This window comes from Parabacteroides faecis (assembly GCF_014647375.1).
In the GTDB taxonomy this organism is placed as follows: domain Bacteria; phylum Bacteroidota; class Bacteroidia; order Bacteroidales; family Tannerellaceae; genus Parabacteroides; species Parabacteroides faecis.
Map to the genome: position 1 here is coordinate 115343 of NZ_BMPB01000011.1, position 57671 is coordinate 173013.

At 43.0% G+C, this 57671-nt stretch carries 39 protein-coding genes (2 of these 39 running past the window's edge); 18 read left to right on the forward strand and 21 right to left on the reverse strand.

The window, feature by feature from the left end; genetic code table 11:
• The 4 genes in view from IEY67_RS16685 to IEY67_RS16700 are tightly spaced (at most 14 nt apart) and all read left to right on the forward strand, a layout consistent with a single transcriptional unit that may run on beyond the window.
• Nucleotides 1–157, forward strand: the 3' end of a protein-coding gene (locus IEY67_RS16685; protein ID WP_183671833.1) for an agmatine deiminase family protein. Its footprint begins 872 nt before the window's first position; the window shows 157 of its 1029 coding nt (coding positions 873–1029); its start codon lies beyond the left edge, outside the window; it ends in the stop codon at nucleotides 155–157.
• A gap of 14 nt (nucleotides 158–171) precedes the next feature.
• A complete protein-coding gene (locus IEY67_RS16690; RefSeq protein ID WP_122357228.1) occupies nucleotides 172–1047 on the forward strand; it encodes a carbon-nitrogen hydrolase in 876 nt (291 codons plus the stop codon).
• Between the two features lies 1 nt (nucleotide 1048).
• A complete protein-coding gene (locus IEY67_RS16695) occupies nucleotides 1049–2035 on the forward strand; it encodes an aminodeoxychorismate synthase component I (RefSeq protein WP_183671832.1) in 987 nt (328 codons plus the stop codon).
• Nucleotides 2019–2606 (forward strand): aminotransferase class IV family protein, encoded by a 588-nt coding sequence (locus tag IEY67_RS16700; RefSeq protein ID WP_122374599.1) that lies wholly within the window; start codon nucleotides 2019–2021, stop codon nucleotides 2604–2606. Before IEY67_RS16695 ends, IEY67_RS16700 begins: the two co-directional genes overlap by 17 nt.
• Before the next feature lie 45 nt (nucleotides 2607–2651).
• On the opposite strand, the gene IEY67_RS16705 is transcribed toward IEY67_RS16700, so the two are convergent.
• On the reverse strand, nucleotides 2652–2858 hold the full coding sequence (locus IEY67_RS16705; protein WP_075556936.1) for a winged helix-turn-helix domain-containing protein: 207 nt from the start codon (nucleotides 2856–2858) through the stop codon (nucleotides 2652–2654).
• A gap of 183 nt (nucleotides 2859–3041) precedes the next feature.
• The gene (recQ, locus tag IEY67_RS16710) at nucleotides 3042–4874 is read right to left on the reverse strand and encodes a DNA helicase RecQ (RefSeq protein WP_122357247.1); all 1833 of its coding nucleotides are present in this window, start codon (nucleotides 4872–4874) and stop codon (nucleotides 3042–3044) included.
• 348 nt (nucleotides 4875–5222) lie between these two features.
• Here recQ and IEY67_RS16715 point away from each other — a divergent pair, with 348 nt between their 5' ends.
• From IEY67_RS16715 to IEY67_RS16755, 9 genes are all read left to right on the forward strand, one after another.
• Nucleotides 5223–6509 carry a DEAD/DEAH box helicase gene (locus tag IEY67_RS16715; RefSeq protein ID WP_122374598.1) on the forward strand — a complete coding sequence of 429 codons (1287 nt, stop codon included), beginning with the start codon at nucleotides 5223–5225 and terminating at the stop codon, nucleotides 6507–6509.
• A 111-nt stretch (nucleotides 6510–6620) separates the two neighbouring features.
• Entirely contained in the window at nucleotides 6621–7166 is a 546-nt protein-coding gene (locus tag IEY67_RS16720) for an RNA polymerase sigma-70 factor (RefSeq protein ID WP_229801103.1), read from the forward strand.
• 79 nt (nucleotides 7167–7245) lie between these two features.
• Nucleotides 7246–8274 (forward strand): FecR family protein, encoded by a 1029-nt coding sequence (locus IEY67_RS16725; protein WP_183671831.1) that lies wholly within the window; start codon nucleotides 7246–7248, stop codon nucleotides 8272–8274.
• A 72-nt stretch (nucleotides 8275–8346) separates the two neighbouring features.
• Nucleotides 8347–11637: a SusC/RagA family TonB-linked outer membrane protein gene (locus tag IEY67_RS16730; protein ID WP_183671830.1), complete on the forward strand. Its 3291-nt coding sequence runs from the start codon at nucleotides 8347–8349 to the stop codon at nucleotides 11635–11637.
• A gap of 15 nt (nucleotides 11638–11652) precedes the next feature.
• Nucleotides 11653–13344: a RagB/SusD family nutrient uptake outer membrane protein gene (locus tag IEY67_RS16735; protein ID WP_122374594.1), complete on the forward strand. Its 1692-nt coding sequence runs from the start codon at nucleotides 11653–11655 to the stop codon at nucleotides 13342–13344.
• A 92-nt stretch (nucleotides 13345–13436) separates the two neighbouring features.
• The gene (locus IEY67_RS16740) at nucleotides 13437–14957 is read left to right on the forward strand and encodes a sulfatase-like hydrolase/transferase (protein ID WP_122374621.1); all 1521 of its coding nucleotides are present in this window, start codon (nucleotides 13437–13439) and stop codon (nucleotides 14955–14957) included.
• A 98-nt stretch (nucleotides 14958–15055) separates the two neighbouring features.
• Nucleotides 15056–16459 carry a Gfo/Idh/MocA family protein gene (locus IEY67_RS16745; protein WP_122374593.1) on the forward strand — a complete coding sequence of 468 codons (1404 nt, stop codon included), beginning with the start codon at nucleotides 15056–15058 and terminating at the stop codon, nucleotides 16457–16459.
• 154 nt (nucleotides 16460–16613) lie between these two features.
• The gene (locus tag IEY67_RS16750; protein WP_122374620.1) at nucleotides 16614–17429 is read left to right on the forward strand and encodes an AraC family transcriptional regulator; all 816 of its coding nucleotides are present in this window, start codon (nucleotides 16614–16616) and stop codon (nucleotides 17427–17429) included.
• A gap of 130 nt (nucleotides 17430–17559) precedes the next feature.
• Nucleotides 17560–18465, forward strand: coding sequence for an alpha/beta hydrolase (locus tag IEY67_RS16755; protein WP_183671829.1), 906 nt, complete (start codon nucleotides 17560–17562; stop codon nucleotides 18463–18465).
• A 108-nt stretch (nucleotides 18466–18573) separates the two neighbouring features.
• Here the strand turns inward: IEY67_RS16755 and IEY67_RS16760 are convergent, their stop codons facing one another.
• The 10 genes from IEY67_RS16760 to IEY67_RS16805 form a co-directional block, all read right to left on the reverse strand.
• Nucleotides 18574–20505 (reverse strand): NAD(+) synthase, encoded by a 1932-nt coding sequence (locus IEY67_RS16760; RefSeq protein ID WP_183671828.1) that lies wholly within the window; start codon nucleotides 20503–20505, stop codon nucleotides 18574–18576.
• A gap of 79 nt (nucleotides 20506–20584) precedes the next feature.
• Nucleotides 20585–20842 carry a hypothetical protein gene (locus IEY67_RS16765; protein ID WP_122357236.1) on the reverse strand — a complete coding sequence of 86 codons (258 nt, stop codon included), beginning with the start codon at nucleotides 20840–20842 and terminating at the stop codon, nucleotides 20585–20587.
• A gap of 123 nt (nucleotides 20843–20965) precedes the next feature.
• On the reverse strand, nucleotides 20966–23152 hold the full coding sequence (locus IEY67_RS16770) for a glutamine synthetase III family protein (RefSeq protein WP_183671827.1): 2187 nt from the start codon (nucleotides 23150–23152) through the stop codon (nucleotides 20966–20968).
• A 302-nt stretch (nucleotides 23153–23454) separates the two neighbouring features.
• Nucleotides 23455–24681 carry an LL-diaminopimelate aminotransferase gene (locus IEY67_RS16775; protein ID WP_122357238.1) on the reverse strand — a complete coding sequence of 409 codons (1227 nt, stop codon included), beginning with the start codon at nucleotides 24679–24681 and terminating at the stop codon, nucleotides 23455–23457.
• A 57-nt stretch (nucleotides 24682–24738) separates the two neighbouring features.
• Entirely contained in the window at nucleotides 24739–25548 is an 810-nt protein-coding gene (gene dapF, locus IEY67_RS16780; RefSeq protein ID WP_183671826.1) for a diaminopimelate epimerase, read from the reverse strand.
• A gap of 387 nt (nucleotides 25549–25935) precedes the next feature.
• The gene (locus tag IEY67_RS16785; RefSeq protein WP_183671825.1) at nucleotides 25936–29109 is read right to left on the reverse strand and encodes a glycosyl hydrolase; all 3174 of its coding nucleotides are present in this window, start codon (nucleotides 29107–29109) and stop codon (nucleotides 25936–25938) included.
• A 90-nt stretch (nucleotides 29110–29199) separates the two neighbouring features.
• The gene (locus tag IEY67_RS16790) at nucleotides 29200–30735 is read right to left on the reverse strand and encodes a RagB/SusD family nutrient uptake outer membrane protein (RefSeq protein ID WP_183671824.1); all 1536 of its coding nucleotides are present in this window, start codon (nucleotides 30733–30735) and stop codon (nucleotides 29200–29202) included.
• Nucleotides 30736–30761: 26 nt separating this feature from the next.
• Nucleotides 30762–34145, reverse strand: a complete 3384-nt coding sequence (locus IEY67_RS16795) for a TonB-dependent receptor (protein WP_229801104.1) — start codon at nucleotides 34143–34145, stop codon at nucleotides 30762–30764.
• 249 nt (nucleotides 34146–34394) lie between these two features.
• Nucleotides 34395–35417 (reverse strand): FecR family protein, encoded by a 1023-nt coding sequence (locus IEY67_RS16800; protein ID WP_183671823.1) that lies wholly within the window; start codon nucleotides 35415–35417, stop codon nucleotides 34395–34397.
• 57 nt (nucleotides 35418–35474) lie between these two features.
• The gene (locus IEY67_RS16805; RefSeq protein ID WP_122357242.1) at nucleotides 35475–36059 is read right to left on the reverse strand and encodes an RNA polymerase sigma-70 factor; all 585 of its coding nucleotides are present in this window, start codon (nucleotides 36057–36059) and stop codon (nucleotides 35475–35477) included.
• 426 nt (nucleotides 36060–36485) lie between these two features.
• On the opposite strand from IEY67_RS16805, the gene IEY67_RS16810 reads away from it, so the two are divergent.
• Nucleotides 36486–36824 carry a cupin domain-containing protein gene (locus tag IEY67_RS16810; RefSeq protein WP_122374586.1) on the forward strand — a complete coding sequence of 113 codons (339 nt, stop codon included), beginning with the start codon at nucleotides 36486–36488 and terminating at the stop codon, nucleotides 36822–36824.
• 183 nt (nucleotides 36825–37007) lie between these two features.
• On the opposite strand, the gene asnB is transcribed toward IEY67_RS16810, so the two are convergent.
• From asnB to IEY67_RS16840, 6 genes are all read right to left on the reverse strand, one after another.
• On the reverse strand, nucleotides 37008–38672 hold the full coding sequence (gene asnB, locus IEY67_RS16815) for an asparagine synthase B (protein ID WP_122374585.1): 1665 nt from the start codon (nucleotides 38670–38672) through the stop codon (nucleotides 37008–37010).
• Nucleotides 38673–38685: 13 nt separating this feature from the next.
• A complete protein-coding gene (locus IEY67_RS16820) occupies nucleotides 38686–40107 on the reverse strand; it encodes a glutamate synthase subunit beta (RefSeq protein WP_183671822.1) in 1422 nt (473 codons plus the stop codon).
• 33 nt (nucleotides 40108–40140) lie between these two features.
• Complete coding sequence (gltB, locus tag IEY67_RS16825; RefSeq protein WP_183671821.1) at nucleotides 40141–44685, reverse strand: glutamate synthase large subunit; 4545 nt, start codon at nucleotides 44683–44685, stop codon at nucleotides 40141–40143.
• 306 nt (nucleotides 44686–44991) lie between these two features.
• Entirely contained in the window at nucleotides 44992–46536 is a 1545-nt protein-coding gene (locus tag IEY67_RS16830; protein WP_122374582.1) for a sensor histidine kinase, read from the reverse strand.
• Nucleotides 46537–46636: 100 nt separating this feature from the next.
• On the reverse strand, nucleotides 46637–47092 hold the full coding sequence (locus IEY67_RS16835; protein ID WP_122374581.1) for a GNAT family N-acetyltransferase: 456 nt from the start codon (nucleotides 47090–47092) through the stop codon (nucleotides 46637–46639).
• Nucleotides 47093–47102: 10 nt separating this feature from the next.
• Nucleotides 47103–47993, reverse strand: coding sequence for an MBL fold metallo-hydrolase (locus IEY67_RS16840; RefSeq protein ID WP_122374580.1), 891 nt, complete (start codon nucleotides 47991–47993; stop codon nucleotides 47103–47105).
• Nucleotides 47994–48085: 92 nt separating this feature from the next.
• Between IEY67_RS16840 and IEY67_RS16845 the strand changes: the two genes are divergently transcribed.
• The 4 genes from IEY67_RS16845 (at nucleotide 48086) to IEY67_RS16860 (ending at nucleotide 56149) form a co-directional block, all read left to right on the forward strand.
• Nucleotides 48086–48793 carry a DUF169 domain-containing protein gene (locus IEY67_RS16845; protein ID WP_122374579.1) on the forward strand — a complete coding sequence of 236 codons (708 nt, stop codon included), beginning with the start codon at nucleotides 48086–48088 and terminating at the stop codon, nucleotides 48791–48793.
• A gap of 95 nt (nucleotides 48794–48888) precedes the next feature.
• The gene (locus IEY67_RS16850; RefSeq protein ID WP_183671820.1) at nucleotides 48889–51984 is read left to right on the forward strand and encodes a DEAD/DEAH box helicase; all 3096 of its coding nucleotides are present in this window, start codon (nucleotides 48889–48891) and stop codon (nucleotides 51982–51984) included.
• A 103-nt stretch (nucleotides 51985–52087) separates the two neighbouring features.
• Complete coding sequence (locus IEY67_RS16855) at nucleotides 52088–54859, forward strand: EcoRII N-terminal effector-binding domain-containing protein (RefSeq protein WP_183671819.1); 2772 nt, start codon at nucleotides 52088–52090, stop codon at nucleotides 54857–54859.
• Nucleotides 54860–54862: 3 nt separating this feature from the next.
• Entirely contained in the window at nucleotides 54863–56149 is a 1287-nt protein-coding gene (locus IEY67_RS16860; RefSeq protein ID WP_183671818.1) for a hypothetical protein, read from the forward strand.
• 286 nt (nucleotides 56150–56435) lie between these two features.
• Here the strand turns inward: IEY67_RS16860 and IEY67_RS25450 are convergent, their stop codons facing one another.
• The 3 genes in view from IEY67_RS25450 to dcm are tightly spaced (at most 45 nt apart) and all read right to left on the reverse strand, a layout consistent with a single transcriptional unit that may run on beyond the window.
• Nucleotides 56436–56717, reverse strand: coding sequence for a type II restriction endonuclease (locus tag IEY67_RS25450; RefSeq protein WP_183671817.1), 282 nt, complete (start codon nucleotides 56715–56717; stop codon nucleotides 56436–56438).
• Complete coding sequence (locus IEY67_RS16870; protein ID WP_183671893.1) at nucleotides 56659–57474, reverse strand: type II restriction endonuclease; 816 nt, start codon at nucleotides 57472–57474, stop codon at nucleotides 56659–56661. Before IEY67_RS16870 ends, IEY67_RS25450 begins: the two co-directional genes overlap by 59 nt.
• Before the next feature lie 45 nt (nucleotides 57475–57519).
• Nucleotides 57520–57671 carry the 3' portion of a DNA (cytosine-5-)-methyltransferase gene (dcm, locus tag IEY67_RS16875; protein ID WP_221267815.1) on the reverse strand. It continues 1144 nt past the right edge of the window, so the window shows 152 of its 1296 coding nt (coding positions 1145–1296); the start codon falls outside the window, past its right edge — the gene reads right to left on this strand; its stop codon occupies nucleotides 57520–57522.

The following is a 57671-nucleotide window of genomic DNA, read 5'->3' on the forward strand; positions in this document are numbered from 1 at the left end:
GTTCTACGATTCTCCGAAAGATGAGATTGCGAAAGAGGCTTTGCAGACAGCATTCCCGGACAGAGAAATTGTAGGTATTAATTGCTTACCGTTAATTAAACAACATGGTTCACTGCATTGCGTGACGATGCAGTACCCGGAAGAATTTGTTAATTGAGAATTGAAAATCAGATGAAGATAGGATTGATTCAACAGGCGAACACCTGTGACCGGTTAGATAATATAAAGAAACTGAAAAATAATATCCGGTTTTGCGCTGAAGAAGGGGCGGAGCTGGTTGTTTTGCAGGAATTACATAATGGCTTGTATTTCTGCCAGACGGAAGATACTGGGCTATTCGATCTGGCAGAAACGATTCCGGGCCCCTCCACGGAAGAGTTCGGTGCGTTGGCTAAAGAACTGGGAATCGTGCTGGTGCTTTCCCTCTTTGAGAAACGTGCTCCGGGATTGTATCATAACACGGCTGTCGTGCTTGAGAAAGACGGAACGATTGCCGGAAAGTACCGGAAGATGCATATACCGGATGATCCGGCTTATTATGAGAAGTTTTATTTTACTCCCGGCGACCTGGGATTCGAGCCTGTCGAAACTTCCGTCGGCAAACTGGGCGTATTGGTTTGCTGGGACCAGTGGTATCCGGAGGCAGCCCGCCTAATGGCGATGAAAGGAGCCGAACTGTTGATCTATCCGACAGCTATCGGCTGGGAGAGCAGCGATACGGAAGAAGAAAAGAAACGTCAGCTGGATGCCTGGGTAACAATACAGCGCGGACATGCAGTGGCAAACGGTCTTCCGGTGATCACTGTGAACCGTACGGGGCATGAGACGGACCCTTCGGGACAGACAAACGGTATTCAGTTTTGGGGCAACAGCTTTGTTGCCGGTCCGCAGGGAGAACTGTTGGCTGAGTTCCCGAACGATCACGAGGAGGTGCGTGTTGTGGAGATCGATAAAGCACGGAGTGAGAATGTGCGCCGTTGGTGGCCGTTCTTCCGTGACCGCCGTATCGATGCTTTCGGCGGATTGACGGAGCGATTTTTGATCTGATATGAAATTTTGTAGTAAAGATGAAGCCGTCCGGTATATGAATCGATCAGGATTATCCGGACGGCCTTTTATATTTATCGTCGATTATAAGCAGGAGCATGTTTGGGTGGAGGAGCCGGATGCAGTTGATCCGGAAGAGTTGCTGTATGACCTGAACGGTTTTACCAATGTGACAGGTAATGGGAAGCAGTATCCAAAGAAGCAGGTCGAGTGGGAAACCGAACCTGTCTCTTTTGAAACGTATTCCCGGTCTTTTCAGACAGTATCCGGTCATATCCATGCCGGTAATTCTTATCTTGTCAACCTGACTTGCGCTACTCCGGTGCGGACGAACCTGACACTGAAAGAGATCTTTTATTCTTCGCAGGCTCCTTACAGGTTGTGGCTGAGAGACCGTTTTGTTATTTTTTCTCCTGAAATATTCGTACGTATGGAGGATGGTTTCATCTATTCGTACCCGATGAAGGGGACGATCGATGCATCTCGGCCTGATGCGCGGGAACGGATTCTGACAGATAAAAAGGAAGAAGCCGAACATGCCACGATTGTCGATCTGATCCGTAATGATTTGAGTCAGGTGGCATCGGATGTAACGGTATCGAGATATCGGTATATAGATGAACTGGAAACGAACAAAGGCCGGTTATTACAGGTGAGTTCAGAGATCAGGGGAAAGTTACCCGATGACTGGAAAGCTGTTTTAGGGACTGTTTTGTTCAGCCTGTTGCCTGCCGGTTCCATTACCGGTGCACCAAAGAAAAAGACGATGGAGATCATCGATGAGGCTGAAACATACCGGCGGGGATTCTATACGGGAGTAATGGGATATTTCGACGGTAACCGTCTGGACAGTGCTGTTATGATCCGTTTCCTGGAACAGGAAGGAGAACGGCTGCTGTTTAAGAGTGGGGGTGGCATTACCTCCCAAAGTGATTTGCAAAGTGAGTATAATGAAATGAAACAGAAAGTATATGTGCCCATTTATTGAAACAATCAGAATCGAGAATGGAAAGGCTGTGAATATGGCTTTCCATAATTACCGCTTCAACCGGACGCGGAGAGATATTTTTGAATGTAATTTACCTGTAAATCTGGCTGATTTTATCCAGCCGGGAGAATATACCGAACGGACCCGCTGCCGGGTGGAGTATCAGGAAGAGGTGGAGAAGGTTGAATATCTGCCGTATACCATCCGTCCGGTAAATAGTTTGAAAATAGTCACCTCCGACGGGTTGGATTATACTTATAAAAGTACTGACCGTCAGAAATTGGACGGACTGTTCGGGCAACGGGGAGAGGCCGACGATATACTGATCGTGCGCGATGGTCTCCTGACGGATACTTCGATCGCTAATATTGCCTTGTGGGATGGTTCCAAATGGGAGACACCCGAAGTCCCTCTGTTGGAAGGAACGATGCGGGCATCTCTATTGGGGAAGGAAATGATTGTTCCGGCTGCAATCCGTCCGCAGGATCTGTCCCGTTATTCGCTGATCCGTTTGTTCAATGCGATGATCGGGTTCGGTGAGATTGAATTTCCTGTGGCGAATGTCCGTTAGATTATTACGTATGTGATACGCGGAATGAATTTATTTCAGGCCCGGTTATTTAAGAATGTAATAAATGGTATTACTGATACGGGCCTGATATACTTTATTTTCATGCATAAGAGAGCATAGAGCCAGACAAAGTTCGGTGTCCTGAAAATTTGTCGCTCTTTGTAATTCAGCAAATGTACTTCTTCCAACCTGGCACAAAGTCTCATACAATTGGGATATGCTCTGAGACATCTTTAAACTTAGTGTATTCATAAGCTGTTATTTTATAAGTTAATACTATGTTGATCGGGTAGAGTAGGGTGTACTGTCCCCGTATCTTTGTTTCGAAAGCTAAAGTACAAGGAATATTTGTAGGAATCTGCCCTTTTTTTGCTGTAACGGTAATTTTTACTCCTAAAACGGAATATTCGGAAACTGAAATAAAATGAGGTGAATTTACCCCTCTTTCGGCAACCGCAACACGAACCGGATCAGTGCCACGAATACCTTTCCGTATTTATCCAGTTTGATTTCACCGACACCCCGTATATCGCTGAATTCATCCAGCGTGACTGGTTTCTTCTGTACCATATCTTCCAGTGAATCATCGGAAAAGATGATATAAGCCGGTGTCTGTTCTTTCTCGGCGATCTGTTTGCGAAGTTGCTGGAGTGAGTCGAGCAACGTCTCTTCGACCGATGCGGATTTGAGTGGCTTGATCGGGCGGTATTTGAATTTGGAATCTTTTCTTCTGAAATAAGTTTTTTCTTCCGGCTCCTTGTAAATAGACATCATTGCCTTCTGCTCTCCGAACAGTATTTTTCGTCCTAACGGAGTAACTTTCAAGATACCGGCGTTGACGTAGTCGATTTCGATATACCCCAGCTGAAGCATCTGGTACAGATATTCTTTCCATTCTTTATAAGAAAGGTCTTTTCCGGCACCGTATGTTTTCAGTTTATCGTATCCTTTCTCGGTAATATCCGCTTTTTCCGATCCGCGGAGAATGTTAATCAGCATATTCATGCCGACAAACTGGCCTGTACGGAAGATGGCGCTGAGTGCTTTTTGTACCAGTATGCTGCCGTCGAACCGTTCGGGAGGGTTCTTGCATACGTCGCAGTTCCCACAATCCTGGTCGGCCTCTTCCCCGAAATAACTCAACAGGATACGGCGGCGGCAGATATCCGCTTCGCAATACCGTCTCATCCGGTTGAGTTTCTGGAGGTTGACGTCTTTCTGCCCGCTTCCTTCGGCAAAACGGCGGAGAACAAGTATATCGCCTACCGAATAGAACAGCAGCGTATCGCTTTTCATCCCGTCGCGTCCGGCACGTCCTATCTCCTGATAATAGTTTTCAATGCTGCCCGGCATATTATAATGGATCACCCAACGCACATTACTTTTATCGATCCCCATCCCGAAAGCTACGGTTGCACAAACCACATTTACCCGGTCATTGATAAAATCATCCTGCGCCTTTTCGCGTTGAGCGGGAGGAAGTCCGGCATGATAGGCGGTAGCTTTGATCCCGTAAGAGGAAAGTTCTTCCGCCAGGAACTCGGTATTATTCCGGCTCATACAATAGACGATGCCGCTTTGCCGACGGTGGGCATTGATGAAGTGGACGATAGCTGCCGTCTTTTCCTTTTTATTCAGTCCTCTCCGGATGGTGAGAGACAGGTTGGGACGGTCGAAGGAAGAAATGAAGATTTCCGGATCACGCAGGTTCAGTTGGTTGACGATATCGGTACGGGTTACTTTATCGGCTGTCGCTGTCAATGCCACGATCGGTATCTTTGGAAAATGTTCTTTCAGGACGGACAACTGGGTATATTCAGGACGGAAATCATGTCCCCAATGCGAGATACAGTGAGCTTCATCAATGGCTATCAGGGAGATATCCATACGGGGAAGCAGCCAATGCAGTTCGCCTACCAATCCTTCGGGAGAGATGTAAAGCAACTTTATTTTTCCCTGGATGCAGAGTTGTTTGATCTGGTGGCGTTCTTCTTCCGGCATCATGCTGTTGAGCGCGGCTGCCGGAATACCGTTGGCTACCAATCCGCCTACCTGGTCTTTCATCAGGGCGATCAATGGGGAGATGACAACTGCTGTTCCGGGCAGGTAAATAGCCGGAAGTTGATAGCAAATAGATTTTCCTCCACCGGTAGGCATCAGCACCAGCGAATCCTCTTTCCTCAAAATGCGTTGTATGATCTCCGCCTGCAACGGGCGGAAAGAAGTATACCCAAAAAACTTCTTTAACAGCAACAGTAACTCTTTCATCATCCAAAAATCAATTTACAAAGATAGTATAATTTCTAAATAACTGCTTGGTCTGCCTGATTATTAGGAATGCTTCGGAATTAACCCTTGGGATATAGTCAGTTACCTGGCAGGCCTATCGGACAAGCTTTGAGACGGATATATTTTATACCGTTTTTCTTTTCATATCACAGCTGTGAAACAAAAGAAATTCAACTGTGAGACAAACGGAATCCATCTGTGATATGAAAGGTGTACGGTTGTGATATGCAATAATCTTCCTATGAAATGAGGAAGTGTGGCTATATTTGACTATCTTTGCGTCCATTATTTATTTAACGAGCCGTGATGGCTCAACATTTTTATTAGATGACATTTGAACAATTACAACTGATCGAGCCGATACGTAAGGCTCTCAGAGAAGAAGGTTATACCATTCCAACCCCTATACAAGCAGAAGCGATTCCCTATGTGTTAGATGGATACGATTTATTAGGTTGCGCACAGACCGGAACGGGTAAAACTGCCGCATTTTCAATCCCTATTTTACAAAATCTGTATAATGAACGTCAGAATGGGTTTGCACGTGGTATCAAGGCTTTGATACTGACACCGACCCGTGAACTGGCTATCCAGATCGGGGAAAGTTTTGCCGCTTATGGGAAATATACCAAACTGAAACATACGGTTATATTCGGTGGAGTAGGACAGAAGCCCCAGACGGATGCGTTGCAGCGGGGCGTGGATATACTGATCGCGACACCGGGACGTTTGCTGGATTTGATCAACCAGGGTTTTATCAACCTGAAGACATTGGATTATTTCGTGTTGGATGAGGCCGACCGTATGCTGGATATGGGATTTATCCATGATATCAAGCGAATCCTGCCTTTATTACCTAAGAAACGCCAGTCGTTGTTTTTCTCGGCTACCATGCCACCGGAGATAGAACGTCTTGCCGGAACGATCCTGGTGGAACCGAAGAAGGTGGAGGTTACTCCGGCTTCGTCGACAGTCGATAAGATCGACCAGTGGGTTTATTTTGTGGAAAAGGCGGAGAAGGTAAGTCTGCTAACTCATTTGCTGAAAGATTCCGCTTTGGAATCGGTTCTGGTATTTACCCGTACGAAACATGGAGCGGACAAAGTGGCGCGTGTCCTGGCAAAAGCAAATATCGGAGCGGAGGCTATTCATGGCAATAAGAGCCAGACGGCCCGCCAGCGTGCATTGACCAATTTTAAAGATCATACGACCCGTGTACTGATCGCAACGGATATTGCTGCCCGGGGGATCGACGTGGATCATCTTACGCATGTGATTAATTACGAATTGCCGAATGTGCCGGAAACGTATGTACACCGTATCGGACGTACAGGCCGTGCAGGACGTAGCGGAGTGGCTTATTCTTTCTGTGATGCGGAAGAAGTACCGTACTTGAAAGATATACAGAAACTGATCGGTAAGCAGATTCCTGTTGCCGGTGGGAATGAGTTTGAAACGGCGGAAGTAAAAGCAGCCGTGGCCGATAAGAAAGAAGCCATCAAACAGGAGTCCAAACGCCGGAATATGTTCGGTAGCAAACGCGACGGCAGCTACTGGAGGAATAAGAAACGGACAGAGGCTGGAAATCAGAAGGTGGCTAAAAAGAAACCGTAAAGAGCCTGATTTTTCGCGGATTTTAATTATTTTTGTGCAGAGTATGAATTTGAACTGATGTAAATGCCGGAAATAAAAGAAGACATAGTTACACGTATAAACGAAGGAGATATGAAAGCCTTTGAGGTGTTGTATTCGACTTGCTATGTCTATCTTTGTGCAGTGGCTACCAAATATATATTTAACGCCGAAGCATCCCGCGAAGTAGTAAATGATGTATTTATAAATGTGTGGAATAATCGTTCCACACTAACATATCCGGTACGGGCTTACCTGATACGTGCCGTACAGAATCGATGCCTTAACCATCTTCGCCAGCAACGTCTTCAAATGGTTTCCATGTCGGATGTGCAGGAGCATTTGTTGACTATTCAGGAACAACAGATCGGCGAAGAGTCCCATCCTTTAGCTTATCTGGAGAATAAGGAATTTGAAGAACGGATTTATTCAGCGGTAAATCAGTTACCGGATAAATGCCGTGATATCTTCGTGCAATATCTCTATCATAATAAATCGTATGATGAAATTGCCGAATGTAATCATATCAGTCCTAGTACGGTCAGGGTACAGATCAAGATCGGATTATCAAAGTTAAAGACACTTCTGGGTGATTATTACCCTCTGTTCTTGCTTATTTTTAATTTTTCTCAAAAATAAATGCTTTTCTTTTAAACGCAATCTCCAAAATGCGTGTATATAATGAAAACCGGGTGGATTAACACGGTTGTAATTATATATGAATACAGAAGAAAAACATATTGAAAATCTACTACTGGACTATTTCGCCGGTGAACTGTCTGAAACCGAAGAAAAGGAATTGTTGCTTTGGCTCGAAGCCGATGAAGCAAATAAGGGAAAATTTTCAGAAATGGCCGACTGGTGGGCTATTGCACATGTACCTCTGTTCAAGTCGAATATGAAATCCGATTTCCGGGATCACTTCGGGGATCTGACCGGAAAAACTCTCCCGATAAAAGAACACAGATTATTTAACTGGCGCATCTGGGGAAAGGTGGCTGTTTCCGTATTGCTGGTTGTGGCAATAAGTACGACATCTTATTATGCCGGAAAAAGTGACCGGAAACCGAAAAGGGAACAGATAGCCTGGTTTGAAACGGTTACTCCTGCGGGCTCTCAATCGAAAGTCATCTTACCGGATCATTCGGTTGTGTGGGTGAATGCCGGATCTTCCTTGAAATATAACATAGACTTTACGAAGCAGAACAGGGAAGTATTGCTGACCGGTGAGGCTTATTTTGAGGTGGCAAAAGACTCTTTGCGTCCTTTTGTCGTGAAGTCCGGGAAACTGGATATCAGAGTGCTGGGAACCTGTTTTAACGTCAAGGCCTATGATAATGAGGAAACGATAGATGTAGCGCTGGTTTCCGGAAAGGTAAATGTTCATCTGGACGATGATAATAAGGAAGAGAAGGCTAAAGATATCGTTCTGGTTCCGAATCGGATGATCAGTTATAATAAAGAGACGAGTCAGGTTAAAATGTCGAAAGTGGATGGTGCTTCTATTTATGCCTGGACCAATGGCCGGATCGAGTTCGATAAACAGCCTTTCGACCGGATAGCGAGAGATCTGGAAAGAAAGTTCAATGTACAGATCCGTATCAATAGTAAGTCTTTACATAAGGAAATATTTTCGGGTAGTTTCTCCGCTGATCAGACGCTGGATTATATACTCCGGGAAGTCGATGTGGAGAAGAAATATACCTGGAAACAGATCGGTAACGAATTTATAATAGAAGACAAATGAGATTTTAATCTAATTCGAATATAATTACTTACAGAGAACAACTAATCATAATTTAAATCTAACATTTTAGAAATGAACTATCTAAAAAAGACCGGGAAGCTAATGGCTACAGCATGTATGATCGCTGGTTTACCTTTAGTATCCGGAGCCGCTTCTGCGTCAAAATTACAGACTCATGTCATGTCTGTCCAGATGGAAAGTGCAAGTTTAAAAGAACTGTTCGAACTGATAGAACAGAAGTTCGATTACACTTTCCTTATCCGTAACAACGATATCGACCTGAACGAGCGGGTTTCTCTTGATATGAGGAATCGGTCGGTCGAAGAAATCCTAAGGATTGCATTGAAAAATCAGCATGCTGATTTTATTGTAAACGACAACCGAATTGTCGTTTACAAGGTTAATTCTAAACCAGAATCGATTAAATCTTTTGAAAAACAGGTTACTCAGCAAGAGATAAAAATAACTGGTACTGTTTATGATGCAGTTACAGGCGACCCTGTTATCGGTGCTAATGTTATCGTGAAAGGTACTACGAACGGTACTAGTACGGATTTTGATGGTAATTTTACAATGGAAGCTCCGGCAGGCGCCACATTGGTAGTCTCTTATATCGGTTATTTGCCGATAGAGGTAAAGGCGGCAAGCGAGATGAAGATCAAAATCAAGGAAGATACCCAGAACCTTGATGAAGTGGTAGTAGTGGGGTATACGGTTCAGAAGAAAGAGAGTCTGACAGGTGCCATGCAGGTAATCAGCAATGAAAAACTGATGGACTCGACTTCCCCTACGGTAGAAAACCTGTTGTCGGGCAAGGCTCCTGGTGTATATGTAACTACCGGTGGAGGACAACCGGGTGCTGCGGGTAAAGTTGTGATCCGTGGTAAATCAACAGTAAACGGTAGTACAGATCCGTTGTGGATTGTAGATGGAGTAATCGTTGGTAGTAGTGCCGGGAGTTTGAACCCTGCCGATATAGAGTCGATGTCCATTTTGAAAGATGCGGCTTCGACCGCTATCTATGGTTCGCAAGGAGCAAATGGTGTAATCGTTGTAACAACCAAAAAAGGTAAGACAGGTAAGGCTACGATCAACGCTTCCGTAAAACTGGGTGTCAACCAGTTGCACCGTGGTAATCTGGATATGATGAATGGTGCTGAATTATATGATTATTATGATTCATTTGCCAATAAAGGAGCTATTCCTTCTTACTTTACTCCGGATTTGCGCGACCGCAATTTTGACTGGTGGAAAGAAGGTACGCATCTGGGACTGGCACAGGATTATAATCTGTCGGTATCCGGTGGTTCCGAAAATATCAAGACCTATGCTTCGATCGGTGTTTATGATGAGGATGGTGCCGTAAAGGGATATGACTATACTCGTTATAATCTGCGTTTCAATGTTGATTACAAGGCTACGGACTGGTTGACCATCAAACCGAAGGTATGGGCTACCCGTAGCGATATCATGGACCAGCAGCATGATATCAGTTCGATCATGTATGTGGATTTCCCCTGGGACTCACCATACGATGAAAATGGCGAACTGATACAGCAATACAAACCGACGAACTGGATTAATAGTGATGCTACAAACTATTTGTATGACAACCAGTGGAACTACGAAAAGAAAACATCCTATGAGTTCATGGGTAACTTCGACTTCGATATCAAGTTAACTGACTGGTTGACTTTCGCTTCCGTTAACAACTATAAATACGGAAGTACGGCTTTGAAGAATTATAAAGATCCACGTTCGCAGGGTGGTAAGGCTGATAAGGGCTTGTTGCAGGATAAGACTACTTCCTATTATCGTGTCTACAGTAACCAGTTGCTCCGTTTCAATAAGGTGTTCGACAAACATTCCGTGAATGCGATCCTGGCTTATGAATGGAATACCTATACACAGGAAATAAAAGATCAGACAGCTGCCAGCTTCGCCCCCGGTTTCTCTGTGGCGGATGTGGCGGTAACTCCTAAAAAGACCAAAGGTAGCCAGAGCGAATGGGCTGTACAATCTTATTTGTTCAATGCTAACTATGCTTATGATAACCGTTATCTGTTGTCATTCTCTTTCCGTCGCGACGGAGCTTCAAACTTTGGACAGAATGCCAAATATGGTAATTTCTTCTCTATCAGCGGTGGTTGGAATATTCATCAGGAAGAGTTTTTCAAGGCATCCGATTGGGTACAGCAATTGAAGTTGCGTGCCAGCTACGGTTCGGTAGGTAACCGTCCGACACAGTTATATCCTCAGTACACCTTATATAACCTGGGGTCAGGATACAATGGCGATCCGGGTGCTTATATCTATCAGGTGAAAAATGATGATCTTACCTGGGAAAAAACATACACGGCCGGCGTAGGTATCGATGCGATCCTGTTTGATCGTTTGACTATCAATCTGGATTATTATAACAAGAAAACAACCGACTTGCTGTATTACGTACCGCTACCGGGCGTAACGGGTGTAACAGGTGTATACCGTAACGTCGGTTCTGTAAAAAATAACGGTTTCGAGGCTTCTTTGAGCATGGATATCCTGAAAGGAAAAGACTGGAACTGGAATATATCGGCAAATATCGGTCTGAACCGTAATAAGGTAACCGAACTGTATGGCGGCAAGAGTCAGATCATTACAGGTAATGCAGGTACGAATACCTATATTTATATGGATAAGGTTGTGATGCCCGGACATGATGTAGATACATGGTATGGTACGGAATGGGCCGGTGTAGATACGGAAACGGGTTCTCCGCTATGGTTCACTACAAATGAACAGGGCGAGCGTGTAACAACCTCCAGCTACGGGGAAGCTTCTAAAAATCAGGTCGTATTAGGAAAGCAGACTCCGGATTTCTATGGAGGTTTTTCCACAGACGTATCCTGGAAAAACTTTGACCTGTCGGCCGTATTCGGTTACTCGGTAGGTGGCAAGATCTTCAATTACGACCGTTCGATGTACGATAGTGACGGTGCGTATGTAAACTACAATCAGATGAACCTGAAGAAAGGTTGGAATCGCTGGGAAAAACCAGGTGATATCGCAACCCATCCGAAAGCTGAATATGGAAACAAGAGTCAGTCGAGCCGTGGATCTTCCCGTTACCTGGAAGATGCCAGCTATCTGCGTCTGCGTAGCCTGACATTAGGTTATAACGTGCCGACTGCCAAAATTCCTTATATAGATCATTTGCGCTTGTTCTTCTCCGGTGAGAATTTGTTCGTTGTATCCGGCTTCTCGGGTATCGACCCCGAGCTTCCTGTTAACGAAGTGAGCAAGTCGGGACAGAACGGTGTCGCTATCGCTCCATATCCTCAGGTGCGTAAATTTATGTTTGGTCTGAATGTTACATTTTAATTAAAGGAAAACGAAATGAAAAAAATAGCTATAGCAGCGTTGGCTGCTGCTGCCACAATGATTACCAGTTGTGATATCGACCGTGCCCCGTATGGTTATTATACGGATGATAAGATCATGGCCGATAAGGAAGCAGCCGTAGATGTTTTATTGAACGGATGTTATTCTAAAATGAAGACCGCTTCTGAACATCTTCATTATTGCGGTGAATTCCCGAGCGATAACGTTTGTAAGGATAAACCGACAACTAATCCGTTCGGTACTTATTTTACGTATCAGCATACTGTAAATAATTCCGGCCTTTCTACCGTTTGGAATAGTGCATACAATATTATTTCCCAAACAAGTTCGCTGATGAACATGATCCAGGAGGGTGAGTCAGTAGAGCTCGATAATAAATTGGGTCAGGCTTATTATATGCGGGGAATGATGTATTTCTACCTTTGCCGTGTGTTTGGCCGTCCTTATTACCAAGAACCAGGCAAGAATCTGGGGGTGCCCATCGTGAACGGTATGCCGGAGGACCTGTCGAACCTGAATCTTCCGGATCGTTCAACCGTGAAGGAAACTTACGAACAAGTACTGGCCGACTTGAAGAAAGCGGAACAACTGATGACTGGCTTTAAGTCGGGTACTTATGTATCTAAGTATGCGGCTCAGGCTTTGTTGGCAAAAGTATATATGTATATGAGCGGTACATTCGAAAACCCTGATAAGGAGTTTGCTCAATTGTCATATAATTATGCGAACACTGTTATTGAGAGCGGACAGTTCTCTTTGTTAAATCGCAGTTCATTTATGAGATATAATGAACTGGCTCCTGACGATCCTTCTCAGACAGAAACGATTTTTGCCGTGAAATATATCGCATCTGATGTGGCCGACTGGGGCGATCCGATAGGAAGTATGTATGCGGAAATCGACGGCCAGGGCTGGGGAGAAGTATATGCAAGTGCCAAGTATATGGATTTGTTGCATGAAACCGGTAAAGATACCGATGCCCGTGAAGCCTTTATCCATCCGCAGTATAAGACGGATGATAATGACCAGCAGATCCCTGCATTCCGTTTTGTCGCTGAGTTATATGTGGATGGAAAACTTTCCAGTTATGTATATCGCCAGGGAGAAACGAAAGAAGTGGGTGGCAAGTTGGTCGCTACGATCGAATCAAAGGAATATGAACTGACTCCGGTAGATGTGGCAAATAAGCGTTATTCGATTGTTTATGAGGGTAAGACGTATGTTGGAGATTATGATTACTATATGCTGGAAAGCCAGGGTAATCCGAAATTTTTCAGCTATAAATGTTCTAAACAGGACGGGTATCCTCATTTGTATTCACCGATCATTTCACGCTTGGGTGAAATATATCTGATACGTGCGGAAGCAAGTGCCAAATTAGGCAATTATCCGAAAGCATTGTCTGATCTGAATGTGGTTCGCGAACGCTCACTACCGGATGCAGCCTACACTTCCCTGGATGCAACCAATGCACAGGAACGCATCATGAAGGAAAGACAGCTGGAACTGGCTTATGAAGCGGACCGTGGTTTTGACGTGTACCGGGTGGGAGAGACAATGGTACGCCGTTATCCAGGTTTTCACGATGGTATTCCTGAATATCCGGCAACAAGTCCGTTCGCAATTCAGTATATACCTCAATCGGAGATCAATGCTTATCCGGGTACACTGACACAAAATCCATAAATGGATAGTATGAGATCCGTATGATTTGTTATATTTGCAGGCGTTGATTGTCACAATCAACGCCTGCATTATTATATATGAAAAACATGAATATGAAAAATCTACTATGTGTAGCAACCGGAATAGGAGCCTTGTCCGGATTAAACGCCTTCGCTCAGACTGGGCAGCAGCCTAATGTTGTAATTATTGTAGCTGATGATCTGGGGTACGGCGATCTGAGTTGTTATGGTGCGACCCGTATTCATACACCGGGTATGGACCGGATAGCCAATGAAGGGCTGCGTTTTACACAGGGGTATTGTACGGCAGCAACTTCTACACCCAGCCGTTATTCCTTGCTGACAGGATTGTATCCCTGGACTAACAAAGACGCCAAAATACTTCCGGGGAATGCGGCTTTGATCATTAATACCCAGCAAATCACTTTGCCGAAAGTGATGAAGCAGGCGGGATATGTGACAGGTTCTGTCGGTAAATGGCATCTGGGATTGGGTGACGGTGCCGTCGATTGGAACGAAACTGTTTATCCCGGGGCGAAAGAAGTTGGATATGATTATTCTTTTATCCAAGCAGCGACCAACGACCGGGTTCCTTGTATTTTTATTGAAAACGGAAAGGGTGTCGGACTGGAACCGAATGATCCGTTATATGTCAGTTATAAGCATAATTTCCCGGGTGAACCTACCGGTAAGGATAACCCGGAATTGCTTCGGATGCATCCGAGTGTGGGGCATGCCGGATCGATCGTGAATGGCGTACCCCGTATCGGATTCCAGAAAGGCGGCAAGGCGGCCCAGTGGAAAGACGAGGATATGGCTGAATTGTTCCTGGAGAAGGCGAAAGGATTTCTTAAAGACAATAAGGATAAACCGTTCTTCCTGTATTACGGATTGCACCAGCCTCATGTGCCTCGTGTGCCGAATCAAAAATTTGTCGGAAAGTCGGGCATGGGACCTCGCGGGGATGTTATTCTGGAGGCTGACTGGTGTGTGACGGAGTTTTTGAACGAGTTGGATAAGTTGGGATTGACAGAGAATACGTTGGTGATCTTTACCAGCGATAATGGTCCCGTGCTGGATGACGGTTATCAGGATCAGGCAGTGGAACTGGTTGGTGATCATAAAATGGCAGGTCCTTACCGCGGTGGGAAAACCAGTTTATACGATGGGGGTACTTGTATTCCGTTCCTGTTGCGCTGGCCGGCTGTCGTTAGCCCCGGAGTGTCGGATGCTTTGATTTGTCAAATGGATTTGCTGGCCTCTCTGGCGGCATTGACAGGGCAGACCTATTCGGATAAGACTGATAGCCAGAATACCTTGCCCGTGTTTTTGGGAAAAAGCGATCAGGGACGTAAAGAGCTGGTTACTGAAGGTTATTTCAATTATGCCCTGCATCAGGGTGATTGGGTGATGATCCCGCCTTACCCTGCTTATTATGACGATCCTGACGGCGTCGGTTTTTCAGGACTGGGAAACTGTTATCAATTGTATAATATAAAGGAAGATATCGGACAGGAACATAACCTGGCGGAGAAGGAATCAAGGCGTTTGAGGCAAATGATTATGACGTTTGAAAAGCTTAAAAGAGAGACCGGAAAGATTACAAATTATTAATTGGTGATTTTGATTGATTCTTTTTTTCTAAACATATTTGAGAAGTTGATTAAATATTATAAATTTGCCCACTTAACATAAAATACTAAATAAAGAACATGGAAAACACTCGTCGTTCCTTTCTTAAAAAAATGACTGCAGCCGGAGTTGGTGCAGCAGGTTTGGCTATGGCTGGTACCGCCTCTGCCACTACAGTAGCAGGTTCTCCGGAACCTCAGAAGAAGAAAACAGCCGGAAAAGATGATGGCAAACTGCGTTTCGGATTTATCGGAACAGGTTCACGTTGCCATGAACACATCAATAATGTGTTGGCTATTCCGGGAAACAAGATCGTTGCTATCTGTGATATTCAACAGGGGCCGATCGACAGAACTCTCAAACACATTGCTAAATTTAACGTAGATGCACCTAAGGTTTATAAGGGCGGTGAACGTGAATTTGAAAAGATGTTGAACAACGAAGAATTCGACTGTGTGATCATTGCCAGCCCTTGGGAATGGCACGTGCCGATGTCGTTAGCAGCTATGAAGGCTGGCGTTCCTTATGTTGGCGTGGAAGTTTCCGCAGCTAATACAGTTGAAGAATGCTGGGATCTGGTCAATGTATCGGAAGCAACAGGCAGCCATTTGAACATCATGGAAAATGTGTGCTATCGTCGTGACTGTATGGCTGCATTGAACATGGTTCGCGAAGGTTTGTTCGGTGAACTGCTGCATGGTGGTTGCGGTTACGAACATGACTTACGTGATGTGAAGTTTAATGACGGTAAGAATTATACTTACCAGAAGGGTGGTGAGTTGCGTATGGGACCGGAGGCTTTTGCTGAAGCTCAGTGGCGTACGAATCACTCCGTACATCGTAATGGTGATATTTACCCGACTCACGGTATCGGACCGGTTGCCAACTGTATGGACATCAACCGCGGTAACCGTTTCCTTTCTCTTTCTGCCATGGCAACTCAGTCTCGCGGATTGCATAAGTTTATCGTAGATAATGGTGGCGAAAACCATCCGTTGGCTAAAGTTCGTTTTAACCTGGGTGACATCGTGACTTCTATGATCAAATGTGCGAACGGCCAGACAATCATCGTAACCCACGATACAAACTCTCCTCGTCCTTATTCTTTAGGATTCCGTATTCAGGGAACAGAAGGTTTGTGGATGAACGATGGCGATCATGTGTATGTAGAGAATCAGTCTAAACCTCACCGTTGGGATGACTCTGAAGAATGGTTTAAGAAATACGACCACAAATTGTGGGCCCAGTTGGATGCTCAGGCAAAAGAAGCCGGTCACGGTGGTATGGACTTCATTATGATGTACGACCTGATTGACCGCATCAAAAACAAACGTCCGGCTCCTATGGACTGCTATGATGCTGCAGCTTGGAGTGCTATCTCAGGTTTGTCTGAAATGTCTATCGCCCGTGGCGGTGCATTAGTTGATTTCCCTGACTTCACTCGCGGACAGTGGATTCACCGTAAACCGGAATTCGGTTTATAATTAATAAATAAGCGATAAAAAAAGAAGGAGATGTGTCTTTGGATGCATCTCCTTTTCTTTTTATAAGAGCCGGATAGAATAGTGTATTTGAGCCGTTAAGAAAAATCTTATTTGTCTGTTGTTTTGTATATTTGTGGAAAATAAGAAGGATAAAATGGAACAGCAAGAGACTACTATATTCAGTTATTCGGATATTATATTCAGTTTTTTCCTGAATAATGATACGGTCTGTAGCCACAAAGCCGTGTCGCATCTGTTGATTTATGTGTATTCGGGGCAAATGTCTATCCAGGAGAATGGGCAGGAGATTACTGCCGGAGCCGGTGAATGTGTATTCGTTAAGCGGGATCATACGGTGACTATCAATAAGGGACCTGCCAAAGGGGAACAATATAGGGGGATTACACTGAAATTCAACAGGAACTTTCTACGTGACTATTACCGTTCCTTAGACCGGAAAGATATTCCCAAAGGAGCGAAACCATTGGCTGTGTCTGTTTTGAAACTTCCTGAATCTGCCGATATCCAGAGCTTATTCTTTTCAATGGTCCCTTACTTTAATTCGGAGAACAAGCCGAATGATGAGTTGATGCAGTTGAAACTACGCGAGGGATTGATCTCCCTGCTGGCGATGAATAAAGATTTTTATCCTACGCTTTTTGATTTTACGGAACCGTGGAAGATCGATATACTTGATTTCCTGAATAAGAATTATATGCACGATCTGTCTATGGAGGAGATCGCTTTATATACAGGGAGGAGCCTGGCGACTTTCAAGAGGGATTTCAGGAAAATAAGCAGTTTGTCGCCTCAGAAATGGATTATGCAGAAGAGGTTGGATGTCGCTTATGAAAAGATCAGGAGCGGGGGAGAGAAAATATCGGACGTGTGTTTTAGTGTCGGTTTTAAAAACAGGTCTCATTTTACTACGGCTTTCAAAAAACAATTTGGGTTTACACCTGCCCGGTAGATATGTATTCCTGTGTTCTGAGCTTTTCCGAAACATCTTTTTGAGCCAATGGGAAAAACTTATAGGATGGATTCCTGTTTATCTTTGTAATATATAAAGAAAGAAGGTTCAACTATAAAAATTATTGGCAATGAAGAAGAATGTGACTTTTAAAAATCGTATTATCGATGTGGCAGCCGACCTTTACCTACCGACTGGTTTTGATGAAAATAAGAAATATGCAGCTATTGTTGTTGTTCATCCGGGAAGTAGTTGTAAGGAGCAGACGGCTGCTATTTATGCGGGAAAACTGGCTGAACAAGGATTTGTTACCCTAGCTGTCAATGCTTCCTATCAGGGAGAGAGCGGTGGTGAGCCACGGGATATAGAAGATCCGGCAACACGTGTCGAAGATATACGTTGTGCGGTGGATTTTTTGACAACACTTCCTTATGTGGATGAAGAACGTATCGGTGGTCTTGGTATATGTGCCGGCGGAGGTTACATCGTGAATGCCGCAATGACGGAACGCCGTATCAAAGCAGTAGGTACGTCTGTAGGTGCTAATATTGGCCGGGTAAATAACGAAGGGCCTGCCGAAGAGGTGATCAAGGTGCTGGAGATGATTGGCCGACAGCGTACGGCGGAAGCTCGTGGTGCAGAACCGCTGATTGTGCCCTGGGTGGCAGCAGAAAGCAAAGATGCCGAAGATATAGATTTGCGTGAGGCGTATGAGTATTACTTGACTCCGCGTGGACAACATCCGAATTCAACAAATAAATTACGTTTTATAAGTATGGCTTCCGTAATCGCTTTCGATGCTTTTCATATGGTGGACAAACTGCTGACGCAACCTTTACAGATCATTGTCGGTGCTAAAGGCGGTGTGTTCAAGTCTTTCCAGGATGGCAAAGAACTTTACAAACGGGCTGCATCGAAAGAAAAGGATTTGCTTGTTTTTGAGAATGCTTCCCATTATGACCTGTATGATAATCCGGAGTATGTGAATCCGGCTGTTGAGAAACTGACAGGGTTCTATCGTAAATATCTGGGATAACGAAGCAAGATAGATATCTTCTGATAGACAGGGATAAATAAAGAGCGTATCTGTGTTCCGTAAAGGATGATGGATATGCTCTTTATTTATTTATAAGTTCTGTCTTTTTCAATCTAAAGCTTCTATCTCTTTCAGCCATAACGTTGCCATCGCATCGCTCGGCATACGCCAGTCACCGCGTGGGGAAAGACTGACGGAACCGACTTTCGGGCCGTCGGGCAGGCAACTTCGTTTGAACTGTTGCTGGAAGAAACGGCGGAAGAAAGTGTAGAGCCATTTTTTGATTGTCTCTTTGTCGTAATTGTCCTTGAAAGCCTGTTGTGCCAGGAAGTAGATCTTGACAGGTGAGGAGCCGAAGCGGAGGAAATGATACAGGAAGAAATCGTGTAGTTCGTAAGGGCCTACCAGGTCTTCCGTTTTCTGTTTGATATTTCCGTTTTCATCTGCCGGGATCAGTTCGGGGCTGATAGGGGTATCGACGATATCCAGCAAGGTAGCGCGGGAGGCTTCATCCACCCGGTTGTGGGCAACCCATTCCACCAGGTATTTGACTAATGTTTTAGGGATGCTTCCGTTAACACCGTACATCGACATATGATCGCCGTTGTAGGTCGCCCAACCCAGTGCCAGTTCCGACAGGTCGCCGGTTCCGATCACCATACCGTTTTCCTGATTGGCTACATCCATCAGAATTTGGGTACGTTCGCGTGCCTGGCTGTTCTCGTAAGTAACATCATGGACAGACGGATCGTGGTTGATGTCTTTGAAGTGTTGGAGGCAGGCATCTTTGATCGAAATTTCTTTTAGTGTGACACCCAATGAACGGATCAGGTCGCAAGCATTGGTATAGGTGCGGTCGGTGGTTCCGAAGCCGGGCATGGTGATACCGAGTATCTGGTTGCGGGGGATACCGAGCGCATCGAAGGTCATCACGGTTACCAACAGGGCTAATGTGGAATCCAGTCCACCCGAAATACCGACAACCGCCGTTTTAGAGTGGGTATGGACCATGCGTTTGGCTAGTCCGGCCACCTGAATCTGGAAGATTTCTTCGCAACGCTCTTTTAAAGCATCGCCGGAAGGAGTGAAAGGATGCGGGTCGATCGGGCGCGTCAGTACCGGATCTCCGGAAGTTTCGGACAGGGCGAACGGGACTACGATCGTTTCCTCCGGTAATAAAGTGGAGGCTCCGTGCATGAAGCTGGTGTTCACGCGACGGTCGTTTTGCAGGTTTTCAACGTCGATCTCACTAATGATGAGTTGTTCCTGCATGGTGAAGCGCGGCGATTCTTCCAGGAGATTTCCGTTTTCGGCAATGATGCCGTTACCTGCAAAAACAAGGTCTGTACTGGATTCTCCGAAACCGGCGGAGGCGTAGACATATCCTGCCATACAACGGGCAGATTGCTGGCAGATCAGTGAACGGAGGTAATGGTGTTTACCGATCAGTTCGTTACTGGCGGATATATTTACCAGGATATTGGCTCCTTCCATCGCCAGTAGGGAACTAGGGGGAACGGGAACCCATAAGTCTTCACATATCTCGATACCGACTTTTACCTGTCCGGAGGTGAATAATAGGTGACTATTCATCGGGTATGCGTTGTTTCCGATCGAGATGGTTTTATCCCATAGCTCGGTAGCGGAAGTAAACCAGCGCTGTTCCTGAAATTCTTTGTAGTTCGGCAGATATGTTTTGGGAACTACGCCTATTATCTTTCCGCTTTGAAAAGCGATAGCGGCATTGATCAGTCGGTTGTCCGTTACGAGCGGGGCACCTACGATGGTGAGCAGGTTCAGGTCGGCGGTGTCGTTGACGAGTTTTAATAGGGCCTGTTCTGCATTCTTCAGTAAAGTTTGCTGGGCAAACAAGTCCAGGCAGGTATAGGCCGTCACCGATAATTCAGGAAAAGCGATCAGTTGGACTCCCTTTTCCGATGCCTGACGTATCAGGCTTTCTATCTGCCCTATATTATAAGAACAGTCTGCCACCTGTACGTGAGGGACGGCTGCTGCTACTTTTATAAATCCGTAGTTCATATTCTATTCTTCTTATAGTACTTCGCAATATTTTTCAAGTCGTTTTTGGCTTCGGTTGTCCAATAAAGAACATTTTTCTTTAGAACCATGTTTCTATTTCTTTTTCTAGTTCCTCATTAGATATGATACGTCCGTGTTTTATATCTTCTTCCGATTTTCTGATAGCCGCAATCATTTCTTCTTGCGAATGAACGACGCAAGGACGAGGGTTCTCTTTCTTGGGCATAACGCGTTTCACGTATTTCTTGATTTTTTCCAAAACTTCCAGATCATCTATTTCGTCCAGATAATCTTCAACGAAGTTCTTTTTCCATTGTTGTAATTCCATTGCCGTCATAACGTAAACTCCTTTCTTATATAATGATGCTCCAAAGGTATGTATTTCTCTGGGAATATGAAAGAAGGGAAGCCATACTTCGTAGCATGCTTCCCTTTAAAACACAAAACAATCAACAAAAAACTATCTGATAAATAATAATTCGCGATATTTCGGTAATGTCCACATCTGGTCGTCTACAACCAGTTCCAGTTTGTCGATGTGGTAGCGGATTTCTTCCAGCATCGGGACGATGGTATCGTGGTAGGCAATGGCCTTTTCGCGTTCGCTCTCGATCTTGTTGGCAACCTTACGGGCTTCGATCATTTCGTCGACCTTTTCCTTGATGAAGTTGGTGCGGCAAGCGATGTCTTCGATGATCTCCAGGTTGCGGGCGGAAAGGACGGATGCCTTGTCTGCCGGGAAAAGATCTTTCATTTTATAAACGTTATCGACCAGTGAAGTCTGATAGCGGGTGGCGATAGGGATGATATGGTTCATCGTCAGGTCGCCTAATACGCGGGCTTCGATCTGTATCTTCTTTGTATATGTTTCCCATTTCACTTCGTTACGGGCTTCCAGCTCTTTGCGGGTCATGACACCTGTCGACTCGAACATATTGATGCTACTTTCTTTCAGGTAATTGTCGAAAATGACCGGAACACTGGTTTCACAATCCAGGCCACGGCGTTTGGCCTCTTCTTTCCATTCATCGCTATAACCGTTGCCGTCGAAATGGATGGCTTTGCATTCTTTGATGTCTTTGCGGAGCACTTCCAGGATGGCGGCAAACTTGTCTTTGCCGGTTGCAATCTTTCCGTCTACCTCTGTTTTGAACAGCTTCAATTGTTCGGCAACGGCGGCATTCAGAGCCAGCATCGCCGAGGCACAATTGGCTTCGGAACCTACGGCGCGGAATTCGAAACGGTTTCCGGTGAAAGCGAAAGGAGAGGTACGGTTACGGTCGGTGTTATCGATCAGTAATTCGGGGATACGGGCGATATCCAGTTTCATTCCCTGTTTACCGGCCAGCATGAGATCCTCCGGTTCACTCTTTTCCAGATGGTCTAAAACCTGTGATAACTGGGTTCCCAGGAAGCTGGAGATAATTGCGGGAGGTGCTTCGTTGGCTCCCAGGCGGTGGGCGTTGGTTGCGCTGGAGATACTTGCTTTCAGTAATCCGTTATGACGGTAAACGGCCATCAAAACATTTACAACGAAAGTGATGAAGCGCAGGTTGTCCTCCGGAGTCTTCCCCGGGCCCATCAGGCCGATGCCTGTGTCGGTACCCAGCGACCAGTTGTTGTGCTTACCTGATCCGTTTACTCCCTTGAATGGCTTTTCATGCAACAGGACACGGAAACCATGCTTGCGGCTGATCTTACGCATCAAGGCCATGACGAGCAGGTTATGGTCGTTTGCCAGGTTGCATTCTTCAAAGATAGGAGCCAGTTCGAACTGATTAGGAGCTACTTCGTTGTGGCGGGTCTTCAATGGGATACCCAATTTGAGGGATTCGATCTCTAACTCTTTCATAAACTCCATGACACGGGTAGGAATGGCACCGAAATAGTGATCTTCCAGCTGCTGGTTCTTGCTACTTTCGTGGCCCATCAGCGTACGACCGCTAAGCAACAGGTCAGGACGGGCAGCATACAGACCTTCGTCTACTAAAAAATATTCCTGTTCCCATCCCAGATAAGCATATACTTTCTTTACATCCGGATTGAAATAGTGGCATATGTCGACGGCTGCTTTATTGACAGCTTCCAATGCTTTCAGCAAGGGAGCCTTATAGTCCAGCGATTCGCCGGTATAAGCAATGAAGATGGTCGGTATACACAAGGTATCGCCAACGATGAAAGCTGGGGATGAAGGATCCCAGGCCGAATAGCCGCGTGCCTCGAAGGTATTTCGGATACCGCCGTTCGGAAAACTGGAAGCATCCGGTTCCTGTTGGATTAGGAGTTTTCCTGAAAATTCTTCAACCATTCCGCCTTTACCGTCGTGCTCTACGAAAGCATCATGTTTTTCGGCGGTTCCTTCGGTCAGAGGATGAAACCAGTGGGTATAATGGGTTGCTCCCATTTCGATCGCCCATTTTTTCATACCGGCGGCTACGGCATCGGCCGTTTCCCGGTCGAGAGGAGTGCCGTTGTCGATAGAATCGACTAGTTTGGCATAAGCCTTTTCCGGAAGATATTTGAACATCTTCTCACGGTTGAATACGTTCTTTCCGAAATATTCCGACGGACGTTCTGCCGGGGTGGCTACTTCGGTGGCTCTTTTCTTGAAGGCCGATTCTACAACTCTGAATCTTAACTTTGACATACTATTTGATTTTAAAGTAAGTGTTTGTTATTATTTATCTTCCGGGAAGGTAGGAGGAACCTTCCTTTCCACATCCTGATGCAGTAATCACATATGTGGAGGGATTGCTGCCCTATAAAAAGGAGTATAGAGTTACCTGCCATAGTTGGGGCTTGGCATTGCGGTATAACATTCTATAAAATCGAAAAGCAGCGGCCGGCTTCTCTATACGGTCCTTTTCATGAGATAACCTGAATTGATACGTTGTTTACTCTTTTGTTTCATCCTGCTTCCTGTATTTTCAATTCTCAATTTTCAATTATTCAGAGCCACTTCTTCAGCCTGGCCATTGCCTCCAAAGTGTCGTCCCGGTCGCCAAAGGCGGTGAGTCTCAGATAGCCTTCGCCACTCGGGCCGAATCCTACGCCCGGTGTCCCTACGATATTGACTTCGTAAAGCAACTTATCAAAGAATTTCCAGGAGGAGAGACCTTTCGGAGCTTTTACCCAGAGATAAGGAGCATTTTCACCACCCCATACCTTCAGACCGCAACCCTGGAGACCCTCTTTCATAATACGTGCGTTAGTCATATAATAGTTGATCGTAGCCTTCACTTGTTCTTTTCCTTCCGGAGAGTAGACCGCTTCGGCACCCCGCTGGGTGATGTAGCTGGTCCCGTTGAATTTGGTCGTTTGACGGCGGTTCCACAGCTTGTTCAATTGTACCTTTTCGCCTCCCAGGGTAAAGCCGTTCAGTTCTTTCGGTACAACCGTATATCCGCAACGTACTCCGGTGAAACCGGCAGTCTTCGAGAAGCTACGAAATTCGATAGCAACCTTTTTCGCCCCTTTGATTTCATAGATCGAGTGGGGGATGTTCGGGTCCTGTATGTAAGCTTCGTAAGCTGAATCGTACATGATCAGTACATCGTTTGCCAGCGCGTAGTTTACCCATTTCTTCAACTCGTCTTTTGTCAGGCTTGTGCCTGTCGGGTTGTTGGGGTAGCAGAGATAGAGGATATCTACCCGGCGGCTTGGAAGTTCGGGAATGAAATCGTTTTCTTCCGTGCAGGGAATATAAACGACATCGCTCCATTTTCCGTTTTCCAATACTCCGGTACGTCCGCTCATGACGTTGGAATCTATATAGACGGGGTAGACCGGATCGAGTACCCCGATACTATTATCGTGGCGGAGAATATCGCCTATATTTCCGCAATCGCTTTTGGCACCGTCACTGACGAAAACTTCGCCCGGCTCCAGAAATATCCCTCGGCTGGCATAATCATTCTTGATGATAGCGTCGATCAGGAAAGGATAACCCTGTTCGGGACCATAGCCGTGGAAATTCTCCTGGGTTGCCAGGTCGTCGACGGCTTTGTGCATCGCTTCGATAACGGCTGGTGCCAGCGGTTGTGTTACATCACCGATTCCCATGCGGATTATTTTGTCTTTAGGGTGCGTTATCTTGAAACTGTTTACTTTTTTCGCAATGTCTGAAAATAAGTAACTGTTCTGTAGTTTCAGGAAATGTTCGTTAATCAGTGCCATATTCGTTCTGTTGTTTTATGTTGTTGTCTTGTGGAGACAGGGGGCGCCTGTCTTTTGTTATATTTCTATTGTCCCTTCAAATACGGTGACTGCTCCTCCGGTCATATAGACTTTTCCATTGTCTTTATCCCAGTGGATGGTGAGCGGTCCACCGTCCATGATCACTTTTGTTTTACGTTGGGTCTTACCGCATACGACTCCAGCGACGGCGGTTGCACAAGCACCTGTTCCGCAAGCCTGGGTAATCCCTGATCCCCGTTCCCATACCCTCATCCGGACTTCATCGTCTTTCAAAACCTGTACAAACTCAACATTTGTCCGGTCGGGGAAGAGGGGATGACATTCCAGCTTAGGTCCGATAGCCGGCAAGTCGATATCGTTTATATTAGTAACAAAAATAACCAGGTGAGGGTTTCCCATCGACAGGATAGTGCCGGTATACGTTTGTCCGTCGGCTTTCAGTTCAATGGATGGTTCAATTATTTCCGGGGTTCCCATATCGACCGTTACTTCGGTTACGGTGCCATTGGAAACTGTTAGTTGCAGAATCTTGATGCCTGATAATGTTTCCAGTGTGACTGTCTCTTTGTTGGTTAGTCCTGCTTCGTAAACATATTTACCTATACAACGGGAAGCGTTTCCGCACATCATGGCTTCGGAGCCGTCGGCATTGAATATCCGCATGCTGAAATCGGCTTTTTCCGATGAACCGATTAAAACCAATCCATCTGATCCGATACCTGTATGCAGTGCACTCAACTTAATGGCTAGCTCTTCCGGATTTTCCAGCGGATAAGCCATCGAGTTTATGTATATGTAGTCGTTACCGGCCCCGTGCATCTTTGTGAATCTAATTGGATTTGTCATTTCGATTGTTTTACTCCTTTTGGTATTTCTTTTTGTTTTGTTATAATGCAAATATACGACGTTTTGATATTTTATATGCAGTAAGTGCATCTAAATGTTCTATAAAACTACGTGTGGTGATAAATTGTTTTAATAATCCCCTTTGTTTGTTATGAATTATAACTATATAACAGTGAATAGGAGTATATTGTAAGTTGACGTAAGTGAAAACTTGCTGAAATATCGTTAAAAGGAGACTTGTTATTCCTAGTAAGTATGACTATTTGTCAATGAAAGGAGATAAAAGAGACGCCATTCTGAACGAAAAGTAAGTGAATCGTTCAAAATGGCGTCTTTTTGTAAAATGAGATTCGGCGATTTATCCGAATCTTTACTGGAAAAGTTTGCTTATTCCTTTTTTATAGTAACGGGTCCTATCAATCCAGCCGGCAACAATTTACTTTCTGCATTCCATCTGCAGACTGTTGCAGAAGCATGTTGCTTGCTGTTGGGTTGCTTGTCACCGACAAGACGGTTCCACCATGTGTTCACGACATCCACTTCAATCCTGTTGGTGCCTTTCACAAGAAAATCGGAGATTTCTATGGAGTAAGGATATCTCCAGAGATAAGGCAGTTTATGTCCGTTGATTGTGACCTGTGCCATCGCTTCAACTTTTCCCAGATTAATCCATACAGGAGAAGTCGTCTCTTCGGTATATTCAAATTCATTTGAATAGGTTGCAACTCCCGTGAAATATTTGATGGAAGGATCATCGAAGGTTGTCAGATCTTTTAATTCCGGCAGGATGATACTTTCAATGGTGTCATTTGCTGCTTCAAATTTTACTTTCCAATCCCCTTTTAGTGTTTGCACAGTCGTTTTTTCAGGGAAGTTCGGTCTGTCTTTCTTCTTTTCTATCCCTTTACGGAATACGATAAACCAGGAATCTGACTGGTCGAACTCAAGAGGGATATAGGTGAAACCGTTCTCTTCCCTGAATTCGTATAGGTCGCGTTTTTCTCCGGTAACAGCATTCCATAGTTCAGGCTGTTTTCCTGTAACCCTGAAACCGAACTCACCCTTGTTCTTGTCATCTTTCTGATTGGTAATAAAGTAGGCATCCGAATTACCTGTACTTCTGTGCGTGAATAAGAAACCTTCCGGCATGACCATATCCGGTTTCATATCCAATAATTCTGCCGCTTCATTGATCTCCATATTGGAAAGAACCATTCCTTTGCCATACTTGTGTGCATGTTCGCCGTTCCCCCATAATTCGTTTGCCAGGGAAGCAACCCTGTTATCTGCGGAAGGATAATCTTTGCCGCTGGGAGAGGATAGGGGTTTGGGACCTAAGACAACCAATCCATTTTTAACGAGTTCCGCTATCTTTTCCAACATTTCAGGACGCATGGTCTGTTGGTTGGGTAAAACAAGCAACCTGTAGGACATGCCGGATTTCAGTACCAGTTTACCATCCTTAACATCTGCATATTTATGTAGAACTTCACTGTTAATGAAGTCATAGTCATAGCCACGAGGCAGAGACGGGTTTTTCTCACCTGTCATTTTGGGGGCATCTTCCCCGATAAAATACGCGACATCCGCCACATGCTTTCCGGTTTGTAAAATGGCAGTCGACCTGCGTACATAATCGAAATAGGAGCCGGAATGCGGGAACCAGTTGCTGTGCCGGTTGAAGTCCATACCGAACCAGGCATTAATACCCGGCTTTTCTTCATAGGCCTGGTGGATATACACATGCAATACAAAATGGTTTATCCCTTCTGTCCAGGACCAGTCTCCCATCTTCTTCATATCCCGCGGAGTCAGGTTGAACGACCAGGAAGAGGTAAAGGCTTCGGCTGAGGTGAACGGTTTCCCGTATGTATTGGCAGCCGATGAGGCACAACGGCATTCAACGGCTCCCAGGCTTGGATCGCTTATCCAGAACTCTCCGCCGACGTCATGGCTTGCACCGCCATAATTCAGAAACTCGGCAGGGAATCCCCAGTGTCCGTAATTCTCCAGCCAAAGGCGTAATCCGTTTTCTTCACATTTATCATGGAGTCCTCCAACATAATCAATTGCTATGCGATCGGCAACCAACCGTCGCAGATCCCATAAAAAGCGGTCGGAACGTTCGGCGCTCTCTACGATACGCCCGGTTAATACGGGCATCCATGGATATGGACTGTATCCGTATTCTTTCTCAAACAGTTCGCCGAAACCTTCCGTCCATGTTTCTGAACCTTGTTCGTAGCTGTCCGCCACAACGTGCCTGAAACCTTTGCGCTGTTCAGCCGGAATGCGGCGTATGATCTCACCGACATAAGCATCGAAATGTTTGGTCGCTGTGGCTTTACTCATTTTATCTATTTCATAACCTGTACTTTCGGGAGAAGCCGGTGCGTTCTGTGTTCCGGTAAGTGCCATTCCCGTTCTTAAAACGATCCATTCCCCTTCCGGAGCCTCCCATCTTAAGACACCTTTTTCATCCACATTACCGGTGATATCGATGATTGCACCGGCACTTATTTTCAGCTCATCATTTTCCGGTTCGGCCGATTTGTTCCACATATAAGTATCGGCTTTCACCTGCGGGATATCGCTTAACCGCCCTAACTGTTTTTCTACAAAATGGGATAATCTGGCGGCTCCTGATATTTCAATTTCTCCGATATGTCCGCCATAATAGCCGTCTATGATTATCCGGAAATCGGAAGCCGTAACAGCGTCGAAACTTTCTGTAGCAGGTCCGAATGTCATACCGCCCATATTGGCATCCAATCTTGTGCGGGCAACATCGCGGTAGGCAATGGTTTTGTAATCGCCTTCGCTTTGTTTGATCTGCAATTTGAAGTTTGCTCCGATACCGCTTTCCACGGGAACGAATTCGATGCTTCGTGCCGTATAAGGTTCTTTGGTATGGATATCGATGATGACAGGATATTTATCGGCTTTGAATGCGGTTTTCCTGTTTCCGTCGAACATGGCTTTTACTCCTGGCTGGTCAGCATGTATTTCTGCCATGGCGGCAGTTATGTGCCCCTGATCATCCTTGGGAGCAGGAAAAGCCTGTACGGAAACCTGTTGGAAGAAGTCTGCCGGTTGTTCCAATTGAATCTCTATCTTCTTTCCGCCTGTAACCCTGGCTTCAGACGAAGTGAGATAACGCATCGCTTCTTCAGGTTGTACCCAGGGACCTCCGGACATGCTCCATCCGGGTCCGTTGAACATACCGACTTTGATACCGAGCCTGTCTGCTTCTTTGATGGCGTGCTCTACGCAACTCCACCATTCCTCGCTGAGAACTTTCACTTTCCCCCAGGGATTCCCCGGGTCGACAACGTTGCCGATAAGGGCTTCACCGATGCCGACTTTGGCCATCGTTTCCAAATCGCGTGTAATGCCCTCTTTCGATATATTATCACTGATCCAGTACCAATAGACCCAGGGTTTCGTTGATTCGGGCGGATTGTCGAATGCTTCTTCAAAGACGGTATCGCTTTCCTCTTTACACGCATTGAACAGGATATTCGTCGATAATATCAGCAAAATAAAAAATACATTCTTCATTCTGATCATTTTAATGTTTGTGATTAAAAATAAATTCCGAAATATAAAGTAGATCTATATTCCGGAATTTAAGTTGTTTCTTAGAAAGAACTACTTCAGATAACCTTCATTTTGTGTCAGATTCTTATTACGTTCCATTTCCTGGAAAGGAATGGGGTATAACAGATACCCAGGTTTGATATTATAAGTGTTAGCCGGTAAACCAACGTCTTCTTTTTTGATGTATTCACCATACGCTTTCATAACTTCAAGTGCTTTGCCTGTTCTGATCAGGTCAAACCACCGGTGGTTTTCAAAAGCAAGCTCCATTCTTCTCTCATTAGCAACTATATCTGCTGTAACAACACCATTGTATGCTTCTAAACCTGCTCTTTCACGTACACGGTTTAAGTATTTATTGGCTTCATTCGGTTTCCCTTGTTCTACAGCGCATTCTGCTAACAGTAACAATACATCTGAATACCGGTATACTGGCCAGTTATCATCCATATTACGAAGTTTGGCATGTGCATGTTGATATTTCCGGATAAAAGGAAGGGCTAACTTATAGTTTGCTATCTCCGGATCTCCGACATAAAACCAATTATCGATTTTAGTGTACATGTCGTTATCGTTGCAGACAGCTATTCCTATAGACACATCACGACGCTTGTCTTTATCAGAGAAAAGATTGATCGTTTCAGATGTAGGAACATTCCAGCCGGAATTTTCTACTAAGTTACTTCCTTGCACTCCTGTTGCAACATCAGCATTAGCTGTTCTCGGTAAGAAAATGTACAGCCAACTACTTTGTTGTCCCTGATCTCCCTGCTGATATTGGATAGAGAAAATATGTTCTTTTCCGTTTTTCTTGCCGGTATCGAATACATCTGCAAATTCAGTTTCAAGATCATATCCCATTTTTGTAACGTCCAGCAATTGTCTTTCTGCTTCAGCATAATCACGATCAGGTTTGGTCATCAAGACATAGGCGTATAACGTCTTGGCGGCTCCCTGAGTTGCAGACCCGTCCTGAGGAAAGCTTACAGGTTTTAAATAGTCGATAGCCTCTTTGACATCTGTAATTATCTGTGCATATACTTCCTCGACAGAAGAACGTGGCAAATCATTATTTTCAGCACTCGTTACTTCATGTAATTGCAACGGCACACCTCCGAAGTACTGAACTAATTGGAAATAGACGAATGCTCTGATGAATTTAGCTTGTCCCAATGTTTTCTTTGTGAAATCTTCAGAGAAATTCTTTGTTTCAATTCTGTCTATCACTGTATTTGCTTTAGATATGCTTGTGTAGCAAGATTTCCACATGTCACGTACATACGTATTTTCTATAGCAACCAGGAAGTCGGCGATATTCTCTTTATCGGTTGTGGGATATCCTCTTCCTGCTTCATATCTGGTATAATGAGTATTATCGGATCTCATTTCCGACATAGACCAACCTTTATCATTATAAAGTTCACGCAAACTTGCGTAGGTGTTATTTATGGCTTGTGTGAAATGATCCTCTGTTTTAAAGAAACTCCCTTCTGTCGAAGAGCTTTGTGGCGGAATATCTAAAAAACTACTGGAACATGCAGTATTTAACAGCGCTGCTGCAAAACATATTATAAATATTTTTTTCATGTCTGATACTTTTTATACGATACAACTTAAAATGTAATATTACAGCCAATAGTAAATGTTCTTGGTATCGGATAGTTTGTTCTGTCTATACCTAATCCTCTCCAACTTAGACTACTGCTACTGCTAGCCTCAGGGTTGGTTCCCGGATAGGCTTTTATTATAGCCAGATTTTGTCCGGAAATATAAGGCCGTATTTTTGATATGTATGCATTCTTTTTAATAGGTATATTATATCCGAGTGTTACATTGCGGAGCGATATATAAGATGCGTCATAGACCATTCCCGTATGATAACTACGGAAAAGTTCTGTTGAAGGACCGTAAGTACGGGGGATTTTACCGTTACCCGGATTTTCTTCAGATCTCCAACGATCTTTTACATCTTTCGATACATTGAATACACCATCGAGATTCCAACAGTTTTCATATATACCGGCAACAACATCACCTCCGATTTGTCCTTGTAAGAAAATGCTTAAGTCAAAATCCTTCCATGAAAATTCGTTGGTAATACCAAATAATACACTCGGATTAGGATCTGCAATTTTAACACGGTCATAGATATCGATCACACCATCATTGTTTGTATCTTTCATGCGTGCCGATCCGACAACGGATGTTACGTGTTTGGGCTGCGAATTAAATTCTTCCTGTGTCATATAAACGCCGTCGAAAACATATCCCATGATTATACCGATAGGTTGGCCTACTTCCAGACGGTTCCAGTCTTCAGCAACATCGTATCCACCGATTGGCACGTTGTTGGGGCCGAGGGCTTTCACCTCATTTCTGGGAATGGTCAGATTCAGATTTGTTTTCCATTTGAAATTGCCGATAAGGTTTCTGGACTCGATAGATAGTTCATGACCCCATGCACGGAATTTACCGATATTTGCTTTGATATTGTCAAAGCCGGTAGACCAGGGCATATCTATTTGGTAAAGCATTCCGTCTGTGAATTTGTTATAGAAGTCGTATGTCATAAAGATACGGTCATTCAGGAAACCCAATTCCAAACCAATATCCCATTGATCCGTTTCTTCCCAGGTCAAACCGCTGTTACCTATAGCTGTAAGACCTTTACCGGGTACCAATGTATTTCCTAAAATATAGTTGCCGACTCCTACTGTAGACCAATGGTCATAGTTACCGATATTGTAGTTACCAGTGACACCGTAGCTTGCTTTGACCTTCGCATAATTCATTACATTATTTACATGACTCATGAAAGATTCATCCGAGAAAACCCAACCTGCGGAAACAGAAGGGAATGTAGCCCACCGATTGTTTACACCAAAACGGGAACAACCGTCACGACGGATATTGGCCTGTAAGAAATATCTGTCTTTAAAGCTGTAATTGACACGTCCGATTATTGAAGCCAGAGCCCATTCATCGATACCGGCACTTCCTCCTTTAGTAGCAGCGGCACTTATCCAGGGGATATCATCGTCTCCGAAATCAGTTCCGTTCAGATTACCGTACTCGGAAACAAATTTCTGAGCGGAATAACCAGCCATAAGGTCAAACTTATGATCTGCGATCTCTTTAGCATATGTCAGCAGGTTTTCAGCTGTCCATGTATAATATTGTTCCGAGTTATGCTGACTATAAGCTTTATTAGGCGGTGCCTGTACCCACGACCCTTGTGAAGTCGACGGAGTCCATTCTCTGAAGCGGCGGGAACCTAAGTCTGCACTGATCTGGAATTTATATTTTATTCCGGCGTAAATATCCACGTCGGCAAAAGCATTAGCCAGGATTGTATATATCCTGTAATTATTAAGTCTTTCATTTGCATAACGTTTCCAGTTCGGCTGTCCGAACATTCCCGGCGAGTTGATCGCGATAGTAAGGTCTCCGTTTTCATCATAAGGACTTACGCAAGGGTCAGCCGAAAGAGAGGCACTTAATATTTGTCGTTGACCGTCCGTATTCGCATTAGTATAATTCTGAACCATCGGAGATATATTCAATCCTAAACGGATCTTATCATTTACCTGATAGTCATTATTCGCTCTGAAAGTGAAACGTTCAAAATTGGAATTAACTACCAAACCTTCCTGTTTGAAATAGCCGAGAGATATATTCGTATTGAATTTATCTTTGCTGCCACTTACGTTCAACGTGTAATTTTGTATTGTAGCTGCCGAGCGTGTCACTTCTTCATACCAGTTTGTGCCTTTTCCATATTGTTCGGGATGCTGGTACATTTCCGGAACTCCGTCGGTATAGCCTTCGTATTTGGCTTTATCTTCGTACCATTCTTTCTTATATTGTGCGAATTCTCTGGCATCCATCATATCGAAATTATCAAAATCACTCAGCCCTTTAAGTGTCTGAACTCCGAAATAGGTGTTTAAAGTAACTTCAGTACGTCCTTGTTTGGCTTTTTTGGTCGTAATAAGAACAACACCGTTAGCTGCTCTGGAGCCATAAAGAGAGGAAGCTGCCGCATCCTTCAGGACGGTGAAGCTTTCGATATCATCGGGGTTCAGATTATTCAGGCCTGTTGATATAGGCATTCCGTCGACTACAATCAGCGGTTGGCTGGAGTTGTTGATGGATGCTGCACCACGGATTCTGAATGCCATTCCCTGACCGGGAATACCCGACTGCTGAACGACTTGTACGCCAGGGATCTGTCCCTGAACTTTCTGTGAAAGCTGTGCTACCGGTACATCGGCAAAATCATCTGCTTTCATCGTACTTACGGCTCCCGTCAATTCTCTTTTTTTCTGGGTACCATAACTTACGACAACGATTTCGTCCAGTTTCTGGCTGTCTTCTTTTAATGTCACTGAGTATTGGTTGGCACTACTTACCTTTGTCTCAAACGATAAATATCCGATAAAAGAAACTTCAAGGATATCTCCTTCCGAGACCTGTAAGGAGAATTTACCATCCGCATCGGTAACGGTTCCGTTGGTAGTACCTTTGATCACCACATTGGCTCCGATCACGGGGTAACCGGTGGCGTCGATAACCGTTCCTGTAATGATTTTTCCTTGTTGACCTGTAATAGTATTTGTTGTGTCTTCTTTTCGGCTTAATATGATCTGTCTGTTACTTACCTTATAATCGACATCAGTCCCATCGAATAAATAATGTAGGATAGTTTCTATACTATTTCCGTTAACAGAAACAGATACTTTACGGTCAACGTTTACCAGTTTGCTATTGTATAAGAAATAGAAATCAGACTTTTCTTCAATCTTATTTAATACTTCTTCCACTGTTGCATTTTCCATTTTCAGGGATACAAGTGCAGATTGGGAATATAAAGCTTCAGCGTTGGCTTGAAATAAAAAGCCTGCGAGAAAAAGGGAAGCGATCCGCATACGCATTGGAATTTTTGGTAATAAGTCAAAATTAGACTTAAAACCTTTTTGTTTTGACAAATTCTTCATAATTTCACATTGTCTAAATTGATTAGGTTTATAAATAACTTAATTAAACGATTACCATTCGTCAGGTGAGATTTTCGGATAGGTAATGAATTTGGAATAAGCGGGGAAATGTAGTCAGCATTTTCCCGTTTTTGTCTTTACGTTTTCATGTCATAATTTATTTTTTAAGTTAACAAATAATTAATACCAGTTCGCTTTTGTATATTAGACGTACTACCTTTCAAACCCCCTATGAAAAAAGTGATTTTTTTATTTTAATGATCGTATAATGACTGTTCGCCTTGAATATGAATAGTCATCACTTTGTTCAGGCTCTATGATCCGGCATTTGATAGGTGCTGTCTTTTCTAATAGTTGTAGTATATTGCTTAATGATTCAGTCGTGAAAGTTGCGGAATATTCATAATTGTATATTTCTTTTCCTTCCAGTTTTATATCAACGTTGAAATGGCGGGATAAACGCCGGATGATTTCAGCCATACTAGCCCGGCGGAAAATCATTTTTCCGTCTTTCCATGAAGTGGTGACCAATAGGTTGGCATCAGCAACATCCATCTTGTTGGTTTCTTTATTAAAGGTTACCTGTTGCCCCGGATGCAATGTCCTGAAGGAGGGTTGATCGATTTCCGATACATCGACATGGCCCTTGGCTAAAGTTGTTTCAATATTTTTGTCTTCTTCGTATGCGTTGATATTGAACTCTGTACCGTAGGCACTGACTACCAGGTTGCCCGGGATAGTAACGTTAAACCGGTTTTCTTTATCGGAGGAAACTTTAAAATAGGCTTCTCCGGATAATGAAACATTTCTCTCTTTTCCGGTAAATCTTTCCGGGAAGGAGAGACGGGAACCGGAGTTCAACCAGACTTCAGATCCGTCAGATAATGTTACTTTTGATACTAATCCGTAGGCAGATGTGACCTCTAATTGTTCTATAGGCTTGTTATTCCATTCATTTAATGTGTTATATAGGATATAACTCGTAATCAATGCAGGGATTAATAAAACAGCAGCACTGGAACGGAGTAGTCTCCAGGCTTTATTTTTATAACTTTCAAAAGCGATCCGTCTGGATATTTTTTTCCAGTGTGCGGTCGGATCGATTTGTCTTTGGAGATTCAGATCATCAGCCCTTTGAAGGATAAAACGTAAATCATCGACTTCTTTTTTTAATTCAGGGGAATCCTGCATTAAATGATCGAAAATCTCCTTTTCTTCTGCTGATAAACGATTTTCCAGATACGCTATAATATGTTCTGTGTTTATTTCCACTTTTATGATTTTTGTATTAGACGTATAGGTCCATCAATTACCCTATATTAAAATGTGTTAATGGATAAAGAGTAGTAGCAATGGCAGATAATCCTTCAGTTCCACCCTCAGGTGTTTTAGAGCTTTCGTCATATGAGCTTCTACTGTTTTTATGGAAATATTGTGTTCGATAGCGATTTCGTTGTATGTTTTTCCTCCGAATCTATTCTTTTCAAAAACGCTCCGGATATTTTCCGGGAGTTTGGACAATGCGGCATTTAGCATTTGCTCCAGCTCAATGGTTGTGTATATATCTTCGGATGAATAGCTTTGGACAGAGATCGACTCTTTTTGTTGCCAGTCCAGTTCCGATTCTTTTTTTCTTAGATTGTCTATACAGCCATTTCTGACACTGGTAATAAGAAAGTTTCGGCTAGAGGTGTTTATTTCTATGTTTTTCCTGTTTTTCCATATTTTAAAAAAAGTATCCTGTACAATATCTTCACAGGTTTCCCAATTATCTATGTATCGGTGGGCAAAGACACACAAAGGGGAGAAAAATTGAAAAAAAAGAGTACGGAATGCAGTTTCGTCATCTTTAATAGCAATTTTCCAAAATAAATTATCAATTATATTAATCTCCTTTTCCTTTGTATTGTCCATCGCAATAGAACTCTTTCTCCTTTACTATTGTGTGTAGTTCTTGAAGAACTTATGCATTTCAAGGGTACAAATATAATTTATTTTACTATTCGTGGTTGTTAATTGTGTAATAATCAGAGTTCATTTTTTGTGTGTTAATAATAACATATACATCCATAATAGTGGTTAATAAACTTTTGACTATATCTAACAGGCATATTATAAGCAAATTACCGTATTCGTTTATTCATAGTTCTTCAAGAACTAGGGTGTGAATTCTTTTTTCTTATCTTACTATATTCCTGTTTTTTTTTAATTTAAAGAAAAGATAAAGCGATCTTATAGATGAATCATCAATCCTGACTGCATGAAAATATTATATCAATATTTGAAGAATATGTATTATCGTTTATCTTTACATTCTATTAAAATGTAAAATAATAGGTTATGAATCAGGAAAGTGCTAATTTTCAATTTGAAGAAAAGATAGAATGGCAAGACCTCGGTGGAGGTGTGCAGCGTCAGATCATGGGATATAATGATGATTTGATGATGGTAAAGGTGAAATTTGAGACCGGAGCAGTCGGGGCACCTCATACACATCCGCATACACAGACTACTTATGTGGCCAGTGGCGTGTTTAATTTTATGACGGACGGGGAAACAAAGATCGTCAGGACAGGAGATGGCGTTTATATGAAACCGGGTGTTTTACATGGATGCGAATGTGTGGAAGCCGGTGTGTTGATCGATACGTTTAGTCCGGTTAGGGAAGATTTTTTATAACTGCCGGAATGTTATCCGGACGACTATAACCTTGAAAGTGTTTCACCCTAATGGAACAGTTGTTTCAACGTAATGAAACAGTTGTTCCATTAGGGTGAAACACTTTTATTGTGTAGTTTAACGATTTTAGTTGACTACTTTCTGCCTAATCAATAAAAAGGGTTGACTCGGTTTATGTCACGGTCAGTAAGCCGCTTCATGTACTCCTTTGATGGAACGTCCGCTCGGTTCGTTCATATTACTGAAAGTAGCATCCCACGCCAATGCTTCAGCTGTGGAGCAGGCGACGCTCGGAACGGAAGGAACGCTGCGTGCGGCACTTTCGCTGGGGAAATGTTCTTCGAAGATAGTACGGTAATAATACTCCTCTTTGTTTTGAGGCGTATTGATCGGGAAACGTTCTGCCGCATGTTTCATCTCTTCGTCGGTGATCAGTTCGGATGTGATCTTCTTTAGGTTGTCAATCCAGCTATAGCCTACACCGTCGGAGAACTGTTCTTTCTGACGCCAGGCGATTTCTTCCGGTAACATGCCGGCAAAGGCTTCGCGGAGGATTTTCTTTTCGATGGTCTTGCCCTGGCACATTTTGGCTGCTGGGTTCAGGCGCATTGCTACATCCAGAAATTCTTTGTCGAGGAAGGGGACACGGCCTTCCACGCCCCAGGCACAAAGGCTTTTGTTGGCACGCAGGCAATCATACATGTATAATTTGCTTAGTTTACGTAAGGTCTCCTCGTGGAATGCTTTGGCATCGGGTGCCTTGTGGAAATAGAGATAACCACCGAAAACTTCATCGGCTCCTTCACCGCTCAACACCATCTTGATACCCATACTTTTGATCACGCGGGACAAGAGATACATCGGAGTGGAGGCGCGTACGGTCGTTACATCGTACGTCTCAATATAATAGATTACGTCGCGGATGGCATCGAGCCCTTCCTGTACCGTATAGTTGATTTCGTGGTGGACGGTGCCGATGTAGTCGGCTACCTTCCTGGCTGCGGCCAGGTCAGGGGCACCTTTCAGGCCGATAGCGAAAGAGTGGAGTTGCGGCCACCAGGCATCGGCTTTGTTATCGGTTTCGATACGTTTGGCAGCGTATTTCCTGGCAATGGCTGAAATGATGGAAGAGTCCAGGCCGCCGGAAAGGAGGACACCGTAGGGAACATCGCTCATCAGTTGGCGTTGGACGGCGGATTCGAGGGCATCATGTAATTCTTCTGCACGGGCGGGGTTCTCTTTTACATTTTCATAATCCATCCAGTCACGGACGTACCATCGGGTGAGGTCGATATCTTTGCTATAGAAATAATGGCCGGGTTTGAACTGGTCGTACATGGTAGCGAAACCTTCCAGACCTTTCAGTTCGGAAGAGATGAGAAGATGGCCGTGGTCGTCGTAACCCATATAAAGGGGGATGACACCGATCGGGTCGCGGGCGATCAGGTAGGTATCGTTTTCTTCGTCGTAGAGGGCGAAGGCAAAGATGCCGCTGAGCCGTTCGACGCAACCGGTACCGTATTTGCGGTAGAGGGCGAGGATGACTTCGCAGTCGGAACCGGTCAGAAATTCGTATTCGTCTTTTAGCTCTTCACGGATTTCACGGTGGTTATAGATTTCACCGTTTACGGTCAGGATCAGTTTGCCGTCTTTACTTTTCAGAGGCTGACCACCGGAGGCCGGGTCGACGATGGAGAGGCGTTCGTGGGCAAGGATGGCAGTGCGTCCCTGGTAGATGCCGCTCCAGTCCGGTCCGCGGTGACGGATTCGTTTACTCATTTCCAATGCCTGGCCACGGAGGGCGGAGGCGTCTTCACGGATGTTGAAGATTGCTGTAATGCCACACATAATCGTTATTGTTTTATTTTGTTAGATAGTTGTCTATTGCTTTTGCCGTTTCCCTGCCCGAAGCCATGGCGCGAACGACCAGGCTGGCACCACTGACGGCATCGCCGCAGGCGAATAGTTTGCTGTCGGCTATCTGGTGCTTATGGTCGACGACAATGTTTTTACGGGTATCTACTGCCAGTGAAAGCTCTTTGACAAGACCTTCCTGTTCGGGATGGACAAAACCCATGGCCAGGAATACGAGGTCGGCTTCGATGATCTCTTTCTTTCCCGTCAGTTTCATTTCGGGACGGCCTCCGTTTGCAGATGAATGCCATTCTACTTCCTCTACTTCTACGCCTTTCAACGTATTTTTATCTCCGATGAAACGGCGGGAAGCGAGATTCCACCGGCGAAGGCAACCTTCTTCATGGCTGCTGCTGGTCTTTAGTACCTGTGGATACATGGGCCAGGGAGTTTCAGGGTTATGACCGATAGGCGGTTGCGGCATGATCTCGATCTGTGTCACACTTGCTGCACCGTGACGATTGGCTGTTCCTACGCAGTCGCTTCCGGTATCACCGCCGCCGATGACGAGAACTTTCTTGCCTTTACAGTTGATGATACTTTTGGGAGGGATGACGATACTTTCCAAAAGACGGTTTTGTTGTCCCAGCAGTTCGAGAGCGAAATGGACGCCTTTCAGGTTACGGCCATCGATCGGCAGGTCACGGGGTGTTTCAGCTCCGATGGCGACACAGACGGCATCGTATTCCTTTACTATATCCTTGGCAAGGATTTCTTTTCCTACCATGGTGTTGACCCGGAACCGGATACCTTCCTTTTCCATCAGGCGGATACGCCGGTCGATGATGTTTTTGCTCAGTTTGAAGTTCGGAATGCCGAAACGGAGCAGACCACCCGGTAGTTCGTCTTTTTCAAAGACTGTGATTTCGTATCCTTTGCGGTTTAACTGATTGGCAACAGTCAGTCCTGCCGGACCGCTGCCTATGACGGCAACGCGTTTTCCGTTACGTACGGGGGTGACCGGCTGTACAAAACCTTCACGGAAGGCAGCTTCGATAATGGCGACTTCATTTTCACGGATGGTGACGGGTTCATCGCAACTTAGTTTCAGTACGCAGCTTTTTTCGCAGAGGGCAGGGCAGATGCGGCCGGTAAACTCCGGAAAGTCGCAGGTCTGTTCCAATACGTGATAGGCTTCACGCCATTGTCCTTTATAAAGGAAGTCCTGCCATTCCGGTTGTTTGTTTCCGAGCGGGCAAGCCCAATGGCAGAAAGGAACGCCGCAGTCCATGCAACGGGAAGCCTGACGGCGGCGATCGCTGCTGTTGAGTGTTTGTTCTACTTCGCTGAAATCGTCGATACGGTCTTCTACAGGACGATAGCCTGCTTCTTGTCTATGTATGGTGAGGAATGCTCTTGGATTTCCCATGATGTTTAAATGTCTAATGTCAAAAAAATCAGTTTAATAATCTCGCTGCATCTCCGCAATCTTCTGCTGCAACTTTTTCATCTGTTCTTCCTGCAGGACTTTCTTGTATTCGATCGGGACGATCCGGATGAATTCATCTACCTGTTTATCCCAGTTGTCCAGCATCTTTCCGGCCAGATGGCTGCCTGTGTAGTGGTAGTGCTTACGGATCAGTTCATGCAATTCCTTGCGGGTGGCACTGTCTTCGATCAGGGAGAGTTCGACCATTTCCATATTGCAGTAATAATCGAAATCGCCCGCCTTGTTCCATACGTAGGCCACACCGCCACTCATTCCGGCAGCAAAGTTGCGGCCTGTGCGACCGAGCACAACCACGCGGCCTCCCGTCATGTATTCGCAGCAATGATCTCCTACACCTTCCACTACGGCTATGGCTCCGCTGTTACGCACGCAGAAACGTTCGCCGACACGACCATTGATGTAGACTTCTCCACCGGTTGCCCCGTATAATAAGGTATTGCCGGCAATCGTATTGTCCTCGGCAACGAAGGTGGAGCGTACCGGTGGCATCAGGCTGATACGTCCGCCGCTAAGACCTTTTCCGAGATAATCGTTCGCTTCTCCTTCCAGGCGGAAATGAACGCCGTGGGCAAGGAAGGCGCCGAAGCTCTGTCCGGCCGAACCTTTGAATTTTATATTGAGCGTATGTTCCGGCAGTCCGGCATTTCCGTAACGTTTGGCTATTTCACCGGAAAGCATGGCGCCGACGCTGCGGTCTGTGTTGGCGATGGCATAATCGAGCGATACTTCCTGCTGCTGTTCGATGGCTGCCTGTGCATGACGGATGATGTCCACATCTTTCACATTCTCTATTTGATGTACCTGGTTGGTCAGATGATGGATAGCTGTGTGAGCCGCTTGTTCCGGAAGATGTAACAGGTGCGTGAAGTCCAGTAAATCATATTTGGAATTAGTTGTTTTCTGGTCCGCGCCCGTCTGCGTATTCTGCGTCCCTTTTCTAATTATAAAATCTGTCCGTCCGATAATATCATCCAGTTTGCTGTAGCCCATTTCCGCCAGATATTCGCGCACCTCTTCCGCCAGGAAAGTAAAGAAGTTTACCAGATACTCATGCCGTCCGTGGAAACGTTTCCGTAACTCTTCGTCTTGTGTCGCAACGCCGACAGGGCAGGTATTCATATGACATTTGCGCATCATGACACAACCCAGGACGATCAGGGCAGAGGTGGCAAAACCAAATTCTTCAGCTCCCAGCATTGCCATCAGGACGATGTCGCGTCCGGTCTTCAGTTGCCCGTCGGTTTGCAGGCGGACTTGTCCGCGCAGATTGTTCATAACCAATGTCTGCTGCGTCTCCGACAAACCCAGTTCGGGGGGTAATCCCGCATAACGGATCGAACTGATCGGTGACGCACCTGTTCCTCCCTCTGCCCCGGAGATGACAATACGGTCGGCCTTCGCCTTGGCAACTCCGGCAGCGATCGTTCCGACACCGCTTTCCGATACCAGCTTGACACTGATCTCTGCTTTCGGATTGACATTCTTCAGGTCGAAGATCAGTTGTGCCAGATCTTCGATCGAATAAATATCATGATGGGGAGGAGGGGAGATCAACGAAATACCCGGTATGGAATGACGAGTCCTGGCAATGATATCATTGACCTTATATCCCGGTAACTGACCGCCTTCTCCCGGTTTGGCACCCTGGGCAACCTTAATCTGTATCTCATCCGCGTTGACCAGATATTCCGTAGTAACGCCGAAACGTCCGGATGCCACCTGTTTGATCGCGGAGCGGAGTGACGAGCCATCTTTACGTGGCGTGAAGCGTACCGGGTCTTCACCTCCTTCACCGGTATTGCTCCGGCCGTGTATCTTGTTCATCGCCATGGCCATCGTCTCATGTGCTTCTTTGCTGATGGAGCCGAAGCTCATGGCGCCTGTGACGAAACGCTTCATAATTTCGGAGGCGGGTTCCACCTGTTCGACCGGAATAGATTTTTGTTTCTTGAAAGTAAGGAAGTCACGCAGGAAGATGGGCGATTCTTTTTCGTCCACCATATGGGTATATTCTTTGAACTTCTTGTAACTGCCCAGGCGTGTAGCCAGTTGCAGGGTAGAAATGGTTTCCGGGTTCCAGGCATGTTTCTCCCCGTCTTTTCGGAAGCTGTATATCCCTTTATGTTCCAGCATCTCATCAACCGGAAGGTTAAAAGCCTGCTGATGCTGCACGATCGCATCGCGGGCGATCTCATCCAGGCGTATACCGCCGACGTTGCTGGTCGTACCGCCGAAATAGGTGCGTGCCAGTCCGGCATCCAAACCGACGGCTTCGAACAGTTTGGCTCCGCGATAACTGCGGATAGTACTGATCCCCATTTTACTCATCACTTTGAAAAGCCCTTTGCAAATGGATTTTACATAATTCTTGCGTGCCGTTTCGTAGTTCAGCTGGATCTCATGTTTCCCTTCCAGCTCTTTCAGGATGGCAAAAACCATATACGGATTGATGGCACTTGCTCCGTACCCCAGCAGGAGGGCGGCATGCATAACCTCGCGCATCTCGCCGGTTTCAACGACCAGAGCTGTCTGTACACGTTTTTGTACGGAGATCAGGTGATGATGTACGGCGCTGACGGCAAGCAGCGACGGGATAGGTGCCCTCCTTTCATCTACGTTCTTATCGCTCAGGATGATGTAGTTCACACCGTCGGTAACGGATTGTTCCGCTTGTTTGCACAGCTCGTCGAGAGCTGCTTTCAAGCCTTCCCGTCCTTTTTCCACTTCAAACAACATAGGCAGTTTGACTGCATTGAATCCTTTATAGCGGATGTTGCAGAGCAAATCTAATTGCGTGTTGGTCAGGATCGGATGATTCAGCCGTACCATTTTACAATGGCTTTCACTCGGCACAAGGATATTATTACCTACGGCTCCTATATATTCTTCCAGACTCATGACCAGTTCTTCGCGGATCGGGTCGATCGGAGGATTGGTCACCTGGGCAAATTGCTGACGGAAATAATTGAACAATAACTGCGGACGATCGGATAGAACGGCCAATGGCGTATCATTCCCCATAGAGCCGACCGGTTCGGCACCTCCGGTACACATCGGCATGATGATCTTTTCCACATCTTCGCGGCTGTACCCGAAGGTGCGTAACATTTTACTGTAGTTTTCGACTGTATGGGGTACTTTACGTCCTGATTTCAGTTCGTCCAGTTCCACGCGGTTGTTTGACAGCCATGTCTTATAAGGTTTGGCTTCGGCGAGTTGTTTTTTCAGTTCGCCGTCATAATATATTTCGCCTTTCTCTGTATCGACCATCAATATTTTTCCCGGTTGCAGACGGCCTTTCTCTTTGATCTCGTTTGCTTCAAAATCCATTACGCCCACTTCGGAAGCTACCAGCATCATGTCGTTTTTCGTGATCAGGTAACGTGCCGGACGCAAACCATTACGATCCAGCATACCTCCGGCAAACCGTCCGTCGCTGAATAACAGAGCTGCCGGTCCGTCCCACGGTTCCATCAGGATAGAATGATATTCATAAAACGCTTTCAGGTCATCCGATATCGGATTCTTCTCATTTGTACTTTCCGGTACCAGCATCGCCATGGCATGAGGCAGACTCAATCCGGAAGCGACCAGAAACTCCAGCACATTGTCCAGTGAGGCACTATCGCTCATCCCGGGCTGAATAATCGGACGGATACTTTCTATATTCCCGATCGTAGGTGAGGTGAGTACGCTTTCCCGTGCTTCCATCCATCCCCTGTTTCCACGGATCGTATTGATCTCCCCGTTATGTGCCAGCAGACGGAATGGTTGGGCCAGGCTCCATGTCGGGAACGTATTCGTACTGAAGCGGGAGTGAACCAATGCCAGTCCACTTGTGAAATAATTATTTGTCAGGTCGGGAAAATAATGACGAAGTTGCATCGACTCCAGCATTCCCTTATATACAATATTTTTAGTGGATAACGAGGTCACATAGAAGTCATTTCTGCCTGGCAGGTCAGAGGTTGCTACTTTATTCTCAATACGTTTACGGATAACGTACAACTTCAATTCCAGCTCCTGTTGGTTATCGCATCCGGTCACGAAGAGCTGCTTGATATCCGGTTCAGTTGCCAGGGCATCCTTCCCCAATATATCGCTGTTGACCGGAACTTTCCGCAGGTGCATCAGGGTTAGTCCTTCCTTTTCAATCTCTTCGATCATAATACTGAGGATAGCGGATCGCTGTGTTTCGTCTTTAGGAAGAAAGACCAGACCTGTACCGTATTTCCCTTTTTCCGGTACGGGAATCCCTTGCAACAGAATAAATTCGTGAGGAATCTGCAATAGAATACCTGCACCATCCCCCGTCTTGTTATCTGCACCTTCTGCACCACGGTGACGCATATTTTCCAATACTTTAAGGGCTGACTCTACAATGTCGTGCGACTTTCCTCCGTGAATGTTTACCAACATTCCTACACCGCAGGCGTCATGTTCATTCGCTGGATCATATAATCCCTGTTTTCTGTTCAAATAGATCTGTTCTTTCATTGTTTGTTGACCTTATGTTTGTGTAATGCCTGTTTTTGTTGTCAAATTGTTTGACAAATATAGAGTGTTTCTTTCATTGTGATATATATTGTGGTGTTAAAGTGTGACGTTTTTTTACTTTATCTGAATGGATGGTTTCTATTTGATATGATAATTGTTGTTTTGGTATCAATATGAAACATGTATAGTTCTTTTTGCTTTTAATCTGAAAGAACTTCTTTTTGAAATGGTCAAATAAATAACAAAAAAGCCTTCCAGTTTTCCTGAAAGGCTTTTATATAGAAAATAAAGTGATTAATGTTTCTCTTAGATCTGTAATACCAGAATAAACCTGCATCCTTTTTTGTAGTCTTTATCGATTGACAGGTTTCCATTCAGTTTATTGGCGATCAGAGCACAGATTGGCAATCCGAGTCCGTCGCCATCTGCCAGGTCTTTGACTTCGTTGAATGGCTTGAACAGGTTCTCTTTTTGTTCATCAGGAATTCCTGTACCGTTATCTGTTACGATAAGATGGCAAAGATGAGCTCCTTTTCTCTTGAATTCCAGCCATATTTTGCCGGATGTCGTGTATGAAGCAGCATTATTCAACAAATGTAGTAAGACACGTTCCAGCTGTTCCGGATTTGATTTTACTTCCAATTGAGGAGCATCTACGATCACTTCTACATCAGGATGTATCTTATCCTTTACTTTATCCATCGCTTTTTTGCAAAAACTACCCATGTTGAAGGATTGTGTCTCGTAAGTCTCCATTAAAGAACTTTCAAGAGAAGAAAGTTCCTGAATGTTCAGGCTGAATTGTTTCAAAGCATCTACACGTTTCTGGATAGAAGCCGCTTGTTGGGGAGCTGTATTACGTAATTCTCCTGCCGACATATCAAGCATATTGAGTGTAGGCTCCATTTGTTCGGAAATACTTTGAATAAATTTGGTTTGCTGTTCACTATGCTCGTTGGTTGTCTGGATAATGTTTTTCAGCTTTTTGTTGAGTACAATGAAACGTAACAACAGGAAGGCAAGTAAAGCCAAAGCCGCGATAAGAATAACCACCAATGTGCAGAGACCTACTATCATGTATTGTTTGCCCGATAGTTTGTCATCTTTTTCCTGTATGGTTTTCTGGCTTTCATCATATTTCAGTTGCAATGCTCCCAGTTCATCCTGTGCATTGAGTGCCTTTACTGAATCGGTCCAGACGATATACTTTTCATAGGTACGTTCCATTAACGGAGCATTATTTGCCGTACGGGCAATGGAGATCAGATGTCTGTAACATTCACTCACTTTGTCGTATTCTTTTTTGTCTTTGAACTGGTTGATCAGTTTGTTAAAACTGGCGTCTCCCTGATCGTTTTGTCCGAAGGTATAATAATAGCTTGCCTGGGTATATAATAAATCTTCGGCGAGCTTGTCGCTACCGGCTTGACTGACCAGGTTATCCAGAGTATTCAACTGAAGTTGGGCTTGCACTGCATTTTTGAGCTTGATGTACATTTGTAGCCGTTCTTTTGTCAGTTGGAAACGCTGGTCGTAGAATGTTTTCTGTGCTTTTTGTTCTTCGGTCAACAGAAACTGGGTCATTTGCCGGCAAAGCTCAAACGCTTCCTGATAGTAGTTTTCGCGGTAATAAAGATATGTCGCTTTTGTTCCACAATCAATGGCTTGCGTATAGTCTCCTTCATTCGAGAAGGCTTTGTAAGCTTGGATATAAAGATAACGGGCTTTGGTAAAGTCCTTTTGTTCCAGGCTGTTCTGTGCCTGTTTCATTAAATCGTTTGCTTTGTTCTCCGCAAAAAGCGAAGTACAAAAACAAATTGCGAGGGTGATAATAAAATACGTGATTCTCATAAACTTTATTTTTATTAGAAGCAAATATATGTATTTATTCAAAATCAAAGCATGAATTAGGTTGAAAAAGTTACAGCATAATCTCTGTTATTCGGAGAAATTATGCTTTTATTTCTATTTCGTATATCCGTGATTCGTCTTCCCAGGGATGGTATCCTTGTCCTATATATTTGAATCCCAGCTTTTCATAGAAGCCTATATGCTCGGTGCTGAGGTATAGTTTGTTAAAACCTGCTTTAACCGTATCTTCTTTGGCTTTCTCCAATAAAAGGCTGCTATAAAAATTTCCTCGTTGAGTTTCGTCTATATACACAGCGCAAACCCATGGATACAAATCCATCCGGCTGATAAAATCGTTCGTGATCAGTCCTGCACAGCCGATGATCTGATCATCTTTTTCCAACAAATACCATTGTGGAAAAGAACTCGGAGAATCTATACAATGATTAATACTATCCTCATACATGACGGGATATACAGAAGGCCATTTACTTTGCAGATAGTTGATCGCTATGTCTTTGTATGCCGGATTTTCTTTTACCGATATAATTTTCATGATGTTGTATTTAATGGGGTGAATGAACGCTTTTCCATTGAAGCGTATTGTTCTCAAAGCTGACGGATAATTTACCCAGATCTTTGAGCCAGGAAAGATAGGAGCGGATCGTGCTGCCTACCAGTACGTATTGTTCAAAGTTCATCGATAATCCGTATTTGTCGAAAAGCATCTGAAGAATGTTTTCGCTATTTTGAGGGATGGAGCAGATTTCGAGCAGGGTGTCGGCTATCTCGTAAATCTTATTCCGGTTGACAGATACCAGTTCTTTTATGTCAGTTGTCATTTCTGCATGCGAAGGAATAAATCGTGCAGCCTGCATCTTTTCAACAAAATCCAGTGTTTCCAGGTAACGGGCAACATCGTAAATGAAAGAGACCTGGTATTTATTCAGAGTTGATTCACTACTGATGCAATCTGCCAGGAAAACGGTATCATCAGGAGTACGAAAACCTACCATATCAAAAAAATGGCCGGGTAGGGGAATGATCTCCAGTTCACGAGGGAAATCCTTATCGGCAAAAGGCAACGTTTGGCTTTCTTTCGCTAACAGGAATTTATTCCGTAACTCTTTACAGGGATATCCTCCATATAAGAATGACGGTTCTAATATGGGGTATTGTGTAAAAGCTGCTTCTATCCCGTTAGCAAAAACCGGACAGCCGATTTGTGTTTGTAAATAAGCATTTCCTCCAATATGATCTGCATTGGAATGGGTATTGATAATCCCTTTTATTTTCCAGTTTTGTGCAGCAGCAATCTTAATGATTTTTTTGGCCGCTTCTTTATCGTTTCCGCTATCGATCAGATAAATATCCGTATCGTTTTGCCGATAGATACCGATCTTTGCCGGTGAGTTTATATAGTAGCTTTGTTCTCCTGCTTGTTGAAGTTCATACATAGCTTTTGATTTATATTGTAATGATTGCTCAAATATACTATAATAGAATTGAATTTTTCGTATATTTGACAAAACCAATAAATAATCAGATCATGGACATAAATGTATTTCTCAATAATTATCGTGAAGCATTTGGTGAAAAAGTGGATCTTCCAATCGTCTTTTGGTATTCAGAGCAACCGGTAAACTCTGTTGATAAAATCGGAGGATGTTTATTCAAATGTATGAAGGATGTCAGGGATGGGCAAACGGTTACTTTGAGTGTGGAAAATATCGGTTGTGGCGGTGGAAAATTCTATACTGGTTTTACAGAGATGCCCGAACGGATTCCCGGATTTGTGTCTTTAAAAGAAAAATACAAACAAACCCCTGAAGGCGTTTCTGAGTTTTTGGAGGAATTGCAAGTTCCGAGAGCAAAGATGGATTATCTGAATTTTGCCCGAATGGATAAAGTTGAGAACTTCGATAATCTGGAAGGAATTCTGTTTCTGGCAACACCCGATATGCTTTCCGGCCTGGCTACCTGGGCGTTTTTCGATAATAATTCACAGGATGCCGTTACTTCTTTATTTGGCTCCGGTTGTTGCTCTGTAGTCACACAAGCTGTTATTGAGAATGCGAGAGGGGGAAAGCGCACTTTTATCGGATTCTTCGACCCTTCCGTGCGTCCTTATTTTGAACCGGATATTTTAAGTTTTATGATACCGATGTCACGTTTCAGGGAAATGTACGATACAATGCGGAGTAGCTGTTTGTTTGATACGCATGCCTGGGGAAAGGTAAAAGCCAGGATGGAATAAAGAAATTTTGATATTGTATAAACCTCTATGCATTGTATTTAAAATGATTTAGTAATTTTGTTGGTGGTTAATTGAAACAGCTAACAAATAATACAATGCCAGATTATAAACATATACTTTCCTGTTGGCACAAACTGGAACATTTTTCTCCGGCTCTTCTTCCGAAAGATAATAGTGTAAAACGTTTGGGGGAGGAGCTTCCATGGATGCGTCCATTGGAAGCAAAAGATCCGAGAAAGACGATTCAATACACTATTTATCTGGGTGTCTTTTCTCTGACATCTGTTTCCGATTTTGTAAAAGAATTCTTTAAGGATGAAAGCGTCAATCCGAATCCGGTTAATGCCAAGGTTTGTTATGCTTCTATTAAACTGGATTGTCAGGGTATATACATACAAAATACATTTGGTCTTTCTACGATGCCTTGGGCATTGAAACAGTTGGAAGAAGATAAGGTGGAAACCGATACCTGGTCGGAGGATTTTAATCAGTTAAAATCTAATCTGTTTGAGCAATTAACCGAGAACCGGAAAGAACTGGCTGAAGACTTTCTGAGTTATTTGTCAGATACCCAGACACTCGAAAATCTACAAGAAATTCAATCATTAATCATGCGGAAACTGAAGTGGAGTACTTCTCCTGAAACGGATATATACATTCGTACAGAAGAAGTTTTCAAGAAAAATAACCCTTCAGATCCGGATGAATCGAATGCTGATATATTGAACAGTTTCTATATCGACGATTTGGAGCGGATAATTGCTTCTTATGAAAAAGAAGGTTATAATACAGCATTTAAGAATTATTTGAGTGCCTGTTTGAATGAAGATTTCGCTCATTCGGACCTATCCCTGCATCCTGAGATTCTGAAAGAAAGTCTGATTCCGGAAAATTACCCGGATGGTTGTTGGCCGTCTCCTTATGGGGCAAGTTTGATGCAACAGTTTGCTGTAAATACTGTCAATAAAGAGTTGGCCGGTGAGAAACAAGAGGGACTATTTTCTGTAAACGGACCTCCCGGTACAGGAAAGACAACCTTGCTAAGGGATATTATTGCTGCAATTCTGGTGAAGCGTGCTAAAAAGATGGTTGGTTTTACTGATCCGGCAAAGGCTTTCCGTAAAATAGGTGAGGTACAGGTCAGTGATAAATATACTCCGTTTATTTATGCACCGGATCCTTCCATCAGTGATGGAGGTATTGTTGTTGCTTCTTCGAATAATGGAGCGGTAGAAAATATCTCAAAAGAACTACCCTTAAAAGGAGAAGTAAAAGGTTATTCTGATCAGGTTGGATATTTCCGGCAGGTTAGTGAGGAATGTCTGGATGAACAATATTGGGGAATAATCGCTGCTGTATTAGGAAATAAAGAAAATCAACGAAAACTGATCGGTAGCATCTGGAATGGGAATTCGGAGAAGGAAACCTATACGCTAAAGCAACAGTTAGCCGATTATAAACCCACAGAAGAAGAATGGTTAAATGTTGTATCGTCTTTTAAAAAGAAGCTCCATGAAGTCGGGGAAGAGAAATCCCGTCTGACCGGTTTTATGAAAGATGAGGAAAACAGAGAGAAGATTCGGATTCAGTGTGAAGATGCAGAGAACCGTTTGACTTTTGATAAGGAAGAATTGAATAAACGGGAAAATGCATCTGCTCTGTTGTCTGCTGAAATAGAAGAGGGTACGCGAAGAAGGGATGAAATAAAGAGTGAAATGCAACTGTTGCAGTCTACTCGTCCCGGATTTTTTACATATTGGTTCAGCAAGGAAGTACGAACTCAATATAAAAAGGCTGTGGCTTCTGTTTTGTCGGAATACAATAGGCAGACAGAGACTATTGCAGAGCAGAAAGCCCGGTTACATGCGCTTTATTCAGAAATAGAGAAGCTGAAAAAGAGACAGGAGAAGAGTAAAAAGGATTATGATAAAGTAAATGCATTATATACTCAGCTGGTAGATTCTACTGAAAAAGCTCGTCAGGAGTTAAAAGGAGCCTATGCTGATGCTGAGTTTTGGAAACAAATCGAATCGAAGGAAACACAAGAAACCTCTCCCTGGTATTCTCAGAAACTGAAGCAGTTGCAATCCGAATTGTTCATCGAAGCGATGAAGGTGAACGAACTGTTTATACTCCGGGCAAATGCAACATCGAGTCGGATAAAAACGACATTGGATGGTTTCTTCAATTACCTGAAAACGGGTGGCGACCTTACCGAGAAGGAGATACAGGCGATGTGGAATACGTTTTGGTTGGTTGTTCCTGTCGTCTCTTCCACCTTTGCATCTATCCAGCGTATGTTCAGTACGTTGGGTGCGGCTTCTATTCCGTGGTTATTTGTAGATGAGGCAGGACAGGCCGTTCCACAGGCGGCTGCCGGGGCTATCTGGCGTTCGAAACGGGCCGTTATTGTAGGTGACCCTTTCCAGATAGAGCCTGTCGTAACGATACCGGAGCAGATCATCAATAATTTTAGTCGTTATTTTGGACTGGATAAGACGCAGATACATACTTCACTTTCCGTTCAGTCGATGGCTGACCGGGCGAATCCGTATGGCTGGATTACTAATGATACCTGGACCGGTTCACCTTTACGGGTTCACCGCCGTTGTATCGATCCGATGTTTTCCATTGCTAATGAGATCGCATATAATAATATGATGTATAATTCGACTCTGGGAGGTTCGTCTGGTTTGATTATGCAGAACGGATTTGTACAGGTTGAGGGTCAGGTGCGTGGTCGTCATTATGTACCGGAGCAAGGAACTGTCATCAAGCTGATGATTATGGATGAGATCCGTCAATTACAGGATTTACCGGATTTGTTTGTCATCTCTCCATTTTTGGAAATACCATCTGTCCTGAAAAAAGAATTGCGTCAACCGATAAAGCAAGCACTTGCCCCCTTTAAACCGATCGGAGATGATGAACTGAAGAAATGGCTGGATGCTCATATCGGAACGGTCCATACTTTCCAGGGAAAACAGGCTGCAGGTGTCATTTTATGTCTGGGACTTGATGAAAAGACAAAAGGCGCTGCTGCTTGGGCTTCATCCAAACCCAATTTGCTGAATGTGGCTTTGACACGTGCAAAATTACGGTTTGTAGCTGTAGGAGATGAAAGGGTTTGGTTGGGGCAGCCTTATTTTTGTAAGTTGAAAAATGTATTTAGTATGAAATTTATAAAATGAAATAAATGTTTATAGAATTGATTTGTTATATTTGTAAAATATATTGTAGTCTTAAAAATCATCATTTAAAGAAGACTTCTGATAGTCTTTTGAGAAAAAAATATTGAAAATCGAAATGGAAGTGTCAAATATCCAATATCTTGTTGATAAGATACATAGAGCAAAGATTAGTTTTTTGAAACTTATTACAGCTAATGATGTGGGTGCAACAGGTGCTCATCAAGCAGGATTTCATCTTCCCAAAAACTCATGGAAACTTTTTTTTGATTCTCCAGGTATTAAAGGATATAATAAAGATAAGTATGTAATAATCAATTGGGGGAATGGCCTGAATACCCAGAGTCGTGCTATTTATTATGGAAAAGGAACACGTAATGAATATCGTCTTACACGTTTTGGGCAGAACTTTCCTTTTCTTAAAGAAAATAATATTGATGATGTGTTGGGAATTATACGTAATTTTGATGATACATACGAAGGATTTATTATCTATAAAGAAAGTGTGCAGGATTTTTTTAAAGAGTCTGGATTTACTAAAGATAATTTTAATACAATCATTATCAATAGTGATAAAAATATAGAGGTTCTTAAAGATGCCCACGGAGAACTTCAGCCGGATAAATCGGAACAACTTGTTTTGTTTCCTGTTACTAAAGATAATGACAAAGATGAGATCAGAGAAAAAACATTTAGGCCGAAAGCCCATATATTAAGTCTACTGGGAGATGAACTTATAAAAAGTCCTGTAATGGCTATTTATGAGCTTGTAAAGAATGCGTACGATGCTGATGCTATGAAGGTTGATGTCAATTTTAATAATATTGATAAGGAGGGAACGGCATTTATATCGGTTGAAGATGACGGAATTGGTATGACTTCAGATATAATTGAAAATGTATGGTTAGAGCCAGGAAGTGATTTCAGGAAGCCTGTTGATAAATTGTCAAATGCGAGAATAATAGTAAAGTCTCCAATATATAGGCGTGTACCTATGGGGGAAAAAGGGATTGGACGTTTTGCTGTTCATAAACTTGGATCTGAGATAACCCTTATTACTCGTCCATTACTAATAAAAAAAGATAATGAAGGTAATATTATATCGACTTTGCTTGCAGATTATGAGATAAAATTGTCTATAGATTGGAATGAATTTAATCAATCCCGACATTTATCTGATGTTCCGGTAGTCTGGAAAATAAGAAAAGATCCGCGAGTATTCAAATTTAAAGATCGGAGTGGTACTTATATTGAGCTAAAGAATTTGAAAGACATATGGACAAAAGGTATGGCGAAAGAGTTGAAAGGTTATACTATTTCGATGTTATCACCTCGTTTGGAGAAAAATAGTTTTAAAATAAATTTGTCTTTTGATAATCAATGGCTATATGACTCCCCTTCTATAGAAGATCTTTTAGAGGAAGCTCCTTATAAGATTTTGATTTCTGTGGATAAATATTTTAATATGGAACTTGATTATAAATTCTCTTTAAAGAATACAAGTAAGATTGGTGAAAGGGAAATAAAAGATGATGAACGTTATAACATTAATATTAAAAGCGCATTAAGACCGTATCTTCGTTCGTCATATGAAAAACAAGGATTTGACGATATAGAGGTTGAGGAAAAACTCTTGAGTTTTGATAAAGAAGTACAAACATTGCCCTTTGGAAATTTAATTTTTGAATTTTATTCATATGATTTGGATTCAGCTTCTTTAAGAGATTATTCAAGCGATAACAAATTAACAAAAACTGTTTTAAGAGAGCATTCGGGTATTAAGGTTTACAAAGGTGATATGCGTGTTTTTGACTATGGAGAAAAAGGAAATGATTGGCTGGGAATAGATTTAGAACGTATTCAAAATAAAGAGTGGTTTTCAAATAATCAAAATATAGGATATGTCTACTTGAATCCGGAGCAATCTGTTTCCCTTGTGGAAAAAACAAATCGGGAAGGATTTATTCATAACAAAGCATATGATTTATTTTTTATTGTTCTCAGATATCTGCTTACAGAATTTAAAAATATTCGTTTAAGTGATCGCAGGAGATGGTTAAATTTTAATCGAGGGGTAACGGAAAAGAATTTTGCGGCAAGAATTAATAACTTTAAAGAACTTGTTGAAAATTCAGAAATAGATACCGCGGAAAAAAAAGAAAAATTAATCATAGAGGCAAAAAAATTAGAAGAAAAATATGAGGAAGATACTAAAATACTTATGATTCCGGCGGGAGTTGGTATGACTGCCTCTGTAGCTTTACATGAAATAGAGAAGCTTGTTCCAAGAATGGAGGAAACTATTCAATACGAGTTTTTGGATAAGGATATAATAGTAAATCAAGTAGCAGAATTAAGGGTTTATACTGAAGGTATTATATCAGTGCTTAGAAAAGGAGGTAGTGAAAAGACGGATATAAACAAAGCTATTCAGCGAGCGGTAGATAATTATAAACGTAAATTAAAGGATCGAAGAATAACGAATATATTAGATTTGGATGAAAATATAGAAAATCTGAAGGTTGAAAAAAGATTTTTTGTTACAATAATGATGAATCTTATAGATAATAGTATTTATTGGCTTGATACAGTGAATAGGGAGGAACCTTCAATTTTTATTAAGAGTTTTCTGGATAACAATGTTCCGGTTGTCATAGTAGCAGATAATGGTCCGGGATTTAAAGATGACATATCTGATATAATAACACCTTTCTTTTCAAGAAAGAATGATGGTATTGGTATAGGATTGTATCTTGTAGATACAATTATGATGAAATATGGAAAATTTGATATTGTTACAGAAGTTGAGGCTGAAGATTATGGAATTCCAAAAGAATATGGAGGAGCAGTAGTTAAATTGACTTTTAATAAAATATAACTTATGAAATACTTTGAACCTAATGTTGTTATCGTTGATGACAAAGAAGATGAGGTTTCCGGACTCATTGAATATTATCAAAAATCAGGAGCTGGTTGTAAATTTTTTAATGCAAATTTGTATGATGGTGATGATCGTCCTGAAAAAAAAATGTCTGATGTTATTTTATTATACTTGGACTTGTACTATAAAGAGGGAATCGATTTGGACTATGAATTGCCGGCAGATTGGGTTAGAGATATTATTCCTCCAAAGTCGTTCTATATTTTGATACTATGGACAAAAGATCCTTCACAGGCGAGTGGCGTTCTCCGTGAATTGGAAAAATATAATACTAAGCCTTATCAGGTATTTATTGAAAATAAAGGAAATTATATAAATAAAAGTACTGGGAAATATGACTATAGCAAATTAATTGATTCTATAGAAAATAAATTGTCTGATATACCTGCATTTGATGAGATTCAGATTTGGAAGAATAACATAAAAAAAACTTCAAATATAGTTTTGGGGGGATTAGTTTCTGAAGATGTAAATGAATCTACAAATAAAATAAGAAAAATAATAGTTAGTCATGGAGGAGAAGTTGTTAAAAATTCGGAATCATTATTAAAAAGATCGGTGTTATTTGAGGCCCTAAATAATGTTTTAGTATCAAGTATTCCCCAATATGATTCAGAGAATAATATATCAAAGGAAGATGAAGCAAATCTTTATGATTTGTCAAAAATAAATACTGTTCATGTTGATAGGCGGCTAAATAGTTGGTTCCACTTTACATTGAGAGATGATCTGAAAGATAAACTTTTTCCGGGTATTATAGCCAGAAATGATAGTGCTTTTTTGCAAAAATATTACTCTATACAAGATGATGTAATTGTGAATAATCTTCTTAAATATCAACTTGATTCTGAAAGTACAAAAATAGAAGATATTGTTCTTAATATAACTAGGCCGTGTGATTATGCTCAGAACAAATATGGTAAAAATATAAAATTGTTAAGTGGGGTCAGAATAATTAAACCTGCCAGGAAAGATTCTGATAAATGTGAAATTCGTTTGAATGGAAAAACACCTGACTGTATAAAAAAATTCGATCATTTATTTCATGATGATGTTGAAAATGATATAACTTTAATTTTTGATTTTAGATATGTTTTTTCATTGCCAGGTACAGTTTTTTTGAGTGAGTTTTATAATTTAAAAATGCTTAATAAGGAATTATTATCAGAAATTCAATTTAGCTACAGTAGCTATGCAAGTAGGCCTGGATTCACAAAGATTTTCTAAAAGATATGCATGAAAGACAGAATATGGTAGAATATGAATTACAATGTTAAGATATGTTGTTTTTTTATGTATCCATAATTAAAAATGAGTTCCTGTAACAGAGAGAGGGTAAAATCAAGATCTGATTTTACCCTTTTTTATTAGAACTCCTGTTTGAGAATAAATTCAAATGATTAATTTTTGAGTGGGGATTGAAGATATCTGATCAACGCATATAAATGTATTATTTGTTTTGTTTTTCTTTTACCCATTCTGTGAATGTTTTGAGTGTTAATATTTTACTTTGTCATTGTTTATCAAATGATTTGAGATAAGGCTGTGGGACAACCAATGTCACTTTGCTTTTTTTCATTTCCGCTAATTGATTTCTGGAAATACCTTGTTGTAGGGTCTTTATAGGGATACGATCTGCTTCATTGATGATTTGACGCCATTTATCTTTATAGGTTGTTTTTGCTCCTAGTAAGATTAACTTATCATTAGAGAATAAGAGATTATGATATTCTTTACTACCAGGAAATATAAAATCCGGTTTTTTTGTTATTTTCAGTAAGGGGTTGATACTCAAATATTAATCCTTGTTTTTGAAAAAATGTTTCCAAATGGTGTTCCAAAGATTTACCCGCACAACTTTTACGGCAGTTCAGAACCATATTTGAAAATTTAACTTGTTCCTCAATAGAAGTAAACAGGTGCGTGAGTTGTTTTGTATAGAGTTTTTCTTCGAATGCTTTAAATAAGTTGAACTCTGTTTCAATCCATTTTAATAACTGTTTATCGATTTCATTTATAACTTTTTGATCAGAGACACGCCATGCTTCTATATAGCAGTTCATAGCAAATATAGCCATTTCCTTTGTAGGAGGAAATTCTGAAAATTGACTAATAAATCCTGAAAATATCTCTTTTAGCTTCTTTTCAGGATTATAGGTTGTATTTTTATTTATAAAATGATTGGTGTCATTGGAGGAAAGATTAAATGATGCCATAAAATCGTCAATATCATTGTCCGCCTGAAGTATAAAAGCCTGAAAATTATCTGTATCCATTTGGCAAATAATCAATACATCACCAACATTATCATCCTGTAAAAAAGGAAAATTTCGGCCAAAACATGTAATACGAAATTCATTACGTGTTCCACATCCGTAATATTTTATTTTACTCGAAGTTTCAAAATCATTTTGCCATTTAATTAAAATTTTACGTTCTGTATTTATCCCTTTTCTCCAGTCTTTATCAATCCATGTGGAGGTGACATCTTTAGGTATATAGTATCCATTTGATTTGCTCCTGTTTTTCCTGCACCATTGGATGATATATATTTACAATATGCATTTTGGGATTGTTTTATTGTGTTAACAACAAGATCAACTAGTTTGCTCATGTTTATTGTCTAATAGTGATTTGACGACCTTTTCAGAAACAGCGGTGATTAAGGGCACGACAACGGAGTTCCCACATTGGCGATAAGCTTGAACATCAGAAACAGCATTAATTATATAGTTGTCTTCATATCCCA

Coding starts and splice junctions, on each gene's coding strand:
- IEY67_RS16690 (WP_122357228.1), top strand. CDS start 172: ATGAAGATAGGATTGATTCAACAGGCGAACACCTGTGACCGGTTAGAT.
- IEY67_RS16695 (WP_183671832.1), top strand. CDS start 1,049: ATGAAATTTTGTAGTAAAGATGAAGCCGTCCGGTATATGAATCGATCA.
- IEY67_RS16700 (WP_122374599.1), top strand. CDS start 2,019: ATGTGCCCATTTATTGAAACAATCAGAATCGAGAATGGAAAGGCTGTG.
- IEY67_RS16705 (WP_075556936.1), bottom strand. CDS start 2,858: ATGAATACACTAAGTTTAAAGATGTCTCAGAGCATATCCCAATTGTAT.
- recQ (WP_122357247.1), bottom strand. CDS start 4,874: ATGAAAGAGTTACTGTTGCTGTTAAAGAAGTTTTTTGGGTATACTTCT.
- IEY67_RS16715 (WP_122374598.1), top strand. CDS start 5,223: ATGACATTTGAACAATTACAACTGATCGAGCCGATACGTAAGGCTCTC.
- IEY67_RS16720 (WP_229801103.1), top strand. CDS start 6,621: ATGAAAGCCTTTGAGGTGTTGTATTCGACTTGCTATGTCTATCTTTGT.
- IEY67_RS16725 (WP_183671831.1), top strand. CDS start 7,246: ATGAATACAGAAGAAAAACATATTGAAAATCTACTACTGGACTATTTC.
- IEY67_RS16730 (WP_183671830.1), top strand. CDS start 8,347: ATGAACTATCTAAAAAAGACCGGGAAGCTAATGGCTACAGCATGTATG.
- IEY67_RS16735 (WP_122374594.1), top strand. CDS start 11,653: ATGAAAAAAATAGCTATAGCAGCGTTGGCTGCTGCTGCCACAATGATT.
- IEY67_RS16740 (WP_122374621.1), top strand. CDS start 13,437: ATGAAAAATCTACTATGTGTAGCAACCGGAATAGGAGCCTTGTCCGGA.
- IEY67_RS16745 (WP_122374593.1), top strand. CDS start 15,056: ATGGAAAACACTCGTCGTTCCTTTCTTAAAAAAATGACTGCAGCCGGA.
- IEY67_RS16750 (WP_122374620.1), top strand. CDS start 16,614: ATGGAACAGCAAGAGACTACTATATTCAGTTATTCGGATATTATATTC.
- IEY67_RS16755 (WP_183671829.1), top strand. CDS start 17,560: ATGAAGAAGAATGTGACTTTTAAAAATCGTATTATCGATGTGGCAGCC.
- IEY67_RS16760 (WP_183671828.1), bottom strand. CDS start 20,505: ATGAACTACGGATTTATAAAAGTAGCAGCAGCCGTCCCTCACGTACAG.
- IEY67_RS16765 (WP_122357236.1), bottom strand. CDS start 20,842: ATGACGGCAATGGAATTACAACAATGGAAAAAGAACTTCGTTGAAGAT.
- IEY67_RS16770 (WP_183671827.1), bottom strand. CDS start 23,152: ATGTCAAAGTTAAGATTCAGAGTTGTAGAATCGGCCTTCAAGAAAAGA.
- IEY67_RS16775 (WP_122357238.1), bottom strand. CDS start 24,681: ATGGCACTGATTAACGAACATTTCCTGAAACTACAGAACAGTTACTTA.
- dapF (WP_183671826.1), bottom strand. CDS start 25,548: ATGACAAATCCAATTAGATTCACAAAGATGCACGGGGCCGGTAACGAC.
- IEY67_RS16785 (WP_183671825.1), bottom strand. CDS start 29,109: ATGAAGAATGTATTTTTTATTTTGCTGATATTATCGACGAATATCCTG.
- IEY67_RS16790 (WP_183671824.1), bottom strand. CDS start 30,735: ATGAAAAAAATATTTATAATATGTTTTGCAGCAGCGCTGTTAAATACT.
- IEY67_RS16795 (WP_229801104.1), bottom strand. CDS start 34,145: ATGAAGAATTTGTCAAAACAAAAAGGTTTTAAGTCTAATTTTGACTTA.
- IEY67_RS16805 (WP_122357242.1), bottom strand. CDS start 36,059: ATGGACAATACAAAGGAAAAGGAGATTAATATAATTGATAATTTATTT.
- IEY67_RS16810 (WP_122374586.1), top strand. CDS start 36,486: ATGAATCAGGAAAGTGCTAATTTTCAATTTGAAGAAAAGATAGAATGG.
- asnB (WP_122374585.1), bottom strand. CDS start 38,672: ATGTGTGGCATTACAGCAATCTTCAACATCCGTGAAGACGCCTCCGCC.
- IEY67_RS16820 (WP_183671822.1), bottom strand. CDS start 40,107: ATGGGAAATCCAAGAGCATTCCTCACCATACATAGACAAGAAGCAGGC.
- gltB (WP_183671821.1), bottom strand. CDS start 44,685: ATGAAAGAACAGATCTATTTGAACAGAAAACAGGGATTATATGATCCA.
- IEY67_RS16830 (WP_122374582.1), bottom strand. CDS start 46,536: ATGAGAATCACGTATTTTATTATCACCCTCGCAATTTGTTTTTGTACT.
- IEY67_RS16835 (WP_122374581.1), bottom strand. CDS start 47,092: ATGAAAATTATATCGGTAAAAGAAAATCCGGCATACAAAGACATAGCG.
- IEY67_RS16840 (WP_122374580.1), bottom strand. CDS start 47,993: ATGTATGAACTTCAACAAGCAGGAGAACAAAGCTACTATATAAACTCA.
- IEY67_RS16845 (WP_122374579.1), top strand. CDS start 48,086: ATGGACATAAATGTATTTCTCAATAATTATCGTGAAGCATTTGGTGAA.
- IEY67_RS16850 (WP_183671820.1), top strand. CDS start 48,889: ATGCCAGATTATAAACATATACTTTCCTGTTGGCACAAACTGGAACAT.
- IEY67_RS16860 (WP_183671818.1), top strand. CDS start 54,863: ATGAAATACTTTGAACCTAATGTTGTTATCGTTGATGACAAAGAAGAT.